At 41.3% G+C, this 57,671-nt stretch carries 51 protein-coding genes (2 of these 51 running past the window's edge); 19 read left to right on the forward strand and 32 right to left on the reverse strand.

Translation table 11 applies throughout. The annotated features are described in order from the left end of the window. The 4 genes from R2R28_RS09535 to R2R28_RS09550 form a co-directional block, all read right to left on the reverse strand. A protein-coding gene (locus tag R2R28_RS09535; protein ID WP_316825448.1) for a RagB/SusD family nutrient uptake outer membrane protein crosses the window boundary here: on the reverse strand, nucleotides 1–314 show its start. Its footprint begins 1,057 nt before the window's first position; 314 of the gene's 1,371 nt are visible here — the first part of the coding sequence; it begins with the start codon at nucleotides 312–314; the stop codon falls past the left edge of the window. 11 nt (nucleotides 315–325) lie between these two features. After that, nucleotides 326–3,871 carry a SusC/RagA family TonB-linked outer membrane protein gene (locus R2R28_RS09540; RefSeq protein ID WP_316825449.1) on the reverse strand — a complete coding sequence of 1,182 codons (3,546 nt, stop codon included), beginning with the start codon at nucleotides 3,869–3,871 and terminating at the stop codon, nucleotides 326–328. 225 nt (nucleotides 3,872–4,096) lie between these two features. Then, nucleotides 4,097–5,233, reverse strand: a complete 1,137-nt coding sequence (locus R2R28_RS09545) for a FecR family protein (RefSeq protein ID WP_316825450.1) — start codon at nucleotides 5,231–5,233, stop codon at nucleotides 4,097–4,099. A gap of 112 nt (nucleotides 5,234–5,345) precedes the next feature. Next, nucleotides 5,346–5,930, reverse strand: a complete 585-nt coding sequence (locus R2R28_RS09550; RefSeq protein ID WP_316825451.1) for an RNA polymerase sigma-70 factor — start codon at nucleotides 5,928–5,930, stop codon at nucleotides 5,346–5,348. A gap of 542 nt (nucleotides 5,931–6,472) precedes the next feature. Here R2R28_RS09550 and R2R28_RS09555 point away from each other — a divergent pair. The 4 genes from R2R28_RS09555 to R2R28_RS09570 all read left to right on the forward strand — a co-directional run bounded on the left by R2R28_RS09555 (nucleotide 6,473) and on the right by R2R28_RS09570 (nucleotide 10,676). After that, nucleotides 6,473–7,060: a Crp/Fnr family transcriptional regulator gene (locus R2R28_RS09555; protein ID WP_316825452.1), complete on the forward strand. Its 588-nt coding sequence runs from the start codon at nucleotides 6,473–6,475 to the stop codon at nucleotides 7,058–7,060. Between the two features lie 775 nt (nucleotides 7,061–7,835). Continuing rightward, nucleotides 7,836–8,609, forward strand: a complete 774-nt coding sequence (locus tag R2R28_RS09560) for an adenylate/guanylate cyclase domain-containing protein (protein WP_316825453.1) — start codon at nucleotides 7,836–7,838, stop codon at nucleotides 8,607–8,609. Between the two features lie 128 nt (nucleotides 8,610–8,737). Beyond that, complete coding sequence (locus tag R2R28_RS09565; RefSeq protein ID WP_316825454.1) at nucleotides 8,738–10,120, forward strand: mercuric reductase; 1,383 nt, start codon at nucleotides 8,738–8,740, stop codon at nucleotides 10,118–10,120. A 187-nt stretch (nucleotides 10,121–10,307) separates the two neighbouring features. Further along, a complete protein-coding gene (locus R2R28_RS09570) occupies nucleotides 10,308–10,676 on the forward strand; it encodes a chorismate mutase (protein WP_316825455.1) in 369 nt (122 codons plus the stop codon). 168 nt (nucleotides 10,677–10,844) lie between these two features. Here the strand turns inward: R2R28_RS09570 and R2R28_RS09575 are convergent, their stop codons facing one another. From R2R28_RS09575 to R2R28_RS09590, 4 genes are read right to left on the reverse strand one after another with little or no spacing between them, the layout of a single operon-like run. Then, entirely contained in the window at nucleotides 10,845–11,537 is a 693-nt protein-coding gene (locus R2R28_RS09575) for an alpha/beta hydrolase (RefSeq protein WP_316825456.1), read from the reverse strand. 43 nt (nucleotides 11,538–11,580) lie between these two features. Then, a complete protein-coding gene (locus tag R2R28_RS09580) occupies nucleotides 11,581–12,189 on the reverse strand; it encodes a Crp/Fnr family transcriptional regulator (RefSeq protein ID WP_316825457.1) in 609 nt (202 codons plus the stop codon). After that, on the reverse strand, nucleotides 12,158–13,111 hold the full coding sequence (locus R2R28_RS09585) for a type II CAAX endopeptidase family protein (protein WP_316825458.1): 954 nt from the start codon (nucleotides 13,109–13,111) through the stop codon (nucleotides 12,158–12,160). The genes R2R28_RS09580 and R2R28_RS09585 overlap by 32 nt, the downstream gene beginning before the upstream one ends. A gap of 34 nt (nucleotides 13,112–13,145) precedes the next feature. Then, nucleotides 13,146–13,751, reverse strand: a complete 606-nt coding sequence (locus R2R28_RS09590; protein ID WP_316825459.1) for a redoxin domain-containing protein — start codon at nucleotides 13,749–13,751, stop codon at nucleotides 13,146–13,148. Between the two features lie 299 nt (nucleotides 13,752–14,050). Here R2R28_RS09590 and R2R28_RS09595 point away from each other — a divergent pair, with 299 nt between their 5' ends. Further along, nucleotides 14,051–14,647: a Crp/Fnr family transcriptional regulator gene (locus R2R28_RS09595; RefSeq protein ID WP_316825460.1), complete on the forward strand. Its 597-nt coding sequence runs from the start codon at nucleotides 14,051–14,053 to the stop codon at nucleotides 14,645–14,647. 201 nt (nucleotides 14,648–14,848) lie between these two features. Here the strand turns inward: R2R28_RS09595 and R2R28_RS09600 are convergent, their stop codons facing one another. Continuing rightward, complete coding sequence (locus tag R2R28_RS09600) at nucleotides 14,849–15,337, reverse strand: hypothetical protein (protein WP_316825461.1); 489 nt, start codon at nucleotides 15,335–15,337, stop codon at nucleotides 14,849–14,851. Between the two features lie 390 nt (nucleotides 15,338–15,727). Between R2R28_RS09600 and R2R28_RS09605 the strand changes: the two genes are divergently transcribed. The 3 genes from R2R28_RS09605 to R2R28_RS09615 all read left to right on the forward strand — a co-directional run bounded on the left by R2R28_RS09605 (nucleotide 15,728) and on the right by R2R28_RS09615 (nucleotide 18,850). Further along, entirely contained in the window at nucleotides 15,728–16,150 is a 423-nt protein-coding gene (locus R2R28_RS09605) for an OsmC family protein (protein ID WP_316825462.1), read from the forward strand. Between the two features lie 55 nt (nucleotides 16,151–16,205). Next, nucleotides 16,206–17,183: a thioredoxin-disulfide reductase gene (gene trxB, locus R2R28_RS09610; RefSeq protein WP_316825463.1), complete on the forward strand. Its 978-nt coding sequence runs from the start codon at nucleotides 16,206–16,208 to the stop codon at nucleotides 17,181–17,183. Between the two features lie 80 nt (nucleotides 17,184–17,263). Further along, nucleotides 17,264–18,850, forward strand: coding sequence for a DHA2 family efflux MFS transporter permease subunit (locus R2R28_RS09615; RefSeq protein WP_316825617.1), 1,587 nt, complete (start codon nucleotides 17,264–17,266; stop codon nucleotides 18,848–18,850). Nucleotides 18,851–19,318: 468 nt separating this feature from the next. Here R2R28_RS09615 and R2R28_RS09620 read toward each other — a convergent pair whose 3' ends face one another. The 8 genes from R2R28_RS09620 to R2R28_RS09655 all read right to left on the reverse strand — a co-directional run bounded on the left by R2R28_RS09620 (nucleotide 19,319) and on the right by R2R28_RS09655 (nucleotide 26,660). Then, a complete protein-coding gene (locus R2R28_RS09620) occupies nucleotides 19,319–20,317 on the reverse strand; it encodes a hypothetical protein (protein ID WP_316825464.1) in 999 nt (332 codons plus the stop codon). Between the two features lie 52 nt (nucleotides 20,318–20,369). After that, the gene (locus R2R28_RS09625) at nucleotides 20,370–20,954 is read right to left on the reverse strand and encodes a DUF308 domain-containing protein (protein ID WP_316825465.1); all 585 of its coding nucleotides are present in this window, start codon (nucleotides 20,952–20,954) and stop codon (nucleotides 20,370–20,372) included. A 95-nt stretch (nucleotides 20,955–21,049) separates the two neighbouring features. Further along, the gene (gene msrB / locus R2R28_RS09630; RefSeq protein ID WP_316825466.1) at nucleotides 21,050–21,577 is read right to left on the reverse strand and encodes a peptide-methionine (R)-S-oxide reductase MsrB; all 528 of its coding nucleotides are present in this window, start codon (nucleotides 21,575–21,577) and stop codon (nucleotides 21,050–21,052) included. Then, complete coding sequence (gene msrA / locus R2R28_RS09635; RefSeq protein ID WP_316825467.1) at nucleotides 21,574–22,287, reverse strand: peptide-methionine (S)-S-oxide reductase MsrA; 714 nt, start codon at nucleotides 22,285–22,287, stop codon at nucleotides 21,574–21,576. The genes msrB and msrA overlap by 4 nt, the downstream gene beginning before the upstream one ends. Nucleotides 22,288–22,324: 37 nt before the next feature. Beyond that, on the reverse strand, nucleotides 22,325–22,774 hold the full coding sequence (locus R2R28_RS09640) for a thioredoxin family protein (RefSeq protein ID WP_316825468.1): 450 nt from the start codon (nucleotides 22,772–22,774) through the stop codon (nucleotides 22,325–22,327). 12 nt (nucleotides 22,775–22,786) lie between these two features. Beyond that, the gene (locus R2R28_RS09645) at nucleotides 22,787–24,769 is read right to left on the reverse strand and encodes a protein-disulfide reductase DsbD family protein (protein ID WP_316825469.1); all 1,983 of its coding nucleotides are present in this window, start codon (nucleotides 24,767–24,769) and stop codon (nucleotides 22,787–22,789) included. Nucleotides 24,770–24,923: 154 nt separating this feature from the next. Further along, on the reverse strand, nucleotides 24,924–25,490 hold the full coding sequence (locus R2R28_RS09650) for a peroxiredoxin (RefSeq protein ID WP_316825470.1): 567 nt from the start codon (nucleotides 25,488–25,490) through the stop codon (nucleotides 24,924–24,926). 393 nt (nucleotides 25,491–25,883) lie between these two features. Continuing rightward, a complete protein-coding gene (locus R2R28_RS09655; RefSeq protein ID WP_316825471.1) occupies nucleotides 25,884–26,660 on the reverse strand; it encodes an NUDIX hydrolase in 777 nt (258 codons plus the stop codon). Between the two features lie 259 nt (nucleotides 26,661–26,919). Between R2R28_RS09655 and R2R28_RS09660 the strand changes: the two genes are divergently transcribed. Beyond that, nucleotides 26,920–27,291: a hypothetical protein gene (locus tag R2R28_RS09660; RefSeq protein ID WP_316825472.1), complete on the forward strand. Its 372-nt coding sequence runs from the start codon at nucleotides 26,920–26,922 to the stop codon at nucleotides 27,289–27,291. A gap of 186 nt (nucleotides 27,292–27,477) precedes the next feature. Here R2R28_RS09660 and R2R28_RS09665 read toward each other — a convergent pair whose 3' ends face one another. Beyond that, nucleotides 27,478–28,440 (reverse strand): aldo/keto reductase, encoded by a 963-nt coding sequence (locus tag R2R28_RS09665; RefSeq protein ID WP_316825473.1) that lies wholly within the window; start codon nucleotides 28,438–28,440, stop codon nucleotides 27,478–27,480. Nucleotides 28,441–28,531: 91 nt separating this feature from the next. Here R2R28_RS09665 and R2R28_RS09670 point away from each other — a divergent pair, with 91 nt between their 5' ends. From R2R28_RS09670 to R2R28_RS09680, 3 genes are all read left to right on the forward strand, one after another. Then, nucleotides 28,532–28,897 (forward strand): helix-turn-helix domain-containing protein, encoded by a 366-nt coding sequence (locus R2R28_RS09670; RefSeq protein WP_316825474.1) that lies wholly within the window; start codon nucleotides 28,532–28,534, stop codon nucleotides 28,895–28,897. A 176-nt stretch (nucleotides 28,898–29,073) separates the two neighbouring features. Beyond that, on the forward strand, nucleotides 29,074–29,946 hold the full coding sequence (locus R2R28_RS09675) for a helix-turn-helix domain-containing protein (protein WP_316825475.1): 873 nt from the start codon (nucleotides 29,074–29,076) through the stop codon (nucleotides 29,944–29,946). Between the two features lie 64 nt (nucleotides 29,947–30,010). Further along, entirely contained in the window at nucleotides 30,011–30,871 is an 861-nt protein-coding gene (locus tag R2R28_RS09680; protein ID WP_316825476.1) for an aldo/keto reductase, read from the forward strand. Nucleotides 30,872–30,981: 110 nt separating this feature from the next. On the opposite strand, the gene R2R28_RS09685 is transcribed toward R2R28_RS09680, so the two are convergent. From R2R28_RS09685 to R2R28_RS09725, 9 genes are all read right to left on the reverse strand, one after another. Continuing rightward, nucleotides 30,982–31,410 carry a hypothetical protein gene (locus R2R28_RS09685; protein ID WP_316825477.1) on the reverse strand — a complete coding sequence of 143 codons (429 nt, stop codon included), beginning with the start codon at nucleotides 31,408–31,410 and terminating at the stop codon, nucleotides 30,982–30,984. Nucleotides 31,411–31,824: 414 nt separating this feature from the next. Further along, nucleotides 31,825–32,571 (reverse strand): SDR family oxidoreductase, encoded by a 747-nt coding sequence (locus tag R2R28_RS09690; protein WP_316825478.1) that lies wholly within the window; start codon nucleotides 32,569–32,571, stop codon nucleotides 31,825–31,827. A 5-nt stretch (nucleotides 32,572–32,576) separates the two neighbouring features. Beyond that, nucleotides 32,577–33,053 (reverse strand): DUF1097 domain-containing protein, encoded by a 477-nt coding sequence (locus R2R28_RS09695; protein WP_316825479.1) that lies wholly within the window; start codon nucleotides 33,051–33,053, stop codon nucleotides 32,577–32,579. 17 nt (nucleotides 33,054–33,070) lie between these two features. Continuing rightward, nucleotides 33,071–33,811 (reverse strand): SDR family oxidoreductase, encoded by a 741-nt coding sequence (locus R2R28_RS09700; RefSeq protein ID WP_316825480.1) that lies wholly within the window; start codon nucleotides 33,809–33,811, stop codon nucleotides 33,071–33,073. An 87-nt stretch (nucleotides 33,812–33,898) separates the two neighbouring features. Beyond that, a complete protein-coding gene (locus R2R28_RS09705; protein ID WP_316825481.1) occupies nucleotides 33,899–34,840 on the reverse strand; it encodes a helix-turn-helix domain-containing protein in 942 nt (313 codons plus the stop codon). Between the two features lie 283 nt (nucleotides 34,841–35,123). Continuing rightward, the gene (locus R2R28_RS09710) at nucleotides 35,124–35,993 is read right to left on the reverse strand and encodes an alpha/beta hydrolase (protein ID WP_316825482.1); all 870 of its coding nucleotides are present in this window, start codon (nucleotides 35,991–35,993) and stop codon (nucleotides 35,124–35,126) included. Nucleotides 35,994–36,083: 90 nt separating this feature from the next. Beyond that, a complete protein-coding gene (locus R2R28_RS09715; protein ID WP_316825483.1) occupies nucleotides 36,084–37,484 on the reverse strand; it encodes an EthD family reductase in 1,401 nt (466 codons plus the stop codon). Between the two features lie 23 nt (nucleotides 37,485–37,507). After that, entirely contained in the window at nucleotides 37,508–38,338 is an 831-nt protein-coding gene (locus R2R28_RS09720; protein ID WP_316825484.1) for an SDR family NAD(P)-dependent oxidoreductase, read from the reverse strand. An 80-nt stretch (nucleotides 38,339–38,418) separates the two neighbouring features. Then, nucleotides 38,419–39,348 (reverse strand): helix-turn-helix transcriptional regulator, encoded by a 930-nt coding sequence (locus tag R2R28_RS09725; RefSeq protein ID WP_316825485.1) that lies wholly within the window; start codon nucleotides 39,346–39,348, stop codon nucleotides 38,419–38,421. Between the two features lie 1,106 nt (nucleotides 39,349–40,454). On the opposite strand from R2R28_RS09725, the gene R2R28_RS09730 reads away from it, so the two are divergent. Next, entirely contained in the window at nucleotides 40,455–40,952 is a 498-nt protein-coding gene (locus tag R2R28_RS09730; protein ID WP_316825486.1) for a cupin domain-containing protein, read from the forward strand. 293 nt (nucleotides 40,953–41,245) lie between these two features. Here the strand turns inward: R2R28_RS09730 and R2R28_RS09735 are convergent, their stop codons facing one another. Beyond that, nucleotides 41,246–41,623: a helix-turn-helix domain-containing protein gene (locus tag R2R28_RS09735; protein ID WP_316825487.1), complete on the reverse strand. Its 378-nt coding sequence runs from the start codon at nucleotides 41,621–41,623 to the stop codon at nucleotides 41,246–41,248. Nucleotides 41,624–41,739: 116 nt separating this feature from the next. Here R2R28_RS09735 and R2R28_RS09740 point away from each other — a divergent pair, with 116 nt between their 5' ends. Together R2R28_RS09740 and R2R28_RS09745 are read left to right on the forward strand one after the other, a co-directional pair. Further along, entirely contained in the window at nucleotides 41,740–42,708 is a 969-nt protein-coding gene (locus tag R2R28_RS09740; protein WP_316825488.1) for an alpha/beta hydrolase family esterase, read from the forward strand. A 20-nt stretch (nucleotides 42,709–42,728) separates the two neighbouring features. Continuing rightward, nucleotides 42,729–43,565 carry an SDR family NAD(P)-dependent oxidoreductase gene (locus tag R2R28_RS09745; RefSeq protein WP_316825489.1) on the forward strand — a complete coding sequence of 279 codons (837 nt, stop codon included), beginning with the start codon at nucleotides 42,729–42,731 and terminating at the stop codon, nucleotides 43,563–43,565. Between the two features lie 712 nt (nucleotides 43,566–44,277). Here R2R28_RS09745 and R2R28_RS09750 read toward each other — a convergent pair. Next, nucleotides 44,278–45,330, reverse strand: coding sequence for an alpha/beta hydrolase (locus R2R28_RS09750; protein ID WP_316825490.1), 1,053 nt, complete (start codon nucleotides 45,328–45,330; stop codon nucleotides 44,278–44,280). Between the two features lie 439 nt (nucleotides 45,331–45,769). Here R2R28_RS09750 and R2R28_RS09755 point away from each other — a divergent pair, with 439 nt between their 5' ends. Beyond that, nucleotides 45,770–46,675, forward strand: a complete 906-nt coding sequence (locus R2R28_RS09755; RefSeq protein WP_316825491.1) for an AraC family transcriptional regulator — start codon at nucleotides 45,770–45,772, stop codon at nucleotides 46,673–46,675. A gap of 225 nt (nucleotides 46,676–46,900) precedes the next feature. On the opposite strand, the gene R2R28_RS09760 is transcribed toward R2R28_RS09755, so the two are convergent. Then, nucleotides 46,901–47,242 (reverse strand): helix-turn-helix domain-containing protein, encoded by a 342-nt coding sequence (locus tag R2R28_RS09760; RefSeq protein WP_316825492.1) that lies wholly within the window; start codon nucleotides 47,240–47,242, stop codon nucleotides 46,901–46,903. A gap of 408 nt (nucleotides 47,243–47,650) precedes the next feature. On the opposite strand from R2R28_RS09760, the gene R2R28_RS09765 reads away from it, so the two are divergent. Continuing rightward, complete coding sequence (locus R2R28_RS09765; RefSeq protein ID WP_316825493.1) at nucleotides 47,651–48,418, forward strand: SDR family NAD(P)-dependent oxidoreductase; 768 nt, start codon at nucleotides 47,651–47,653, stop codon at nucleotides 48,416–48,418. 275 nt (nucleotides 48,419–48,693) lie between these two features. Here R2R28_RS09765 and R2R28_RS09770 read toward each other — a convergent pair whose 3' ends face one another. Together R2R28_RS09770 and R2R28_RS09775 are read right to left on the reverse strand one after the other, a co-directional pair. After that, a complete protein-coding gene (locus tag R2R28_RS09770) occupies nucleotides 48,694–49,275 on the reverse strand; it encodes a TetR/AcrR family transcriptional regulator (protein ID WP_316825494.1) in 582 nt (193 codons plus the stop codon). A gap of 53 nt (nucleotides 49,276–49,328) precedes the next feature. After that, on the reverse strand, nucleotides 49,329–50,078 hold the full coding sequence (locus R2R28_RS09775) for a glucose 1-dehydrogenase (protein WP_316825495.1): 750 nt from the start codon (nucleotides 50,076–50,078) through the stop codon (nucleotides 49,329–49,331). Nucleotides 50,079–50,535: 457 nt separating this feature from the next. Here R2R28_RS09775 and R2R28_RS09780 point away from each other — a divergent pair, with 457 nt between their 5' ends. Both R2R28_RS09780 and R2R28_RS09785 read left to right on the forward strand, forming a co-directional pair. Beyond that, on the forward strand, nucleotides 50,536–54,678 hold the full coding sequence (locus tag R2R28_RS09780) for a two-component regulator propeller domain-containing protein (protein ID WP_316825496.1): 4,143 nt from the start codon (nucleotides 50,536–50,538) through the stop codon (nucleotides 54,676–54,678). A 253-nt stretch (nucleotides 54,679–54,931) separates the two neighbouring features. Then, nucleotides 54,932–57,671: the 5' portion of a TonB-dependent receptor gene (locus R2R28_RS09785; protein ID WP_316825497.1), read on the forward strand. 455 nt of this gene lie beyond the right edge of the window; only the first 2,740 of its 3,195 coding nucleotides appear in the window; it begins with the start codon at nucleotides 54,932–54,934; the stop codon falls past the right edge of the window.

A 57,671-nucleotide genomic window follows, 5' to 3' on the forward strand; every position in this document is an offset into this window, starting at 1 on the left:
CCCCACATTGGGGGAGAGCTGTTGATGTCGGTCGTAAACTGCAATGACCAGGTATAAACCAGCTCAGTTGGATCTATTGCAGGGGTCTTAACGGTGACAAAATCGTAATTGTCACTTAGAATATTTAAATAGGTATATGCAGATGGTGCCGTGGCTCCCTGAAAAAACTTGTCATCGTTCAAAAACTGATCGTAATTGTCGACAGTGGAAAGCAGTGTTTTTCCCTTTGGCGTAATATCCAGATATTTATCACATCCAGTAAATGCCAGACAGCAGGCCAGCATATAAATAAAATTTATCTTTTGATTCTTCATTTCGTTACTGTTTAAAAGTTGGTTAAAAGAGCTAAAGAGAATGTGGGGGTGATATATGATTTTTCATAACCGCCCGCGCCCAGGCTATAATTATACCTATTGAGGCCTACCGTGTAGAGATTAGAAGCCTGTGCTTTTAGTTCCAGATGATTTAGCCCGATCTTCTTAATGAAATTTGACTGGTCAAAATTGTAGGAAACAATCAGGTCCCCAAGGGTAATGTAATCTCCATGTACAACATATTTGTCTGCAAAATTGTAGGCGTCACGGGCATTTTGGTTATTGAAAAAACCTGCAAGCCCCATCACATCTGTTTTTAGTTCATCTCCAGGTACCCTCCAGTAGCTTCCTGCGCCTTCCAGCGGTCTGTTTACACTCGGATTAGGTCTCGGTACCCTTACTTTAAAACCTCCGTAATAATTAATAGTCGCCTGGAAATAAAAACTACCAATATCTACCCTGTTGGTCAAGCCTGCAAAAATAGTCGGTATGGAAGATCCTGCATATCCAACGATTCCTGAAGTGTCACTTCTCAATGCAATTCCGGTTGGTGTATTATCGCCTAAAGTCTGCGTGTCATAGATCTTTCCACCATTACCCGATACCAAAGGATACCCCTTGTTATCAAGACCTACATAGTTATAGGCAAACATGGCGCCTACAGGATAGTTTTTAACATAGCCAAGCGCAGCAAGTGTGGAAGGTCTGGAATCTGAAGCCTGGTAAACGTCAAGCACTTTACTGGTATTCCTGGAAATTGCCAGGGCAGTATTCCAGTTTACCTTCGGGGTCGAAATCCAGTCTGCGTTCAGACTTAGCTCAAGACCCTGGTTATTGATTGTTGCCTGGTTGATCAGGGTAGGGCTGACGCCTATGGTCGGGTCGATCACAGCATTTCCCAGAAGATCTGTGCTTCTTTTGGTATAATACTCTAAAGCGCCCCTTACGTTTTTGAAAATGGTATAATCCAGCCCGATATTTACATTTTTCGTCTGCTCCCAGCGAAGACTGCTATTTGCATAGGAAAGTAGCGTTAAGGCCTGAGTGGTAGGGGTAACATAATTGCTCAGAACACTTCGCGCAATAACTTCCGGAAGTGATAATTTGGCGACGTTACCATTAAAACCGTAAGAAGCACGTAGTTTAAGTTTATTGACCCAGTCTACACCATCCATAAAACTTTCCTTATCAATATTCCATCCCGCACCTACAGACCAAAGCGGTTTGTATTTATATTTCGGATTGGTTCCAAAAAGGTTTGACTGATCTATACGCGCGCTTGCGGTAAGGGTATAAGTATTTTTAAAAGAATATGTGAAGGTTGAATAGCCCGATAGAAACCGGTCTTCGTTATATTGCTGATTAAAAAAGTTGTTAAAATTGCCCTGTCCCTGTAATGGGGAACCCAATTGAAAACTGCCTGTCACAGCTCCCGTACTGATTGCCGAGAAATCAACTGGCTGAAGAAGCAAAGATTCATCATTATAACCAAAATAAGATGATGTATTCCCTTTATTGATCAAACTTCTTACCTCTGCTCCTGCGATAACGCTAAAAAAGTGGTCATTTGCAAAAGTTCTATTAAAGTTCAGTTGGGTACGTGCGGTATAACTTGTGGTGGTTGTCCCTTCCTGATTTAAATATCCCCCAACCGGTATATTATATTTCAAGGTTCCATCAGGATTTTTTACCGCATAACTATTAATGTAATTTATTGTTTCCGAAGAGCGCTCAGAAGCACTGTGCCTGAAATCTGAACGCGAGTTTTCATAAACCCCACCGAAGGTAAGATCGAAACCTCCGCCAATGTTGTAAATGAAATCAGCTTTGAAGCGGTTATTCACGATATGTGTTTTGTCAGAGATCTCGTTTACATCAATCAGCGGATAATATAAATTATCGGCAAGCCCTTGCGCCATCAGCGATCGGTTATAATAAGGTGAAATGCTTCCGCCAAGAATGTAGGTAGGATTTCCGTTTACGTCCTGATAGTGCTCAAAAGATTCTGTGGAGGTTACTCCGGGAACAGGTGCGTTGTTCATACGCTGCTCCTGGTAATCTGTTGTAATATCCAGAGATAGGCGTTTAGTAAACTTTAAGAGGCTACGTGCAGAGATCGAGAACCTGTTATCATTGTTGTTTATGGCAGTCGCACGGTTACCTGTATAATTTGAGCTGATGTAATAAAGCGCATTTGGACTTCCTCCCGAAACATTAAGATTATAGGTTTTTGTAAATGCATTCCGTTGGAATAGGTCGCTATATTCTTCTAAATTATCATATCCAGCCAGTCCGGCGAAAGAACTTGCTGCCTGTGCGGGGGTAATGATATTTGCTGCTGCCTGAGCAAGTAGATAGTATATGGGAGTGCGCCTCGTAGATCCACCCAGTTCTCCGCCTCTGGCCAATCCTGCCCAAGTACTTGAATTTACGCTGGAAGCTAATACAGACCTCTTATAGTCTACTGCAATAGCGGAAGCATCATCCGCCCACCTGTACCGGCTGTAGTTCTCTTTTGGGGTAAGGGCGGTAGTTGCCCTAAATGTAAATTGCGCCTTACCAGCAAGAGGGGTTTTTCTTTCAATAACGATTACCCCGTTTGATGCCCTAACACCATATACTGTAGCTGCGGCAGCATCTTTTAAGATAGTTACCGATTTAATTTCATTGGGATCTATAAGATCAAGAGTGAGTTCTGTTGGATATCCATCGACGACAATCAATGGGGTTTGATTGGCTGACATCGTAGAAATTCCACGGATGTTGAATAGCGGTCTGCTCGATGCGTTTCCACCTGGAACTGTGCTGTTAAATAGAACACTATTATTGATCATTAGACCAGGCAATTTATTGACAAGTCCGTCGAGGAAATTGGTGCTGATCCTTGATTCATACATTTTGGTACTTAACTGCGAGACGGCACCTGTGCTCTGTTCTGGCTTGATACGCTGATAACCAGTATTTATACTAACAGCAACTTCGTCCAAATTGCTGCTGGACATGCTCAAAAGTATTATGCCCATATTGCTCGTCGCGGGTATTTCTCTAGGTTTATAACCAATAAAGCTGATCATCACAATTGAATTCTCCTCGACGCCGGGTAGGATAAAGGATCCAGTGGCAGTTGTTCTGCCGCCATGGTTCGTACCCTTAATAATAACATTGGCTCCGGAGAGTGACTTGCCGGAAGCAGAATCTACAACCTTCCCTGTTATTGTAATTGGAGTAAAAGATCCCGCGTTGACAGGTCTTAGCGGCGGTTTCAGCCTGGGCGTAACTACGACTGACTTATCCCCAATGCTGAATTCCAAAGGCTGATCGGAAAAAATTTCTTTAAGTACCGCATCTAGTTCGGCATTCTTAACATCTATTGTTACTGGTTTAGTGCTTTTAAGCAATGATGTGGTATAAAGAAAATCATAACCTGTTTGCGAACTGATCTTATTAAAGACCTGGTCGAGTGTTATGTTTTTTTCTTTAAGTGTAACCTTTTGGGCTAGGGTAGTGGCGCTGACCTGTAAAATAATTGCTGTCAGAAGAAGTGCAGTTAACTTCATAATCATTAGCATTTTTTTTATACAGCCTTCAGGCCGCACAAAAATTTTAGGGTAAAGTTTGTACATTTGTTTAGGATGGGTTTATACGTTGCACCTCTTCATTTTCAGATGGTTCAGGTGTTACGCGTTCCTTAAATAGTTAGTTTGATTATTTGGAGATCCATGTTTAGGTCATTCCGGCTCGACCCCGGAATGGCTTTTTTTATGGAGTATTGATTCGTAGAATTATTGCCTCACAGTCACCCTCCTTCCTTTGACTTCAAAATGAACGGCCCCTGTTTTTTCAAGCATTTTCAACGCCTGGCTTATGTTTTTGTAACGGGAGATTTTTCCGTTGAATCCTTCGCCTGAAATTGGGCCCTGATAAGAAACGTCAATATTATACCAGCGTGACAGTTTTAGCATAACGCTTCCAATATTTTCGTCTTTGAATCTGAAATAGCCATTTTTCCAAGCAATTGATTCCTCTGTGTCAGCCTGACTGATTGTTATACCCTGGCTGTTAAGAACAGCTTGCTCACCGGGGCTGATGGTTTTTGTTTGATTTGCACCACTGATCCGTACGGATCCTTCAATCAGGGTTGTCCTGATGTTTTTTTCATCTGCATAGGCGTTAATATTGAAATGGGTTCCCAGAACCTCCACGATCTGTCTGCCAGAAACGACGCGGAATGGCTTTGCTGCATTATGCGCCACTTCAAAATAAACTTCCCCAGAAATTTCCACCTTACGCTCCCTGCCATTAAAGCTAGTTGGGTATTTGATGCTCGAACCTGCATTCAGCCAGGCATTTGTCCCGTCAGATAGCGTTAAGTGGTACTGGCCGCCCAGTGGGGTGTTAACTATGTTATAACTAATATCAGAATGAGATGATTGGCCTGATGCTGTTTTTTCATAAGAGATGTTTCCATCGGAGGTCTTCATAACCCTGACGTCGCTAAGTTGCGCCAAACTGCCATTTTTGGCTTTTGTAAGGACGATTTTTTTTCCATTGGCAAGAGTTAATATTGCATTATTGCCGCCTGGCGCAATATCATTAGCCATTATTTCAGCGATGGGATGTGTTTTCTCTCTTGTGCTAAGATAAAATCCACCGATACCAAGTGCAATTGCAATTGAGGCGGCAGCTGCTAAGCGTGGCCATCTAAAAGCCTTTTTTTGATGTATGTTGCCTTTCTGGACTATTGAAGAGTAAAGCCTTTTTTGCAAATACTCCCGGGTATCTTCTGTATGGACCTCCAGGACATCCCCGAAGCTGCCATACCATTTATTGAACTCTGATTTTTCTTCCTCGCTAATACTGCCGTTCCGCCACTTTTCTGCAAGAAAATAGATTCGTTCTGATGGATTTGAATGGTGCATAGTTGGCCTGTTTGTTATATAGCCAAATAAAAATCAATACACCCTACCTCTTTTTTAAGAAATCATTAAATTAATGTAAATATAACGCTCAATCGAATCAAAAAAGCATTAATTATTGCTTCAGGTTTGGTAAAGTTAACAGCGCTAATATAAAAAGTGGGCCAAATTTGGACTTCAGAACTTTCAATGCGTGGGTTACATGCTTTTCGACTGCTTTTTCCGAGATGTTTAATTGCTCAGCGATCTTTTTGTTCGTAAAGTCGGTTTCTCTGCTCATCCGGAAGATTAGCTGGCATTTTGGAGGGAGTGAACTGATTGTATTTTCCAACTGCCGTTGTAGGGTCTCTAGGTCAAATGCTATATGCATCGTTTCTGCATAACTGGGATTTTCCTGTACAAAGGCACTGTTGCGCTGTAGCTCCCTTGATCTTTTAGCCAATCGATTGATCACTTCGAATTTTACAGCTACAGCAAAGTAATTGTCAAAACCTACCTTTAACTCAAAGCGTTCCTTGCGTTTCCACAGATTAAGAAAAATTTCCTGTATAGCTTCCTCAGCTTCATCAATATTTCCTAAACGTTTACCAGCGACAACCAAGAGTTTGTCCCAGTATTTTTGATAAATCATTTTGAACGCACCCTCGTCGCCAGTCTGTAACAGTGCTGCAAGTTCCATATCGGTTTGGGTGGTGTACATGATCATGTTCGGTTAACAAATATAATGATTTAAATTAATAGTACCTGCTATCTTCAGCTCATCTGAACGTGAGCTGGAATTCCTATTCTAATTGTCCTCAATATTATATCATGGGCCTTTTGGAGCAATTTCACAGCGGAGCAACATATTGCTTATACAGTTTGAATCTGTATGTCCTGGTAGACATTTTTAGGATAACTGTTGTCAGCTCCTTTGTTTTTTTCTAAAAGCGTAATATCAGGTGGTGTTTGTAATGAGTTCACTCAAAAGGTAGGGTAGATCGGATACCGTTTGGCTAAAGAATAGGTAATGACCTCTGATTAGGTACCCAGTAAAAAATAAGGATCTGTTTTTAGGCTAAACTGGATCTATACTGAATTAAGAACGGTGACTTATATAATAAAACTAACCATTAAACTATGGCAGACATGTCATGGTGGTATATTTTATATAGCTGGGTGTGGACTGCCCTTGATAGAGATTGTTTCATTAAAAATACAATATATCCTCCTAGTTTAAATAGCGATGGATTTCCAATGAAAATGAATACACATTTTGAAACCCTTACAAAGCATCTGATCGGCTTTGCAAACCTGAATGAAAACGATGTATCTGAAAGCAGACCATTGTGGAAACTGAAGAAAGTCGGTAAAGGTGATTGCTTTAATATGAAATACATGGTATGGAGTGAGATAGGTCTGGTAGTAATGGGGATTTTTAGGGTTTACATTGTTGATGTGGATACAGGATTAGAAAAAAACCTGTATTTTTTTTCAGAAAATCAGTTCCTGGTATCTTTCCGCAGCCACATAAGTCAAAAAAACTGCAACTATTATATTCAGGCAATGGAAGAGTCTGAAATTATCTATATGGCCTATGGGGATCTTGATACGCTTTATCAGACGGGTACAAAATGGGTTATGTTCGGAAAAACTCTGGCAGAGCTGTTCTTCAAGTATTCTCAGACCAGGACCGAAGAGCTTCTCTTTATTAAACATGAAAAACGTTTTTTGCGTCTTTTGGAAGAACACCCAAATATTGTTAACCGTATCCGTGCTTACCATATTTCCTCTTATCTAGGCATCACAAATCCATCGCTAAGCCGTATCCGCAAGCGGATTAACCGTTGAGTACAGGAGAAGAAATTAACTTGACTATGCCGATTAATAAAACATTTAAACTGCCATTGAAATATCATTAGTCTGACCTTTCAAATATTGGTTTTTATTATCCTATTTGGCGGGTATTATCCAGTTGATTAAAATGTAGTTTGGTTGCTTATTAGAAATTATAGTAGAATAGTTGTGCAAGGGGGATGTACCGGTCGGGTCATTTGTGCCAAATTCTGCTAAGTTACCTTTCAATCGTGAAATTGCAGGTCAGCTCCCAGTTTGAGAACGAATAATTTAGGACAATTTTCATCTATTTCTGGATTCACAATGCCTTCAATTTTTTAACGGGAAAAATGCTGTTGAAGAATATCGTCATTTTTTGGTCTCAATTAACTTAAGTGAAAAACGGGCAATGCATTATCTGCGAACTTTATTGAATACAATAATCGAAGCATTCAATAATGAAACCATCAGTTCAGTCCAAGATCTTTAACACAGGCAGGGAAAACCAATATGCAAAAGCTCCGCCAACGACATATTTGCTATATGGCGCCTTATTTATATTTTATGTCATTGTATCAATTATACTGTATAAGGCACCACAATTAATATCGGCATACGTGTCTTTTTCACTTGATATAAATACGTTCAATGCGGGTATAGTAACACTGACTCTGGTCAGTAGATTTCGTGGCCTTTTATTTTTGACGGTCAGCATCTACACGAAGAAAAAATTATAACTTATCATTTACATACTAAATGTTCTCTCTCATTAACTTCAACACTTCGCACCATGAAAAATAATATCAATACTATCCCAAACCTCTCTACAAAACAAGTCTCTCTTCAAAATCTGTTGGATGAAGATTGTTCACGCCAGGCAGATGGATTGTTATGCCAGGGGAATGAAAACCCTGTTAATCGGAATGATAATCATAGGGAAGAAAAAAACCTTGGAATTCTATTTCTTGACATAAGGAACTCTACAGGTCTGCTCCAGGCCGGCAATGAGTCCCAGGCTGTGGACCTTCTTAACAAGGTTTTAGACTTATTCAGTAGGGTGATCGTTGGTTTCGGAGGAAGAGTGGTTGATCGTACGGGAGATAATCTGTATGCCGTATTCGGTCTGCACAGCACTATTTCCCAAGCTGCAAATGTTGCCTTTGAATCAGCTAATATGCTTTTTGAACTGCTTGTACATGTGAACAAACAATATTATAACGCCCGTTTTGGTAAAGACCTGCGCATAGGTATAGGTATCCATGCCGGACGGGTGATCGTTGATCATGGTTCGGGATTTTCTGCAATGGGCTTGGCGGTCAACCTTGCTGCCAGGTTACAGACAGAAACTAAAAATGCGAATAACGATCTCCTTCTATCCGATGATTTTTACAAATTACTTTTTCCGGAAAAGATCCAGGGGCATTGGGAACTCCGTGAAAACGTGCAGTTAAAGGGAATTGAACAGCCACAAACTATTTGGCTTGCTGGATTGCCGTATTTAGGCCTAACCGATAAAAGCGATGAACCAGATGATCTGCTGTTCTGGCTTTCTGTTGCGGGATAACCTAGCACAGGGCACTAATGTAAGGAAACCTATCGGCTCCTTTCAGTATCAACATTGTTCGTTTTTAACTTAAGTGAAAAATGGTAAGCATTGTCTTACCGAAATTTACTTACTAACTATTAATAGATATGGAATATTATGATGCCATAGTGATCGGTTCAGGTCAGGCCGGATCACCTTTATGCAGGCAACTGGCCAAAGCTGGTAAGAGAACTGCTCTCATCGAAAAACGATTCATCGGTGGAACCTGTGTGAATGATGGGTGTACGCCCACCAAAGCCATGATAGGGTCCGCAAAAGCTGCTTACCAGGCTAGACATTCGGATCAACTAGGTGTCTATGTTGAAGGCATTCGTATTGATATGAAGAAAATCAGGGACCGTAAAGATGAACTCGTTCTTAGCTGGCGCAATGGTGGACAGGCTGCAATTGAAAAAACCGAAAATCTTGATCTTTTCTTTGGGGAAGCGTCCTTTACAGGTCCAAAATCCATCAAAGTTAATCTAAGTGACGGTGGAATGATGGAAATACAGGCTGATTTGATTTTTATCAATACTGGTACCACACCATTTATACCCGAAGTGGACGGCCTGGAAGAAGTAGGATACTTTACTTCAACAACATTACTGGATACCGAAACGGTACCTGAGCATCTGCTCGTGCTCGGAGGCAATTATGTCGGACTGGAATTTGCTCAGATGTTCCATCGATTCGGTAGTAAAGTATCGGTTCTGGAACGTGGAACCAGGCTTCTTGCCCGGGAAGACGAGGATATATCACAAGAGCTGAAAAAGATATTATCTGATGAGGGACTTGACCTTTACACAAATGCTCAGGCGGTAAAATTTGAACGGCAGAGCGGGCAAATTAAGGCAAGCGTTGCTGTGGAAGGAATTGAACAGGAAATAATATGTTCCCATGTTCTTGTTGCTACCGGTAGAAAGCCGGCGATTGCTGCACTTGATTTACACCTGGCTGGTGTTCAGTTGGACAGCAAAGGGTTCATTATGGTAAATGATAAGCTGGAAACCAATGTTAAAGGGGTTTATGCTCTTGGCGACGTAAATGGCGGTCCTGCATTCACCCATATTGCGTATAACGATTATGTTATTGTATACCAGAATCTTTTTGAAGGGGCCGATTATACCACAGCGGAAAGGGTTTTGCCTTACTGTATGTTTACCGATCCCCAGCTTGGACGTATCGGACTGACTGAAAAAGAGGCACAGGACCAAGGCTATAATATAAGAGTCGCCAAAATGCCGATGACGCTGGTAGCGAGGGCAGTGGAGACCGGACAGTCTCTTGGTGTAATGAAAGCAGTAGTAGATGCTGACAGCAAGTTGATACTTGGCGCCGCAATATTGGGAGAGGAGGGGGGAGAGATTATGACCGTCCTGCAAATGGCGATGGCGGGGGGGATAACCTATGATAAGCTAAAGTATTTTATCTTTGCCCACCCGACCTTCTCGGAGTCATTGAATAACTTATTCATGAAACTGGAAGATTAAGATCAGATATCCTGTTATTGTGGGATGATTAGGGTATGTATAGTTTGACCAGACAATGAAGATTTAGGCAATTGTTTTGCTTAAACCCTTAAATTATCTAGGATAGCCTATTTTTCTTTCCCAATTCCCTTTAATGGGGATTATGCAAAAACCAATTCCATTTTTTATAAACCGAATTCCTTTTAATATGAAAATAATTTTTTGCTTTTTTACCCTCGCAATGATCGTTGCTGTATCTGGCTCAGCTGGGGCACAGTCAGTATCTGCTAAACCGCTCACAGTTCTTGAAATCAATAGAAAGATGATAGACTCATTGGACAATAAGATTATTGAAACAATAGCCCTAAGAGAAAAATTAGTTAAAGAGATCGGAGAATATAAGGCCAAGAATAAAATCCCTGCGCTACAGGCCTCACGCTTTCAGGAGGTTCTGAAAAATGCTGTGAAGGGTGGAATACAGCAGGGACTATCTGAAGAATTTGTTACTGAGCTCATGAATGCGATTCATAGCGAAAGTCTTAGGATCGAAAGAAGCGCTGAAAAAAAGTCGAATTGATTTATTTTCACGATCGTCAGCCGGCAATCTCATCTTGTCGGCTGAATATTGATTTATAATTCCCAAAAGGATGGCTGTTATCTTCTGTGGAAATGAGAAAAACGGACAATGTCCAGATTTCAGCATGAAAACATTTTTTAGTGACTGTTACCAATGCTTGCCTAAACATCATAAAAACCCATGTAGGGCTTTATTAAAATCTTCTGGTTTTTCCATCATTGCTGCATGACCACATTCGTTAAAAAAGAGCAGTGAGGCCGCAGGCAATAAATGAGCGAATTCTTTGGCTACCTCAGGCGGGGTTACCCGGTCATTATCGCCCCAGATCAGTAGAACAGGCTTTTGGATACGCGGCAAAATATCTCTCACACTATGCCTTTGGGTGGCCTTGGCCGATTTTATAATTCCAATGCACTTTCGGTTATCTGAAAGTACCTCAAATACCTCTTCAATCAATTCCTCTGTTGCGTGTTTGGGGTCATGGAAAACATTCTCGATATGAGCTCTAATGTATTTCCGGTCGTTTCTTCTTGGAAAGCTGCCTATCATAAAATTTTCATATAGGCCTGAGCTTCCGGTAAGGATCAGTTTGTCGACCTTTTGTGGGTAACAGTGAGCATATAAGATAGCAAGGTGACCGCCGAGGCTATTGCCGACCATGGAAACGTTTTTCAGTCCCAATGTATCTATTTCTTTATCCAGGACCTCCACCAAAGATTCTAACAGATGATGCTGATGGCGGTCGTATAATGATAATGTGGGTACATGGATATTGTAATCATTTTTAAAGAAGTTGACCGATTCCTGCCAATTGCTAAGGCTCCCGAATAGCCCATGAAGAAAAATAATACTCTGTTTCATATGTAATCAAAGCTAGGCCTTGTATTACATCTCTTTTGTGATTTCAGTCACAAAAATTCTGTGGTTTATTGAGTAAAAAGAGCCTTGCCCTGCTAATCGCCTCCCGGCTCACATATAAGTAACGGGCGATATTGGTCAACGAGATTTTTTTTATGATCAACGGACGGTTTTCCAGCAGGAATTTATACCGCTTGACAGGGCTTTTTAGCGAGAGGAGGTACTGATGCTCAAAAGTTTTTTCGGCAAGCTCCTGATATATGCTAAGATTGACCGAAGCTATGCTCATATGCAGGTCATAAAGCGGTTGAAGCTTTTTTATGCTGAATCTTCTGATCTCTGAATCTTCAATAGCTGTGATTTTAATGACTGATGCAGATCTGCTGTAATAGCTATCGCAATTTGCAATAAAGTCATCCTCAAATGCGAAACGGATGATCTTTTCATTTCCTTCTTCATCTTCTATAGTAAACTTGAACTGTCCTGAGCATACAAAAGCAGCATACCTTGCAACCCGTCCATGATTTAAAAAGCTTTCACCTTTTTTAATTATCTTTTTTTTGGTCATACCGTCCAGAAGTTCCCACTCATGATCAGAAACTATCGGGTATTTAACCTTTAAGCTATTGTACCAGTTTGATAAAGATTGTTTCATGTTTAGTGTTTGATGATTGGTTTGTAATATTTGCAGCTGTACTAGTTTGTAATAGCTCTTTACGGCGTGTCCAAAAGTAAACGGCCACCATCACTGTCAATGCCGGTACAACTGCACCAAATTCATCCGAGTACCAAGCGGTGGATTTCTTATTAACAGTGATTGGCGTAAAGAAAGCTTGAATAAATAAATTATGGCTTGCATGCAGAAGTACTGCTGTCCAAAAACTCCCTGACTTCAGTGTGAACCAGGTGTAAATGTAGCTGGCAGCAATGACAGAGATAGTGAAGCATGTCAAACCGTACCAGACAGGTGTTCCATTATTATAGTGGCCAAAGATCAGTAATGGATAGTGCCATGCTGCCCATATCAAGCCAGTGATTAGTGATGTTGTTCCAAACCCGAACCGTTTGCTGAGCTCAGGGACCAAAAATCCACGCCATCCGATCTCCTCTCCTAGAGCCGTAGCGATACTGCTGAAAATTCCGATCACACCTTGTGCAACAAGATACAAAACAATAAAAAGGTAAGGTGGCAGCCCTTCCCAGCCCAGTTCATGGGCGATTCCTGAAACGTAGGCCTTATTATAAAAACCGCCCCAGCCTGTAGTCCAGATTATTAAATAGGCCGTCAATGAATAACCCAACGGTATCAGGTAGGCAGCAGTTAGGTAATTGGTCGGCTTCCAGCTCCAAGCTAAATCTGTGATCCTGCGGTTGAAAATTCTACAGGTAACCCATGTTGCCAGCGCAGGGCACCACATAATTCCGTAACCGTAAATGCGAGCTGCAATGCGGCCTCCATCGGGTGCGTTTAATGTCAATACCCATATAACCGAGCTGAAAAGCAGCGTGAAAATAAGAAATATGAATACTGGATTATAAAAAAGCCGTCTAAGGATATAAGGTAAATATTCTATCATATGTAACTTTAATCTGGTGTGGATTATGCAAAAGTTAACAAAATACTCTGTTTAGTTCCATTTTTTCACCATTTGCAAAACGCATGATATCTTTAACGGCCATATTATCTCCCAAGTATTGGTTGTAATAGCTATATTTTATATATCCATCATCACCGATGAGAAATTCCCCTCCCAGTACATTTGGCCGTCCCTCAGGACAAAATTTTTCCTTAAACCTTCTTTGTCCTTCTTCTGCTTTTGCAAACGCTCCCTTATACATTGAAAAGAGAATCTTTACGCTACTTAGCTCAATGTCGTACAATGTGTAAAGGTCGTATCCCGGATTTGCGATAATCTGTCCATAAAATGATTCACCATGGGTATAACGCTTTAAATTTTCTGCACTGCTCTCATAAATGGCGAGCATCACCAATCCCTTCTCCCTGAAAAAGTTTTCCATTTCCTGAAGTTCAAGAAACCGCAGGTTTGTGAACGGGCAGGCAACATGCCGATAAAATGTGACCAGAATTTTTTTTCCTTTTAATGCGCTGATGCTGACATTGTTTCCCCATATGTCTGTGGCCTGAAAGTCTGGAGCCGGTTGGTTTTCGAATAATGGCATTGTAATCTTAGTTATTGCCGGTTTGCTGTAGCTCATCGGCTGAATCAATAGTTTGTTAATTTATCACAAAGTTCGTATGTTCTGTATTCATAAATTTTAACTTAAGTTAACAGTTGCCCTTTTATTTGTTTGCTCACATTAAAAGATAGAGCCTTCGATAAATAACCACTTTGTCAAATACCAATGGATTGGTTAATCGGCAAAGATATTGTTAAATTATTTTTGTAATTTTAACTTAAGTTAAATTTCTAGCACTTTGCCTTTGCGATCTTTGATCTGATTTTACCGCTATATGCTTAAGGCGGTATGGATCAATTGAACTTATAATACCTACCATGATCGAAAAAAATGAAATCCTAACACAGTACCTTCGGAACTTTGCTGAATTAACAGATAAAGACATTTCAGAAAGCTTAACCCTCTGGAAGCCCCGAAAGATATCTAAAGGGGATTTTTTTAATATGCAAAGCATGGTCTGTAATGATCTGGGGTTGGTTGTGAAAGGAATCTTCCGAATATATTACCGTGACCCAAATTCGGACGAAGAAAAAAATCTTTTCTTTTTTTCGGAAAACCAGTTCGTTGTTTCCTTCAGAAGTTTTATCTCACAGAATCCGTGTTGGTATTTTATTGAGGCAATGGAAGATTCAGAGGTCATATTTATATCCTATCAGGACTTAAACGGACTTTATGAAACCAATCCCAACTGGGGCAAGTTCGGTAGGCTCTTAGCGGAGACTTTTTTCGCCTATGCCCAATCACGGACGGAAGAGTTTATGTTTTTCTCGAATGAAAAAAGATTTCTGAGGTTATTGGAAGAGCATCCTAATATTATTGAAAGGATTCCAGCTTATCATATCTCCTCATTCCTTGGTATCACAAACCCCTCGCTGAGCCGGATAAGAAAAAGATTAAAGGACACTCAGGTGTAATTATAAATTTTCTGATATATTCTTTTATCCCACCGATAATCAGAATCAAGCTACTGGCTAACTAATTTAATGAAACCTTGTCTTTCAATGCTGGAAGACCTGATCAGCTGGTGATATTAAACAACTGAAGGGAACCGTCCAAAAGATGGTTCCCTTCAGTTTTTCATGCAGTAGATAATTTCGGTCCGTGCCGCAGATTTTTTAGATACTAATGTTAGCTCTTTTTTGCTTGATATATTGATAAATAGAACCAGCTACAAACAGAACCAGTATGACAAGGAGTGTTTTACCAACCAATGGATCACCGGGCCCCTTAGCTAGAGGTGCGCTTAAGGGAACACGGGTAAGCGTTTCATTTACCGTAGGAATCATTGATAGAAAAAAACTGAAGGAAAGGAAAAAGTTTTCGAAATAACGTGCCCTGTTACTTTCCGCCCTTTTTTTGTTGAGGTAGAAGGCCGCCGTTACCAATATTAGTACCAATATAGATAGAATATGGCCCGGATTAAAACCGCCATGTTTACTCAATCCTAATGCGGTTAAAGACGTAATAACCGTTCCGAAAAAATAAATGTTTCCACTTTTCTTGCTAAGGTTTATTTTCCCATATTTTCCATATGATATTAAAGCTGTAACAATGGCAATGATACCGATTACGGTATGAAAAATGCCTAAATTTGATAATCCCATTTTTTTAAATTTTGTTTCCTGCAAAACTGTTCAATAGTAAAATACTTTTTTTTCACTTAAGTTAAATTGATTAAAATTGACGATTGGGTTTAATGACATGTAAATAAAATTACAATGGCCATTATTTTAATAAAATTGTCAGTTTGTTTTTTCGGTAGCCCGATCAGTGTTTTTTGTCAAACCAATATAACAAAATCTGCATGTGAATCTATCATTCAGATGGTAAAATATCCGTTTCATTTCCTTTTCCTACATTTTATTGATCCTCACATATGGGAGATATGACAGGTATTATTTGATTACCCCACAAAATTTTTCTTACATAATTAACTTAAGTGAAAAAAACAGCTGTTTGCAAAGTAGAATTTTGACCCAACAAAAGTTAAAATCATGAAAAGAACAGCAAAAGCTTTCTGGCAGGGAGACCTTAAATCAGGTCAAGGCCATTTAACCACTCAAAGTGGTGTACTCAACGAAACCCAATATTCATTTAATACCCGTTTTGCGGATGGAATAGGCTCTAACCCGGAAGAATTATTGGCAGCTGCACATGCAGGTTGTTTCACTATGGCTATTGCACACACTTTATCGCAGCAGGGATTTATTCCAGGTGAAATGGATACAACAGCGATAGTATCACTGGATATGATCAAAGGAGGCATAAGCCAGATCGATCTTCAGCTCAATGCAACAGCAATTGATGGGCTATCGGCTGAGGAATTTGAAAAGCAGGCATTTAACGCAAAGGAAAACTGTGTGATTTCCAAAGCACTTGCCGGCATACATATAACGCTAACGGTAAATTATCAATAATAATTTTCAGACCAGGCGACTACCAAAAGCCGTTGCCTTTAAAATTTAATCTACTATGCAAGCAATAATAGAACAGATCAAATGCCTGATCATAGGATCGGGCCCGGCAGGTTATACTGCCGCAATTTATGCAGCACGTGCAGCCCTGCAACCGGTAATGTATACAGGAATGACCCCTGGAGGACAGCTAACCCAAACTACTGAAGTTGAAAATTTTCCCGGTTACCCAGATGGAATAACCGGTCCTGAAATGATGGAGGATTTTCGTAAACAGGCTTTACGGTTTGGTACTGATATCCGCTTCGGTCATGTTAGCGATGTAGATTTGGGTTCCTATCCATATGAGGTGACTATTGATGGCGACAAAAAACTGCTGGCCGAGAGTATTATCATTTCAACCGGTGCATCTGCCAAGTGGCTGGGACTTGAATCAGAGGCCAGATATAATGGCTTCGGCGTTTCTGGATGTGCCGTATGTGACGGGTTTTTCTTTAAGGGACAGGATGTTGCCCTGGTAGGTGCCGGAGATACTGCTGCCGAGGAGGCTACCTATCTTTCTAAACTGGTAAACAAGGTTTATATGCTGGTACGTCGCGACGAGTTCAGGGCATCAAAACCAATGATAGAGCGTGTGTTAAATACACCAAATATTGAGGTAATGTACAATACTGAAACACTCGAAGTGCTTGGTGATGGTCTTAATGTTACCGGAGTTAGGGTGATAGACAATAAAACAGGTAAAGAAATGGATATTCCTGTAACAGGTTTATTCGTGGCTATTGGTCATCAACCAAATACCGGTATTTTCAAAGGAGCTCTGGAAATGGATGAAACGGGCTATATCAAAACAGTTCCAGGTTCTACTGCTACTGCCCTTGATGGGGTTTTTTGTTGTGGAGATGCCCAGGATCCTAAGTACAGGCAGGCCATTACTGCCGCTGGAACAGGCTGCATGGCTGCTCTTGATGCTGAACGTTTTCTAGCATCACGGGAAAATCAATTTGCACATTTGGCAACTGCTTTAACTGCTTAGCCCACACCAATAATCAATGTAACACCGTCTTGCGGAAACTTTCACTTAAAGAAAAGCTTCCGCATTTTTTATTTATTTCTATGGAAACAACTTCAGATTCACTCGTTGAATATGGTGCACGCCGCATCATCATTACCATAACAGCGGTAGTGTGCGCAATGCTAGAACTAATTGACACCACAATTGTAAATGTTGCGCTAAATGATCTGCGCGGCAACCTGGGGGCAACCGTAAATGAAATTGGTTGGGTAATTACTGCGTATTCACTTGCCAATGTAATTATCGTTCCAATGACCAGCTGGCTTTCGCAGCAGTTTGGTAGGCGTAACTATTTTGCCTTCTCGATTTTAGTGTTTACCATCTGTTCATTTCTTTGTGGCAATGCTACCAGTATCTGGGAGCTTGTTATCTTCCGTTTTATCCAAGGGCTTGGAGGAGGCGCATTGTTGGTAACCTCCCAAACAATCATTGCGGAAAGCTGGCCAAGGGAGAAAAGGGCTATTGCCCAGGGGATATATACTTTGGGCCTGATTATAGGGCCAACAATCGGTCCGACACTGGGTGGATATCTGGTCGACAATTATTCCTGGCCACTGATTTTTTATATCAATGTTCCTATTGGAATTGTAGCTGCCTTACTAACAATAAGATATATCAAAAGTCCACGTTATGAGGAAAAACGTCCGGCAAATCAGGTAGATTGGCTCGGGATTGGCTTACTTACAGCTGGTGTCGCATCGCTTCAGTACGTGCTGGAAAAGGGGCAGGAAGATGACTGGTTCAGTAGTAAGGTGATTATTATACTCACCATAATTGCCGTTTTTGGCATTATTCTATTTGTTTGGCGGCAATTGGAGTATAAATATCCAATTGTCGAGCTGCGCGTGCTACGGGATACCAACCTGCGTGTGGGCTCAATACTTACATTCCTGATTGGGTTCGGGCTTTTTGGTACAACTTTCGTACTTCCATTATATACACAGGGATTGTTAGGTTGGAGTGCATTCCAGTCTGGCATACTGCTGCTGCCTGGTACTCTTTTCGTTGCTGTTATTGTCTATTTCGTTTCGCAACTTATCCAGCGGGGTGTACAGGCAAAATATCTGATTGTTTTGGGAATGGGCGTATTCTTTGTTTATGGTTATTGGTCTTATCATTTGCTCACCCTGCAGACTGGTGCTGCCAATCTCTATGCAGTGTTGTTTGTACGTGGGCTCGGCCTGGGCTTGCTTTATGTTCCCGTAACTGCCATGTCAATATCGACCTTAGAAGGAAAAGAAATAGGGCAGGGCGCAGCCCTTACCGGGATGCTGCGTCAGCTTGGGGGCGCTTTCGGCGTGGCACTCATAACCACTTTTGTTTCCCGTCAGTCCCAGCAGCACCGAATTGGGCTGATCAGTCACCTTTCCTCAACAGATCCTGCAGTGCAGGAACGGATCAGCTTGTTAACCTTGCGTTTTCAGGCTCAGGGAATGGACGTATGGCGTGCCCGCCAGGCTGCCTACACTGTCCTTGAGGCTACTGTCCAAAAACAGTCAACCCTGCTTTCCTATATGGATGTTTTTTTATGGATAGCAGTGCTCTTTTTAATCTGCATCCCTTTTGTTCTGATTTTTGTGAAGAAATCGGTACGTAAAATTTCACTTGCCGATGCTAGTGCACACTAGTTAATAGTTCTGCCGTAAATAATGCGGCAGAACTAAAATTTTTTACCCACATTAGCTGCTCTCCGAAAACGCAGGCTAGTATTTTTAGTTCCTGCCAACATTTAATTCATTACTAAGTATTTTACATTTTTCTTCAGTATTTTGGGCTTATCACCGTATTTAGGATGTTTAAAAAAGGATTAAATGGCTTTAAATTTCTCCTTGCCACCAATCATAAGAATTGGTTTTTTACCTAATATGATTGTGCCGGAGCACGCAGGTGCATTACCAATGATAACCCCCGAATACTATTGCCAAAATTTTTCTTGTAGAAGTTCTTATATTATAAATATAAGCATCTGGAAGATGAGGGAGACTAACCCTCTGTGTGTATTCCTTTAGGAGGGTATTTACGATATTCTGTAAAAAAAAAACATAAAAAAAGCCAGGAACCCTGAGGCCCCTGGCAACCTATCTAACATGGGAGTATCAGAATGGTAAAAGAGAAATTCTAAATTCGCCGTATGGGGTGGCCTTCGCAGTTGTTTTGATGAATGCATCATTATAATTACTCCCTTTTGCTATCGTTCTTGAAGAAACTATGTTATTAATGCCCCCACTGATCCCCAGGATAAGATATTTGCCAAACAGATACTCGAAACCTGGTCCGCTTTTAATCTCAATGGTGTTATAGCTAAAGCGTTCAGGCAGCGCCGGATCGCCAGATGTATAAAATGAGGCATAGGTACTTGCTGTACTGCCCAGGTTGATCCATGCGTTTCGCGAAAGTGCTTGTTTCAATGATGCGCCCTGAGGAAAATCTACTATGAGTTGTAGTCCACTATTGTTTAACCTACGGAAATAATTAACCGTCGGCAATACAGGCACTGGTGCAGATTGGTCAATTAATACCAACGCCCCAACTGAAAGGTAGGTGTCAGGAGTATGCTTCAATGGAAAGGAGATGCTGCCGTTAAAGTTAAACCTCCTTAATGTTTTCAGGTTGTCAGATAATCCTGTGAATACTGCTGAATAGATTACTGGGGTATGAAAAATAGCATCCGTTCTTGAAAAATTTAGAGAAAGGCCAAGTGTGCTTTTTGAAATATTACCAGTGTTCACCTGAGGTGATGCCAGACGGTTCTCTGCTTCCCTCACATCAAAGAACTGCTCGGTATGATAAATGGTCGCTCCGATCACATTTCCATCCCAGCTAGCGATCGGTAGTGAGAAAAATGAACTGATCCGGGCATTGTGGCTCTTTCCATTAGATAAGTCTTTGTCGTTCAGCTTCGATTCAAAGCCTCCGGTGCCGAAAAATCCTGCAGCTACCGAAACCTGACGGAGTGAGGGGTAGAGGATGGCCTGTTCATGGGATTCGCTTGTGAGGGTGTCGGCCGGATGCAAACTGGACATGCTGAACATGCTCTGGGCATAGGTGCCCGCACTCCAAAAGAGTAAAACGAACAACAGGATATTAATTTTCATAAATTTTGGTAACTGTTTTTATTATTGAATAAGAGAATTTGTAAGCATGGTGTTATCCTGCAACCGGGCCGGATTTAACAGTTTTATTAAGTCTGATCGCAGCCAGGATGAAATAAAACGCCCCGAAAGCAGCATAACCTACCAATGATGCAATACCCTGATCGGGTTTGTGCGCCGTTGCGATAAAGACCCCACCGGCAAGCATCGATTGACCTCCGCTCAAAATCATTGGCCATTGACCACCTAATTCTTTGCGTCTGCGCAATCCCAGAATTAATTGGATCAGTCCAGCCAATATCGCCCAGGCGCCGAAAACAATAATTGCTTGTGGGATGCCCTGCTGAAGTGCTAGTATAACTGCGATAGTCGTCAGGGTACTGATAGCTGCATTAATATATTGAGGTGTTTTGTTTGAGTTTGCTGGATTTGCCTGGATATCAAAATACGTTGCGATAACGTCCCATGCAGGGTAGATGATAAAAAGGACAGTTGCAATATTTGCATTTGTTTTTGCTAAAGCCGTAACCAGGATTACCCAGAGGATGGAAAATCCTGCACGGGAAAAGTATAATTTCCTTAATGATTTTGCGGTTTCAACAGCCTGGCTGGAAACGCTCAAATTGGATTGATTTTTCATGATTTTATCTTTTAATGTTTTCCTTTGTTCAAAGGTGAACTTAATTTTCTGGCCGGATTTTAACTTAAGTTAAAATCCGGCCAGAAAATGGACTGTTATTTACTTGATTTTTTGCCGTCTGGTTCAAAATCAAGTGATACTGAGTTCATGCAGAAACGTTTATAGGTAGGCGCCGGTCCATCGTTGAAGATGTGCCCAAGATGGGAGTCACAGCGGCCACATAATACTTCCACTCTCTGCATCTGGTTGGAACTGTCATTCTGATAGCGGACAGCAGATTTTCGGCTTGGCTCGTAAAAGCTTGGCCAGCCACAGCTACTGGCGAATTTGGCATCCGACCTGAAAAGCAGGTTTCCGCAGACTGCGCAGTAATAAGTGCCTTTTGTAGAACTTTTCCAGTATTTTCCGGTAAATGGCCGCTCTGTGTCTTTTTCGCGTGCAACAGCATATAAGTCTGGAGAAAGTATTTTTTTCCAGTCTGCATTGCTGACAGTCAGTTTTGTGGTATCGGTATTCGAATACCATGGATTATTCTGGTGCCCATTTGCAGATTTTTCATTCTGTGCAAAACTGCTTAGGCTGGCAAGCATCAGTATGCTGCAATAAATCAGGATTTTTTTCATTTTTTTAGTTTTTCTTTGAAGATTTGTTTAAATTTTTCCAGCTCTGGCTGTATCACGTAACGGCAGTAACCCTGTCCGGGATTATTTTTATAGTAATTCTGGTGGTAATTTTCAGCATTGTAAAATATCCTAAAAGGAGTAACCTCAGTTACTATTTTTTGCTGGTATATTTTCTGCTCCGTCAGTTGGTGGATGTAGTAGTTTGCTTTTTGCGCCTGAGCCTGATTGTGAACAAAAATAGCTGATCGGTACTGGGTACCCACGTCGTTACCCTGACGATTTAGCTGGGTTGGGTCATGTGAGATAAAGAAGGCTTCAAGCAACTCATCGTAAGTTATTACAGAAGTATCATAAATTATATTGAAAGCTTCGGCATGGCCCGTTGTACCTGAACATACCTGTTCATAGCTCGGGTGGGGAGTCCTTCCTCCTGTATAACCTGATGTAACTTTGAGCACGCCCCGTAAGGCAGAGAATTTGGCTTCTCCGCACCAAAAACAGCCTGAAGCGAACGTTGCAGTGTCTAAACGTACCGTTCCCGCCTGGCTTATCTTGTTCTCTGCTTTGGTGTAGCCAATATTCAAAACCAGACTGAACACAAAAAAAACAACAGATATGCCAATAAATAGCCTGAACGCTGATTTGCTGGATCGGGACCTTCTTGCGCTTATCGCATTGATACCGTTGAGGTAAATTGGATTGTTTTTCATTTTAATGAATTTAAGTGTACATCTAGGATGTATTTTGTTATTTGCCGGACGCTTCGCCAGCAAACTCCATCAGGCCTTTTCCATCTACATAGCCAGTATGACTGGCCAGCACTTTGCCGTTTTTATCCAGGATAAGAAGTGTCGGAAGTCCCTCTACCTGCCATTTTTTTGCTAGGTCGACCCCTTCGCCTTTCTCTACATCTACGCTATAGCTTATAAAATTTTTGTTGAAATATTCAGCTGCTTTAGGATCCTTGAATGTTGTTTTACGAAGTTCTTTGCACGGGGCGCACCAGGTTGCAAAAGCATCTACAAATACCATTTTATGACCGGCTTTTGCAACCGCCAGGACCTGTTTGTAGTTTTTGGTGCTAAACTTGATCTCTGGACCAGAGGCCTGTTGTGCATGGACATTAACGGCACTGAATGTTGCAAGGAATATTACCAAAACTGCCAATAAAGGGGTTTTAAAAAATTGATTTTTCATATTTATACTTATTTAATTTTGAACTGTTTTATTTCCGGCAGCGATAATTCCCTTATCAAGGAAATCAGTATAAGCCTTGACGTCAAGATCGAATGCCCTGGGAGCTGCGGCCTGTTTTCCATCGGGACCTAGCACCACATAAAATGGCTGCGCATTAGTGTTAAATTGGGTTTGCTGTAGATCACTCCATTTTTGTCCGATTGTCTTAATGGTCTTGGCGGAAACTTTTGAAGTATATTTCTCCGATTCATCAAGAGATGTACGGTCGTCTACATAGAGAGAGATCAGTACATAATCATTTTTCAGGCGCTTGAGTACGCCAGCATCCGACCATACCGAGGCTTCCATTTTTCTGCAGTTTGTACAGCTCCAACCAGTGAAATCCAATAAAACCGGTTTATTCACTTTCTTCGCGTAGGCAATGCCCTCTTCATAATCATAAAATGCGTCTATATTGTCTGGCGCATGGAACAGGCCAGCATATTTCCGGTCTTTTGATGGGGTTGCCGAGGTGGGTGATCCGCCAGCAGATAAGGTGAACTGTTGTGTACTCTGTGGAGGAAGCCACCCACTGATACCTTTAAGCGGCGCGCCCAAAAGGCCAGGGACAAGGTATAAGGTAAAGCCCAGTGCAACCATTCCCAGTACCAGTCTTGGTATGGATAGGGAACCCACCTCACTATCGTGGCTTAACCTGATCTTTCCAAAAAGATAAAAAGCAAGTACCCCGAAAATAATAATCCAGATTACAAGGAACATATCACGGCTAAGCAGATCCCAATGGTAGGCAAGATCTACATTGGTGAGATATTTGAAAGCCAGTGCCAACTCTAAAAGGCCCAGACAAACTTTTACCGAATTTAGCCAACCTCCTGATTTTGGTAGTCCTTTTAACCATGAAGGGAATATTGCGAACATGGTGAACGGTAAAGCCAGGGCGAAAGAAAAACCGAACATGCCTACCGCAGGTCCTAGATAACTTCCTTTGCTTACAGCCTCTACCAATAGTGTGCCGATCAAGGGGCCTGTACAGGAAAATGAAACCAACGCCAGGGTAAAGGCCATAAAGAACAGGCCGATCCAGCCGCCACCTTCTGACTTTTGATCGATTTTGTTTACCAAGAATGATGGAAGTGTGATCTCGAATGCACCTAGGAAAGAAAAAGCAAAGACCAGCAATATTGCGAAGAACAAAAGGTTGAATGCAGCACTGCTAGCTGCTTCATTTAATGCCGATGCACCGAATATTCCGGTGATGAGCAGCCCCAGCCCAACATATATCGCAATGATGGACAAACCATAGATCACTGCTGACCTGATGCCTTTTGACCTTGGCCCTGACATTTTTGTGAAAAAAGATACTGTTAAAGGAACCATAGGGTAGATGCATGGCAGGAAAAAAGCCGCTAGCCCACCTAGAAAACCTGCAATGAATATTCCCAATAGAGAGTGGTCCTGATCGTTGTTACTTTTAATAGGTTCTTTCTGCTTTTCCGAGGCGGTATTGCCCGTGCTTATGGTTTTGGTCTGTGCTGTCTGTAAAGTGTCGCCGTTTAAAGCTACAGTAAAATCGACATCACTGGGAGGAAGGCATTTCTGGGCGCTGCAAACCATATAGGTAAGGGAGCCTGTCAGTTTTGCCGAAGGATCTTTTGTCTCGACTATCTGGGTGAAAACAACCTGTTTTTCATGATAACTGATGGTCATCTCAAAGGATTTGTCAAATCCGCTTTTTGCTGCAGGCTTTTCGGTAACTTTATCAACCAGGCGAAGGCCGGGGATGTTGTCGAATTTAAAGGAAGTAGGTATCGGTCCACCGCTTTTAAGGAACTGCGAATATACATGCCATCCGGAATCGATGTTGGCGGCGAACGAAACGGCGTACCTGTTCTCGCTGACGCGGCTGGAAGCAAACTTCCAGTGCACAGGTTTTTCGATCTGCGCGAATGCCTGCATCGTTAACAGGCAAAGAAATAGGATAATAATTTTTTTCATTGTGTGTCTTATTTGTTGACGGGGTTATCCGCCTCTACAAAGGTGCTCTGCGCAAAACTTTCAATTTTTAACTTAAGTTAACATTGGCAAAAAAAAAAAGCAAAAAAAGCCGCTACAGTCTGTGAGCGGCTTTTTTATCAAAGAAAAACTTGGTCTATTTGTTCAGGTAGGCCAGAACCTGTTTAGAGTGCTCATCACCTTTCATGAAATCCCTGAAACTGTAAACTACAGTTCCGTCAAGGCCAACGATAAAGGTTTCGCGGCCGCTAACTTTCATATTGTTGCCGAAATCCTGCTCTTTAACCTTAAAAGAGTTCAATACTTTATTGTCCGGATCGCTTAATAAGGTAAATGGCAAGTGCTCTTTATCCGCAAAAGCTTTATGGCTGGCCACAGTACCGTTATTAATCCCTATCACCAATGCATTTGCATCACTGTATTTAGCATAAGCATCGCGGAATGCACAAGCTTCTTTTGTGCATACCGGGCTCTCGTCTTTAGGGTAAAAGAAAATAACCAGTTTCTTTTTGCCTTTGTATTTGCTTAATTTGAACGGCTTTCCGTTCTGGTCCATTAGGGTAAAGTCCGGCACTTTTTCGCCCTGTTTCAATGTGGTCATCTCAGTTGGGGCATCTTGCGCAATTGCTGTGTTGCCAAGGCCAACGCAAGTGCTTGCTGCGATCAGGCCGATCAATAAATTTTTCTTGAAGATTGCTTTCATAACGATTTTTGAAAATTAATAATTTAACTTATTCCTCAAATATCAGGGTATTCCGCAAAGGCGATTTTCACTTAAGTTAAAATCAATGATTTTTTATTTTACTTTTTACAATAGCTTTTACTGGAGAATGCCGCAGAGATGAGGGCTTCTGTTAAGGGTTGCCTTTGTCAAGGTGCAGATGGTTTTGTTTGGGAACGGAATGGGATATGGCCAGGTGGTTGCGAGTAGTAAGGTACCCTATTTCTTGAAAAAAAATGGAACGGGATTTGAAAAGGGGAAAAAAATGACCGATCGAAACAATAGTATATATACTTCCTTGGTATGCTGTGAGCAGCTACGGATCAAATTGAACTCAAACGTAATGGGAAGGGTGGAATAAAATTTGGATTTGTTTTAACTTAGTACAAGTCCATCTTTCAATGCCTGTTCATATTTCTGTTTATTAAAACTGTATAAATAGGGCGAACGGTGGGCTCCGATGTGCAGCTTTTCGTTGAGTTTTTTTAAAAGGCCGAGAGCGATAAGCTTTTTGGGGAAATTACTGATATCCAATTTTTTTTGCAGTAAGGTTTCATAGAGGGCATGGATTTCACTCAAAGTGAATTTTTCTGGCAGTAAATTAAACCCGATAGGGTAGTGGAAAAGATGCAGGCGCATGGAATTCAGTGCCTCCTTTAAAATCTCATCATGGTCATATTCCAGGACAGGTACATTGCTGATCTCGAACCAGCCACATAATTCGGTACTAATATCCGTGTGCAGTTCTGTTTTAGAAAAATCGGTTATTGCGTAAAATGCGACAGAAACAGTCGGGTTGATGAGCCAGTTTCCTTCCCAAGATGGTAGTCCTGTATCTTCCGTCCATTTTGTTTTATCGAATTTATCGAATTGTATACGGTCCGGGCCACCAAAGGTCTTGAACTGCTGCAGATAAAGATTGTCTACCCCTGTGCGATCTTTAACGTTACGGTTTGCTGCTTCTATCAGGTTTTCAGAACGCTTAATGTAGCCGCCAGGTAAGGACCAGTTATCGCGATTCCTATGTTTGATAAGCAATAATTTAAGCTGACGATTACTATATCCAAAAATAGCGCAGTCAATGGTGACGCTTGGTATGTAATAGAGATGGCCATTGAGTATAAAATCCTTGAATTCTTCTTCTGTTTGCATTTTTCAAAAATAACATTTCCATTGGATGAAAAGGGGTTATAACTATTATTTAGTGAAATTCACTAAATAATGGTTTTTTCTTTTTATCTTCATTTAGTAGGATTTACTAAATGATGTGGTGGTAAATATGAAACCTAGTGAGGACTTTACTATCAATAGAACATTGTGCCTATTTTAACCATGCAAAGCTTTAGAGACTATTTTAGAAAACGATGAACCAATTTTAAAATTAAATAACCAAAACTAAAAATTCAAGACTATGAAAAAATTTAAAACAACTCTTCTAGTGCTTTTAAGCCTGTTCGCTTTTTTGGGGCTGAAGGCTCAAACAAAAGACTATTATGTCGGCAAGTGGGATTTAATAATTTATGGAACACCTTACGGTAATGTTAAAAGAACCTTTGTTCTGGAAAGAAAAGATGGGAAATTGGGTGGGGTGGTACAGGATTCGACCGGTCAGGAATTGACAAAAATCACGAATGTAACCGAGAAGGAAAAAACAGTAGCCATTGATTTCACTGCCCAGGGTTACGATGTAACACTCTCACTAGATCAGGTTGATAGCGGGCATGTCAAAGGTAATCTGGCGGGCTTTGAGGCGAAAGGTGCACGCAGAAAAGAGGATCAGTAAAACGGATTGCCCCCAAAAGTGATACACTATTGGGGGCAATTTTAGGGGTAAATATAGGTAAGCACGAACAACATAACACTGAAAGCCTATCAAAACTTTGCAAAACCATTAAATGTTCTCTCAGAACAATATGGTGGATTGTAATTAAATTCCTGATATCCCTTTAGGTTCAATTGATGAGCGAATTTAACCTCTTACCTGAGCTAGCAGATCATGGGGGTAGCCTAATGAAATACTGCTTAAATCATCTAATTTCGACTTATGTTCCTGAGTTAATTCAATATTGGTAGCTTTCAGGCTTTCTTTCAGATGATCAGCTTTACGGGCTCCAACCAGGGGGAAATGATCTTTTGATAATATCCATGCAAAAGCAACCATGCCCGGAGTGACATCCAGTTCCCCTGCAATCAGGGTAAGGTAATCAATAATATTTTTGGTTCTTTCGTCTTCTTCAAAAGATCCGTTTTCATCTTTTACTAAACGGCCGGTTTGTCCCTTTCTGTATTTTCCTGTTAGTAAACCTCCTGCCAGTGGGGAATAAAGCATGATACCCATACCTCCTTGAAAAGCCATGGGCAGAAATTCCCGTTCCGCAGTGCGCTGTAAAAGATTATATTCGATTTGAATAGCCGTTAATGGAATAGTAGCTGCAATCGCCGATGCCTTCCAGGCGGGAAAATTTGTCAATCCAGTATAAAGTATTTTTCCACTGGTTACCAGATCTTCCAGTCCTCTTGCAATTTCTTCCCAAGGAGTAATGCCATCATCATAATGAGGCATGAAAATATCGATATAGTCAGTCTGCAGTCTTTTAAGACTGGCATCAACCGCCTGTCTCATCGCTTTCCTGTGATTTCCGACATTACTTATCTTTGGAGAAAGATCGCTGCTTTGAGTGTATTTTGTGCAGATGATAAAATCATCTCGCTGACCGGAGATAAATTTACCTATTATCTCTTCAGACTCTCCCAGCTGATATCGGTCAGAGGTATCTATAAAGTTCCCCCCAGCATCTGCATAGGCCTTCAATATTTTTATGGCATCCTTTTCTCCTGCCCCGTAACCATTCCGGGTTCCTAAATTGGCTCCGCCGAGTAATATTTCACTAGCATATAAACCTGTATGCGCACCGAATAATTTATACCTCATGTTATTTCTTTATTTTTACAGCGCAAAATTACCGGAAGGTTTTTTTTCAAACAAGTACGGCTGAATTTATCCCTATCAATTTATACCAGTTATGGCAAATAATTATAAAAGAAAAATCCCTATTTCAGTCGATTGTGGCATCCATCTTTTTATGGAAGTGATGAATGGCAAATGGAAAATAAGCCTTATCTGGACTGTATATAATGGAATTAAACGTCCCGCAGAAATCCACAGAAAAATATCCGGGGCTTCCAGAAGGGTATTAGATACACAGTTAAATCAATTGGTTGATCATGGACTGATTTCGAAGAAAGTTTATGATCAGCGCCCATTGAAAGTTGAATACGAACTGACCGAATTGGGTAAAACGCTTATACCGGTCATAGCGTCCACCGCAAGATGGGGAGAAGAACACAGGGATATTTTGGAAAGGACAATATTCTTATCTGGAAACTGATGTTTTTTTATTCCACTGCAAATAATGTGGGGATTATTTCCGAATGTGCACTGATTAGCGTCCAAGCCATGGATTCTTTCTGTATCAGAATGTGCAAGCTATTTCATAATGCATCTGAACAGGAGTTTAACTGATCTTGATATTGGGGATTGTGATTGAAATGTATAAATTTGCAAATGACTTCATCAGTGGTAAAAAAGTCAAATGGACAGTTTCGGATTGCTGCAATCGGAGAAAACAGCTGTACCCTGGCTTCCTACAACCGTAGGGATTTTTATAAGATCAGCCTGGTTACCGATGGCTGGCCCCCATGTCAGCTATATTATGGTTCCCACGATCCCATTGAAATTGATCAGCCTGCACTCGTAGTGATTGATCCAATCGTTCCCCATTCATGGTTCGTTCCAGAACGGACAGTAACAACAGAAGGTTTTTTCTGTGTTTTCGATGATGATTTCATTCGGGCAAGTTCACAATTAGCAGGAATTGCAAACCGCCTCTTCACAGCACAGGACTCGCCGGTTTATTTTCCCGATCACACTGAGCTACAGTTTTTAAAAGGTCTGTTTGCGCGTATGCGGATGGAGGCAGATAGTGATTATAATGATAAAGAAGATCTTTTCAGGAGTTATCTGAGTTTGATTTTTCATCAGACGATCCAGATGCGCCGCTCCACAAATCTGGCGACCAGCGCATTTTCAAGAATTGCTAATGCCTTCATCGGTTTATTAAAACGGCAGTTTCCTGTAGATCTGCCACTGGAACCCATCAAGCTTAAAAAAGCATCTGATTTTGCCGATAACCTCGCGGTACACGTGAACCACCTGAATATGGTCGTTCAGAAAGCTACAGGGAAATCAACCACTGTACACATCAGTGAGCAACTTTTTGCCGAAGCAAAATCACTGTTGAGTTATACAAGCTACAACATTGCTGAAATTGCCAATGGCCTTGGTTTTGAATATCAAAGTTATTTTAACAGGTTCTTTAAAAAACATGCAGGGGTAACGCCTTCCGATTTTCGGAAATACTTTGAAAAGTATAAATAGACGTTTGAAAAGTCTTTGCTTTGAATATTTTACAGGGGTAACTTTGCCCAAATAAATATTTCTTATGAAAACTTTATCAGAATTTAAATCTACTTTTCTTCTTGGCGGTGACCTTGAGATCAACCGCATGGGGTATGGTGCAATGCGCATCGCGGGACCACAACTGTTCGGTATGCCTGAAAATCCACAGAATTCTATCGATGTACTCCAAAGAGCCGTTGAACTGGGTGTGAATTTTATCGATACGGCCGATCAGTATGGTCCATTTTACTCAGAACAGCTGATCGCTGAAGCACTGCATCCTTACCGTGAAAATATTATCATCGGTACCAAAGGTGGTCTGGTACGCTTTGGTCCATGGGCTGATATAAACAACGATGCCAGTCCACAGCACCTGCAGGATGCACTTGATGGTAGCTTGCGGCGGTTAAAACTCGAAAAGATTGATCTTTATCAGTTACACCGTATTGACCCGAAAGTTCCGGCACAGATCAGCTTTGAGTTTTTGGCTAACGCGCAGCATCAGGGGAAAATCAGACACATCGGTCTGTCAGAAGTTTCTATCGAGGAGATTAAGCATGCACAGCAATTTTTTAAAGTAGTGTCCGTGCAGAACCGCTACAGCGTTCTTGACCGTAAGTGGGAAGAGGTGCTTGAATATTGTAAATCAGAAGGGATTGCATTCATTCCCTGGTTTCCTATCGGTGGAGGAATGACACCGATGACCGAGAAGTTACAGCAACTCGCCGATCATAAAGAAGTTTCTATGCACCAGTTGGCATTGAGCTGGCTCCTTCACCATGCTGATAATATTCTGCTTATCCCGGGGACATCAAACGTTGCACATCTTGAAGAGAACCTAAAGGCTACCGAAATTGTACTCGATGAGTCCGATCTGCAGATACTTGATAGCTTAACGGCATAAGCATTATTAAAGAGGGTGTTTTCTCATGTGTCAAAAAGTATGCAAAGACGGTGAGCTACACCGCCTTTGCATTTATATTTTTGAAAATAAAGATATGGCAGCATTTTTCTTTAATAGTTGGCCTGTCCTATTTCGAGTCTATCAATCTTTCCCGCTTGATTTATCCCGAAACTAAAATAGGTTTTAAAATGGCCCCACTGCTTACTATGGATCTTTCCATAGATATCCATGCTGTTGTTTTCAACCCTGTCAATGGAGAGAAACCGATCATTTCCGATAACCTTAGCAAAAAAAGGCTTAAAGTCTATCTTATTCCCGTCATCAAATAACTGGACATCTTGGGAAAATAGGGAAAACCATGTCTCTTTATCACCGCTTTGCAGCGCAGATATTGCACTCGATACTATCGGATTTTCAATTAAATCTATTTTCACAATTGTTGTTGCTTTTCCCTTTTTTATAATTTGCCCACTTGGGGCCTGTGCTTTCGCCGCCAGTATCCCGGCTGCAAAGAGCAGTACGGCAATGGTTTTTTTCATTTGGTACTGATTAATGGATATCGAAAATACATAAGTAAGAGGTGCATCAATAAAAATGGTACCTCGATGGCGGCCCCTTTTAGATTCTGGTAATAAAGCTTAAGGTAAAATATCATCAGGATAGAAGCAGCCAGGATCAAATTTCCCATAAGATAACTCTTTTGAAAGGTCATCATTAAGGTAGCTGTAAGGGTCATTAAGCCGAGCAACTTTACTGCCAAGATATTCAGGTGCAACTTTGCAAACATATCCAAGATGCTCGGATTCCATTGATCATTGCCCAGCCCTGCCTTAGTCCCATAAACACGGCAGCTGATAGAAGTGCTGTTGAAAAAATCTTTGTAATCATACCACCCCCCTGATTGTTAGTTAACATGATATTGTTTTGGCCCTCATAAAAAAAACGTATCCTGGTTAATGGCTTGCCCCTCCGTTAACCAACAAATGCTGGCCATTTACAAAAGAGGATAGATCGCTAGCAAAAAACTCAGCCACGTTTGCCACATCTGAAACGTCTGCCAGCCTTTTCATTGGATTTGCTTCAATAAGCCACTTGATGGACGGCTCTTCTTCATTTGTAAAGATTCCTGCATTGCTTACCGCGTAGGGGATGATTGAATTAACAGTAACACCTCGTCCGCCTATTTCTTTTGCCAATACCTCTACCAGGTATTTTGGAGCTGTTTTGCTGCCTCCATATATTGCAACACCCTCGAATGGGAATGCGGTTGTGCTGGATGAAATATTGATAATACGGCCACCGTCAGCAACATGTTTGGCCGCCTGCTGTAGGGTAAAGAAAGTACCTTTTGTATTGATGGAAAATAAACGGTCGAACTGTTCTTCGGTAAATTCCTCGACAGGTACATCAACCAGCTCGACACCTGCGTTTGCAACCACGATGTCTATTTTTCCGAATTTGGCAATCGCCGAGTTGAACAGGTGTTCAATCTCGGCCGGTTTACTCACGTCAGCCTGGATGGTAATGACTTCCACACCCATCGTCCTGATAATGTTTTCCGCATCTTCTGCTGATGCCCTGTCCCTGGAATAATTGATTACAAGATTGGCACCCAATGCTGCATACCGCTCTGCAATAGCTCTGCCAAGTCCTCTTCCTGCACCGGTCACCAGCGCCACTTTGTTTTTTAATGAATTCATGTCTTTTATTGTTGTGTTGTTTTTAATCTGTTGATACTTTTTACGCCATAATCATTGAGCATGGCAAAAGCAAACCCTGCTGTAATGGGTATGATCAGCTTCATTACCGGAACCGCTTTTATCTCCGGATGTACTCCAAAGAAGATTATAAGTCCGATAAACCAGGCAGGGATATTGTTCAGCCCCTTTATCTGCGAGAGGTATGCAAGCGAACCGATCAGTAGAAATACGGTAAGAGGGAATGCTATACCGGCCAAAACCGGGGATAAAATACCTGCTGATAATTGAATACTAATGCCCATCAGGATGCCCGCGCATATCTGCAGCAGACTGAGGCATGTGGATATGAGGTCTCTTCCAAAAAGAAAATAGCTTACCCACGCTATGAACATCACCCATGTGGGCCAGCCTGCTGAAAAAGAGACGGATACTGCAATAGCTCCGCTAAGGCCCATTACAAGGGCCGTTAAAAATGTCTTCATTCTTAATTTGTTTGGGATTAGGACATCGCTCCGTTTACCCCGATGTTCTGGCCACTGATCCATTTCGCTTCAGAACCTGCGAGGAATGCAACAACATTCGCAATATCTTCGGGTTCCCCAAGTCTATTAAAAGGAGAAGATGCCTTGGCCCCGTCGATGGCCTGTTGCGGTTTGCCTTTGATGAACAGTTCGGTATTGACCGGTCCGGGAGAGACCGAATTGACCGTTATGCCTCGGGCACCGATTTCTTTTGCAAATACACGGGTAAGCTGTTCCACTGCCGATTTGGTAGCTACGTATGTGCCATAGGTCGGGACGATCACCCTGTTTACCGAAGTAGAGAAATTGATGATGGCACCATTTTCAGCCAGTTTGGTTGCAGCTTCGCGCAATGTCAGAAATGTACCTTTTACATTGATGTTGAACTGCCTGTCAAAATCCTCATCTGTTGTGTCTTTGATCGGCTTGGTAATCATGATCCCTGCATTGTTCACAAGGATATGTATCCTTCCAAAATGTGAGATAGACGCATCGAAAAGATGTTCAACATCCTGGGCAATACTGATGTCCGCCCGAATGGCTATGGCACTACCTCCATTGGATTCGATAGCTTTCACCACTGCTTCGGCTTCGTTCTGGCTGCCGGCATAATTGACAATGACCTTTGCGCCTTCTGCTGCGAGTTTCTGTGCTATGGCTGCGCCAATGCCACGTGAAGCACCTGTTACCAGCGCAACTTTTTCTTCTAAATTTTTCATTTTTTTTCTTTATTTTAGAATTTTGTACTGCAAAGATGCACCCATGTATTTCGAAAAAAATGTACGGAATTAAGAATCTATTGTAAATTATAAAGAATTTTTTGACCCGCTTCTTTTGCGATAGGACAGAGGGGATAAACCTACCTGTTTTTTAAAGTAGTTGCTCATATGGGCCGAATCGTTGAAGCCTAACCGGAAAGCAATTTCCTTAATGGGAAAGGCAGTGTTCTGCAAGAGTGATTTTACCTCGTTGATGGTCTTCTCACTTATCCAGGTCCCGATCGTTCTCCCCGTTTTGCTTTTGATCACCTGGCTTAGATAGTTTGGGTGGAGATTCTGCGCTTCTGCATAATTTTGGGCACGGTACATGTATTTGGCTGTTCCCGCTGAAATATCCCTAAAATGTAAATCCAGATCTTTTTTGAACTGCCGGACAATTTCCGATCCTCGGTTACCCTCGTAGATCGGGTTGTAATTTAGACCGAAATGCTCTTTGTACTTGAGCATCAAAATATAAAAAAGACCGGCTATAATCTTATTCCTGAACAGGGATGGCCTGTTATATTCCAGATTGATCTGCAGATAAATGCTTTCGAACTCTGCGTATGTTTCGTCATTAGCGGTAATGGCAGGGACGGTTTCGGTAAGCAGAAAAGGGAACTCCTCAAAAAAATCCAATTGTAGGTTTTCTTTCAGGAACGTTTCATCGAATGTTATCAAATATGCCTCTGTGATCCCTGTATATTCGAATGACCGGAAATGCCCAGGATTGGTAAAATAGATCCTATGGGGCCTAAGTGAAAAAGAATATTCATCTATGGTATAACTTCCGATCGCATGTTTGATAAACCCAAACACAAAAAAGTTCAGCCTGCTGACAGGTAAACTGAATGGTAGGGGCTGTTTTAGATCAGCAAGATTGAAAATGGTAAACGTAGAGCCTAGGCGGATCAGGTCCAGGGGAAGATTCATATATTGGTACTGTTCTTCCAAAGTTCTGAATAAGCCAATTCTGTTACCTGCTTTCATGTGTGCTGTTCATGTTAAGCTCCAATATACAATAATTCCGCCAGACTTAAAATGCCGACTTTTTAAAAATGTTCACCGGTTATTACCCGAATGGGCAGACTGATCTATCTGACACCATAGCACCCGTTTTCAACTTCTGATAAGGTGTCGGAAAAGAGCATATTATTGAGAAATGTTTTGCTGGGATGGGATCCAGTTAGATTGGTTATCCGGATATTTTCTTTTTTACTTTATCTTAAGATGATTTGGGCCTCTGTGCTTTGGTATTTCTCCCAGTTCTGGCTTAATTATGTTCAATAAATTCCATAATCATTTTGGCTAACCAGGCTGGGTTTTCCTCTGGAATAAAATGACCTGAATCAGGAGCCATTTCCCATTTTAAGTTTTCAGCGACATCCCTGAACTGTTCATGTACAGCATCCTTCATGCGGGAGTGTTCACCGCCTATTGCCAGCAAATGAGTTTTTAGCTTTGGCAAAAGTTTGCTTTTATTTTCCGTTGCATCCTGTTCAAATGCTCTGTAAAATTCAAAACCTGCATGCAGAGCCTCTTCATTGGAATAAGCTTTTATGAAAGGCTGTACTTCCGAATCAGCCATCGCCTTCTTATTGTAGGATAGCCCATTGAAAAAGTATTTGAGATAACTGGCAACATTATCCCTTACCAGTATTTCGGGCAGTTCTTTCTGTTGATGGAAGGCGAAATGCCATCTCGGCCATTTTCCCCGTTCCTGTTCCCAGCCCGGCAAGCCGGGAATGGGAACATCTATAACAACCAAGGCCTGTACCTCTTCTGCAAATTGCCTGGAATAGCTATAGGCAACCTGGCCTCCGATGTCATGACCGATTACGGCAATTTTGTCATAACCCAACTTAACAATAAGATCATGGATATACCAGGAAAGTTCCTTTTTGGAATAGCCCTCTTTTGAAGGGGAAGAACCACCTATCCCTGGCAGGTCAACTGTTATTACAGTGTAATAATCCATCAGTAACGGGACAATGTGGCGCCATGCGTCCTGGGTCTGTGGCCATCCATGGATAAGCAACACCGGTGGGCCATTGCCCTGTAGGGAATATGAAAGGTTAATATCCCTTATTATATCTTCGCGCTTATTTAATAAATGTGATGTATTAGGTTTTTCTTTCTGCATGATTTCTGTTTTTATTGGTACACTGGTGGCTAACTGTAGAAAACAACATCATCAATTGATAAAATTATAGTCTATTATTATATTTTCAGGTTATAAGGCCTCGCTGATCTGGCGGGAAGGCGTCAGATCGGTGAATTTTTTGACATCTTCCATTATCTCCGATGTAAGGGGAGATGAAAATGCAGCCTCTAAGGAAGACCTGTCTTTGAAAATCCCCGACCAGATCAAAATTGTGTCAGAACCTTGATCAATAGGGATGAAACGGCCGCCACTTTCTAAACCATAAGGTTTCCATGCCTCCATTACCATCGGACAATGTATATTTTTATAATAGTCGTGGTCAAAACGGGTATTCTTATCGCCCTTGTAAATAACATGTAGGGTGACTTTGCCCGGTATTTCAACAGTGTTTTCCTTGATGTTGCTAACTTTATTCTCCGGTATGGCAGCACCTGTAACTTTAGTAAGCCAATCCATTACAGGTTTCAGTGCTTCATCTGAATTCTTTTCATAAATAAGACCATGACCATTACCCAATACCCCAAAATCGGGAAGGTGTATCTGGGTAGCTGATGCTCCCGCTGTATTTAAAAAGTTGACTATAGCTGGGCCATTTTTGGCGAAAATTGAAGCCTCCCCGGTAACCACGGCAATGGGAAGGGATTTTATTGAGGGGATCTGTAATTGCAAAGGGTCAGCAGAGCGAACATCTTCGGGGCTTTGACGCTCCGGAAAGTAAGTTACGCGACCTGCCGTTAAACCCCAGTCAAGCGATCCTATCCCAGGTACTTTTGCAAACGCCGGGCCCATGGGCTCGATACTTACAATTGCCACAACTTGTTTGGGACGCCTGTCTGCTACCATCCAGCCCAAAGGGCCGGAAGCAGAATGGGTCATTAAAATTGCAGGACCTATTTTATCAAAAAGGGCTGATAAACGCAAGACATCCATCTCCTGTGATTCTCTGAAACTGGTGGGCAGAGGGCTAAACGCAGCTATAAATGAATCCAGCATGGCGGTATCATCGGGGCCGAACGGCCACTGCGTCTGTACTCTTCTATCCCCGGGAGGGAAATATACGCGCTCTCCTTCTTCATAAGAGAAGGCAGGCCCAGGTGTATCAGCTATATCGGGATGGGTTCTTGACCGGCCATGTCCGGGGCGGTCCACAATCAGTACGGCATAGCCTGCTTCCATTAGGCGCTGTGCCCAGCCGGGTCTGCCATCCGGGGTATCCATCCATTCGGTACCCTGTAACCGGCCTCCATGAACCAATATAACGGGGTAAGGCTGGGTTACTTGCTCCGGTGCCTCCCATTGAACAAACATCGGGCCATGCTGGAAGTTCTGATTATCCTTTTTTATCCGTTCACCAGTAATCCAAAAATGTCCGCGCCTGGACATCAAAGCAGGCCTGTTCACCCAAAACTGTTGAGGTTCCCTGTGTTCTGAAACTATATTACTATTTTCATCTAAATCTATTCTTGCCATTCTATAATATTTATGCTTGGGTATTAGAACCCTGTTGAAAATGTGATGTGTTTCATCGCCTCAAAGTCGGATTTAAGCTGAAGTAAATTTTGAGTAGCGCGGTCGTAGGCATCCTTGCCCAACAATAAGCGCATTGGGGGAGAAACCATTTCTACTATTCCATAAATTGCTATAACAATCTTTTCAGGGTCGTTGGGCTGTTTTCCGTTGTTCCCGGCGAGGACGGCTCTGCGTTTTCCAACAGTATCCGCATAGTCTTCAATGATCAGCTCAGAAGAAGTGAGTGAGCCTGCCAAAAAATTGGTCCGGATTGCGCCCGGTTCCACCATTGTCACTTTAATACCCAGGTCTTTTAGTTCGTGGTACAATGCTTCAGAAACGCCTTCAACTGCAAATTTGGATGCATTGTATATGCCCCAGCCGGGCGATCCGATCAGCCCGGCAATTGATGAAAGGTTGATGATGTGGCCGCTTTTTCTTTTGCGCATATGGGGAAGTGTCAATCTTGTCATGCGGAGGGTTGCATGTACATTTACAGCAATTACTCTTTCAGCTTCTTCCGCAGAAATCTCTTCGATTGCGCCGACAAAACCGTAACCGGCATTATTGATCAGAACATCAATTCGGCTGTGTTTTTCAATGATATCTGCGACAGTATTCTTAACATCACTTTCGCAGGTCAGATCCAATTCATAGACTTCCAACCCTGGGGTTTTAAGCAGAGACTGATCGAACTTACTTTTATTGCGTGTGGTTACGATTACTGTTTGATCTTTTAGTAAAAGATACTTTACCATGGTATGCCCCAGCCCCTGGGAAGCGCCGGTAATCAGCCATACTTTTTTATTTTCCATACTACTATTGATTTGATTGTCAAAATTATTACTGTTCGTAATTCTTTTTTATAGTCAAATCAAATAGGTTTATATGAATATCAAAGATTATAACTCCTTCTAAACTCTGCAGGAGTGATGCCGATGTTTTTTTTGAAGAAATGACTGAAATTGGGTTGCTCAGTGAAACCAATGGCGTAACCGATATCCTGCAGGGTCCAGTCTGTTTGTATTAATAGAATTTTACTTTCTTCCAATAGACGGTTCCTGATATGTGTACTCACATTCTGGCCCGTCTGTTTTTTTAGCAGGGCGTTGAGGTAGTTAGGGTGTACATTCAGCTGATCGGCGAACTCTGTCGCAGTTTTGATTTTTATTGATTTTTCATAATTTAAACCGGCAGTTTCCTTCTCTAGTAACTCGAAAAAATCATAAACCTTTTGGTATTCTGAGGTTATTGTAGTGGATAGAGGGTGCATGGCTATTTTGCTCGCCTCTATCATTAAGAGTTGTACATAGGCCTGCAAAGCGTCTTCGGTAAATGTACCGTTGTTTTTTTCTTCATTATCCATGGAAGAAAAAATTCCGTTAATAACTTTTGTTGCCTCCTTCGTTAAACTGATCACACTTTTAATGTTGTCCTTAAAAAGACCATACTTGTCCATCAGGGATTTTAGCATTAAGTTTTTCTCAATGAAACCTCTTTTGAAAATGCAGAAATATCCCTTGGATACCATGCTCAAAGTAAGGTTCTTCCAGGATATAATTTCATTTGGGTGAACAAACAGAATTGTTGGTTCCTCAATACTGTAGGTGTTAAGCCCTATCGTAAATAAGCCCTTGCCGGCGTTTAGAAAAATAATTTTGTAAAACTCACGCCTGTTAGGCGAAATATAACTTTTACAAACCGTGTTTTCCCTGTTGAAAACCTTGATGTTCCAATTCTCAAAATAGTCTCTTCTTACGGGCAATAAGTCGGGAATGTCCGTCAATACCTCTATTGTTTTGTGATCCAGATGAATAGCTGACATGTGATATTAGGTTTGATGTTTCTATCTGTAAGCCTCTTCCAAAGAAAATCCGGGATATCTAAATAACATTAGAAATTTCTACTACTTCAGGTGATCAAATATTCTCAGACACCTGAGAGAATAAGAAATTATATAAAATCCCCACCCGAACTAAATAGCAATCTTTTTCCTGGCACATTTTTTCATAATGTGATTTAATAATATACCCTTATATTGTTAACTCTTCGGGATCTGCTGAAAGATAATCCAAAGATACCTGAATTAAGGGCGGAAACCAAAATGACTCATCCTCCATAGTCACATACACCTGGGCAATAGTAATACATTTTTAGACAATAATATTAGTTAAATCCACCCGTACTCCATTTTTTAAAAATCAGATAACCCTCATGAGTAATTTCTACCGCATCAATAGTTACCGCTCTGTGACATTTACCACAGGTAAGCTACTTGGGTGGATATTGTTTTTTTAACGGTTTTAATCAATCAGACAGATAGGTTCGTCTCAAATTTTCAGTTAAGAATGCTGTAAGTCCAGATTATTTTGATCATAAGGATAGCCGATTATGAATAGTTCAAGTTGAGAAAAAGTACATCGGAAATGACAAGGCAAAATGAAAGAAATATTTCAATTGATTATCGATAGTTGAATATAAAGGGAAGAATGTCTATTTCTCAGCAAACATTTGTTCGATGATATTATTTGGTTCTCGATGTCCGGCTATGTTTAAGACTTGTATTATTGCTTTCCTTTAAAGATTTGTAGTAGTTCAAAGCAGCTATAGCTACAAGCGTCACCATAATTCCCACAGTCTGTCAAATGTTTATTTTCTCATTTAGTACCACACTTGCACAAATGATAGCAACCGGAAGTTCTACAGTCATTAGTATAGAGCTTAATCCTTTACCAGCCCGGGGAATACCATTTCTCATGTCTTTTATTTGATATACAAAGTTCAATTAGACTAAATGATTAGATGTAACTGAATCGCGGCATATTATAACTGAATTGGGACTTTAATCTCTATGTACAGTTCTTGTGTACAGCTTAAATGTCCGGACTATTTGAAAATTTTATCAATCTTTGTGAAAAAGGAAAATGAAATATGGAACAGCTAGAAGACTGTGCGAGTTATTGGGTAGAAAAACTTGGGCTACAGTCACATCCGGAGGGAGGTTATTATAAGGAGGTTTACAGGTCTGCTGATGAAGTTACAGAGACTGGAAGCAATAAGAAAAAAAGTGCCATTACCTCGATCTACTACCTACTTGAGAAAAGCGATTTTTCTGCTTTTCACCGTATATCATCGGATGAAATATGGTACTTTCACAAAGGGGACGCGTTAATTGTACATATACTGGAAAGTGATGGGCGGTTAAATAGCGTTGAGCTATCTGAGGATAGCTCCGGTGTTTTTTCCCATGCCGTAAATGGAGGTAGATGGTTCTCTGCAGAGCTGAAAGAGAAATTGGGCTTTGCTTTGGTGAGCTGTGCGGTGGCGCCGGGATTTGAGTTCGCAGAATTTGAGCTGGCTACAAAGAGAGAATTATGCTCAGAATTTTCCAATTATACCGAAATAATCGACCGGTTGTGCCGCGGGTAAGCGCCGTTGGCCAGGATATTAACCTCCAACTCTGTATCTTGCATTAATGGCCAACAACCTTTATTAGCCAAGTCACTATTGTTCCGTCTCACCCGGGAAATGATACTGATTAAACGGTTTTTTTAGGATAGCTATAATGAAGTAGGATTATTGCGTTTTTTTTTGCAATCCAAGTTTAAAGATAACAGATTGGTAATAAGCAATGAGATATGGATACAATAATATTTAATCACAGTTTTGTATCTAATTTACCCCATTAGTGTAAATGATTGATAGTTATGCAGATGTGTTTGTTAAGCGTTCTTGTTGTCTTGTCTCAACTTCTCCCTGTGCATTTTACCCCACTTCGTCAGTGAAGCGACAACCTCAGATAACGAATGACTATACAGGGTAAGTTCATATTCTACCTTCACGGGTGTCGCTTCTGCATCAACACATCTTTTTAAAAATCCGTTAGCTTCCAATTCTTTCAATTCAATTGATAAAGCGCGTGGAGAAATTCCTGGGATTTTACGCTGGATATCATTGAATCTCCGAAAATCATTTGCGAGCGCTATTAAAACCCTTAATTTCCATTTTCCTCCTATTGCATATAATGCATCTCCTACGGCCAACAACCTTTCTGCACAATCCATTTCTGAAATCTCCTCGTTTTTTTCTCTTTCTATCATATTCTCTCCAATAAACTATAACAAAGTATACTACTATACTTTGTTATACTACTATATTTTGTTTAGCTAAGGTAATTATCTTTGATGCCAATATGAAACACAAAAAAAGAAAAATCATGATAATTATTCTTTCAATACTAGGCTGTCTGATTTTATTAGGATTTGTTGCCTTTATGTATCTATTTTATGTTCCGAGTCCGGAAAAGCCTGCATTGGGTTCGAACATCCATGCTGATAAAATTACGATAGGTAACAGGGAAAGGTCATTCCTAAGCTATGTTCCCCAATCTCTTCCTAAAAACAGCAATCCAGGCCTGATCATTGTCCTACACGGCGCGGGCATAGACGGTGCCAAGATACGTGAGTGGACCGGTTATGAATTCGACCAGATGGCGGATGGTAATGGGTTTATCGTATTATATCCGGATGGCTATAAAAACAACTGGAATGATACTAGAAAAACTGCGTCTTATCCTGCAAAAAAAGAAAATATAGATGATGTTGGTTTTATCAAGGCACTTATTGAGAAATACGAATCCACCAACGGGATAGATCCGCTCAAAGTTTACGCTTTCGGTTACTCTAATGGAGGAGAAATGGCATATAGGCTTGCAATTGAAGAACCAAATCTCTTAAGGGCTATCACCACCGTTAGCGCCAATCTTCCTACTGCAGATAACTTTAACGCCAAAATTAGTGAGGTTTCAACACGGATTATGATGGTAAACGGCACCAAAGATCCAATTGTTCCCTATAACGGGGGGAAAATATTTTTGTTTGGACAAGATTTCGGGAAAGTCATTTCCGCCCCGGCAACTGCTGAAACCTTTGCTAAAGCAAGTCAGGCAGTTAAGGAAAACAAATCTATCCGCCTTGCCCATCAGGATGAAAAGGATAAGAGTTCTGTAGATAGGCTGGTTTGGATGAAGAATGGCCAACCTGTGATAGAATTGTACACAGTTAATGGAGGCGGTCACATTATCCCTCAACAAGTTGCAAAAATGCCGCGTTTCCTAGGAAAAATCACAAGTGATTTGGATGCGCCAAAAGAAGCGGTTAAATTCTTTAACCTGATCAAAAAATAACTTAACGCTACAGTCATATCATGCATCATAAATTAAAAGCTTTAGTTACCGGAGCGCGTACAGGTATCGGTTTAGAATTAACTAAAAAACTATTACTAGAAGGCTGGCAGGTTGTTGCGCTTATCAGGTCCCCATTTAAGGAAGATGATGAGCTGATTCAAAGAGCTTTAAAAGCTAAAAGTTTAGTCGTCTATCTAACTGATCTCGGTGATTTTAAAGTCTTGGCAGGTACTTTGAAAAAGCTCCGTGACCAAGAACCTTATCTGGATGTTATTTTCAATAATGCAGGATCTATGTCCGGCTCACTTTCGTATTCGGCCCAAGGGCGTGAAATTGATTTTGAAATCAATACCGTTGTGCCTTATATTGTCGCCAAAGAATTAGAGGAACTGCTCCTGAAAGGCAAGTTAAGGACGATCGTTAACACTTCTTCGGAAGCGGCACTCATGGCAAAAGATTTTAAGCCTGAGCAATTGGAAAAACCTACGGTGTTCAAAAAATTATTTGGTGTTTATGCATCATCAAAGTTAGCGCTATCCTTATGGACTAATGAATTTGCGCAAAATATAAAGAATGACATTAAGATAAGAAGCGTGGACCCCGGACCTGCAAAAACTGATATGAGTAAAGGTCGTGGAATGCCCTGGTTTATCCTATTGTTACGCCCCTTATTATTTCCGCACCCAAGTAAAGGTGCCAAAAATGTATACGATGCAGCATTTGGAGAATTTAAAAATGAAAATGGGGTGTTCGTCTCCCGGGGTAAGATAAAACCTCTGAAAAATATAGATAAGGGTTTGATTGTTTTGTCTAAAGTCGACCGAATATATCAAAAGGAAATTTTAGGAGACAGGTGATAATTGCCGTGTAATTGATTTAAAATGGAAAGTCCCCTGATCTTGTCAGGGATTTTTCATTTTAACATATTTTTAATGTTTTAGGTTTCTTTTGACGATTAGTTTGATATTTCAGTGAAGCTAACCCTTGAACCTTTGCTGCATCCGGTGGTTAGAGATCTGCATAAATACAAAAGTGTAAGATGGAATCAAGCCTGGCTGAAAATTAAATTAAAGATAAAGGGATCAAGAATCAAAACCAAAATGATTTATAGGTATATTGCGTGTGTCCAGATAACATCATTTTAATTGCTTGCCATGTATCTCAACAAAGCCTCACCTGGGTTTGTGTAGAAAAAAAAACTGTTTAAAAAGCGATTAAATGGGACACTAATTTTATCTGCCGGGATCCTGAACATAAAAAAGCTCTGTAAGGCTTTCCATTGTGCCCTGGATAATACATGAATTTTTGAATTCCTTTTTTCCCTGCCTGTAATCTTCAGATTCAAAGAACCGTCCGGTCAATATTCAATCGGATGCGTGATGGTTGGGCAATGCTGTTCGTAGCTATCGAAAAATTTGTTTAGCAAACTCAGTACCGCATACCTATCAAATAAAATAAGCTTATTGTCCGGTTTTTAATAAGGTTCTCTAGCTTTCGCCGGAGAACTTCATTCTTCTTCAAGTATTGACTTTTCGCGTCAGTGTCTAAATTACCCTTGCAGATTTACATTTAGAGGTTTTTCCTGTAAAATGGGACCAGTTGTTTCAATGCCTCTTTCATAGCGGTAGGCTGGTCGTATAGATCATAATGACTGGCACCTTTTACAACGTATATTTTCTTATTCATAGAGGCAGCTTTATTATAAAGATCAAAACCATCCCGATAGGAGCCAAAAGCACCTACTTTATCACCTACAATTATCTGTAGCGGCTGGGTCAGTAAACGTTCCGCAAGGTGGAAAGCATCAAAGGTTACCAGACCGGACATGCTGGTGAAAAGAAGTTTATTACAGGAGGTTGGATATTCGCCCCTGGGTGTTCTGTAATAATCAATTGCTCCAAGCATATCGAATTCTGCCATGCCTTTCTGTTCTGCTTCCTCGGCAGATGTAGGTGTCCAATTTGTAATCAAAGGCGCTGCTCCTCTGGCTTCTTCAGTACGTTGTTTCCCTACTGTATCCAGTGTCTGTAAGGTATCTGCCTCTCCAAAAGCACGGCTGGCATTTGTGCCGACAACGGTTCCTACCGCTTTTATACGACGCTCGGTCAAAGCTGCATTTGCGGCATATCCCCCTCCGGCACAAACGCCCAATACACCAATACGTTCCTCATCGACAAATGCCAATGTGGTAAGGTAATCCACAGCGCAGCGTATGTCTTCTACCCTGGTGGCCGGATCTTCAAGGTAACGGGGTTCACCTCCACTTTCCCCCTGAAAAGAAGCATCAAAGGCAATCGTTACGAATCCTTCGATGGCCAATTTTGCAGCATAAACACCTGCTGTCTGTTCTTTAACACTACTGCCTGGGTGTACGCACACAATCGCCGGATATTTCTTTAAACGGTCAAAACCTTCCGGAAAATGAATATTCGCGGCAACCTCCCAATTTCTGTTCTTAAAATTAACTCTTTCCATTTCTTTGTTTTTATTATCATTTGTATTTAACCGTAGCGGTTTCCTTTTGGCCGCAGGCAAGGCTGTTATTGCTATTTTAGGGATGACAATAACACCAATAGTACCAATAATGGTATTTCGGATGAAGGAGCGGCGGTTGTTTTTCATTTTTGAATTATTGTGTCCAAATATCTGTAACAATTAAATGTTTGATGTATCCACATCGTGTTTGGTTGTATCCAAACCGGATCATGATAAAAAATGATAACCGGAAAGGCCGACCGGCGTATGAGCCAACGGTTTGGATACAATTATATCCGATCCGGATAACTAAATCAAAAAACTAAAGCCGAATTTTGTATCACATGGGCTCAACGCGTAAAAAAAGAAAACAATATTCATAACCTGGACATCAACAGCGGCCCGATCAGGCAGCTGTTGGATTATTCAAGGAAAAGGAGTGGGATAATGCAGATGGGTAAGCAGAAAGTGGAAGTTGGGCAGCGAATCTTTAAGGAGAGATACGCAACTGATAGCCTGATTGATATTTAAAACAAACCGCAACGAAGATGCCTGTTGTTTTGTGTAAATTTGTGGATATCAAGAAATGAAAAATATTAATTCCATATCCGAAAAACACCTTATGTTATCCCTTAAGGAACCTTTGCATCCATTGGTAAGCGTAATTCGGATTGCTGATGTAAGGGTTGCGCAGGATGCAGTCTGGGAACATTTTTCATTGGATTTCTATTGCATATCCCTGAAAAGGAATGTGGGCGGCAAAATGAAATATGGTCAGCGGTATTATGATCATGACAAGGGTATAATGACTTTTGTTGCCCCAAAGCAGGTGTTTTCCTTTGATACCCCTCCAGTATATGACACAGGCTCCTCTGCAGGATATGCATTGTTCTTTCACCCCGATTTTTTATACGGCCATCCCCTGGCAGCAACGATTAAAAATTATGGGTTCTTTTCTTATACACTAAATGAAGCGTTGCATCTTTCTGAGAAAGAGGAGATGGATATTGAGGATATTTTTCTCAAAATCAATGAACAATTGCAGCATATAGACAAACATACCCAGAATATCGTACTCTCTCAGATCGAATTGCTGTTAAACTTTAGCAGCCGTTTTTACGAAAGGCAGTTTATTACCAGGAAAACGATCAATCACGATGTGTTGGCAAAGATGGAGCAGCTTTTGGACAGTTATTTTAAACAAGAGAAAAGCTCGAAAGAGGGCCTTCCATCGGTTGAATACTTTGCCGGTCAGCTTAACCTTTCGTCCCATTATTTGAGCGATTTATTACGCTCGCTTACCGGACAGAGTGCCCAACAGCACATACAGGCAAAACTTATCGAAAAAGCCAAGGAATACCTCTCGGCGAGCAATCTTTCAGTTGCTGAAATTGCTTATTATTTAGGTTTTGAATACCCACAGTCTTTCAATAAATTGTTTAAAAAGAAAACAAGCCAATCTCCACTGGAATTTCGGCACCAATTTAAATAAGGCAATCTTCAAGTAATTGGAAGATCTTTCTATGGTGGCTTTTGGGTTAAGAATTTAGTCAAATGCCTCTTCGTATGATCTAATCCATATATAGGCTGACAGCTGACAAGTAAATATTATTTTACTATGGGTATCTTTTGATTTCATTTTAAACGATAAAATTGAAGCTAGGGGACTGATTGTTGCACTCAAAATAAACATTTATGGACCTTCGGTTTTACGGTTTTAGGAATTGCCTTTATGTTCTGCTATCTTCTTTCTAAATATTTCTGCCCAGTTTTTCATCTGTTCAAGCAATGGCTTCAAGGTCAATCCGTTTTCGGTCAGACTATATTCAACAGTAATCGGGACCGTGTTGAATGTCTGTCGGTGTACTATTCCTGCGGCTTCCAGTTCCTTAAGCTCTTTGATGAGCATTTTTGGAGAGATGCCATCAATTTCGCGCTCTAACTCCTTAAATCTTTTCTTTCCGAAATAAAGATTTGTAAGGATGTGAAGTTTCCACTTTCCCCCCAAAGTCTGTAACAGAAACTGGATGTCTTCAATATTGATCAAGCATTTTTCCATAATAAAGAATTGATATTTATTTGAGGTTACAAAAAGATTTCACTATACTATTTTATAATTGCTTTCAAATGTATATCAACGCGTTCATGTTCACAAGATAAAATTAAAAGATGAATTGAAAAAATAGGGATTCCGGTAAAGGGTCCCGCTGTATCATGGTTCGGTATATCCCTTTGTAGCACAAAAAGAATCAATCAAGGCTATAAAGGTCTCTATGCATCTTTTCTGTAAACAGGGATAATGAACCGTCGGTTCTCTGCACCCGATAATTTAGTTGTTTTTAGAAAAATTAATTATTAACTATCAGATTATCAATAAAGATAACTAAAAGGTTATTAATATACTATTTTGTAACTACTTTCAAAAGTATATCGTAGTCTTTATATTTGCAGAATAAAATTAAAAATTATGCTTAAAAATAAAAATATATTGATAACAGGGGGTGGATCAGGTATCGGAGAGTCGCTGGCAATCCATCTGGCAAAAGAAAATAAGGTGGTAATCTGTGGACGAAATGAAGACAAATTGATCAGAGTTGCCGGGACAAACAAAAATATTTCCTATTATGTCTCTGACTTATCGCTTGCATCGGAAATTGAATCCCTTTTTGAGAAGATCGCTAATAATAAAATCCAATTGGATGTCCTGTTTAATAATGCTGGTGTTTTTGAGGAATTCGATGTAAAAACAGTAAACTTTTCATCTCAGCAGATTTTTGAAAAGATAAATATCAATCTTTCGGCGCCAATTGCCCTTACCCGGCATTTTGTTAAGCAGGCAGATTCATCCGATAATTGTTACATTGTTAATATAACTGCAGAACTCGCCCTTTTTCCGGTTCCTCTTTGGGCGTTATATGCCGCATCAAAGACAGCCTTGAGTGTTTTTACCAAATTATTAAGGCAGCAGCTTAAAGGAACAAATTTCCGTGTAGTCGAAATTTTGCCACCTGCAATAGATACACCAATGTCCAGAACCGTAGGGCATGAACGTGCTCTTCCTTCCCCGGCCGATTTTGCAGGAAATGTCGTTAGGGTTATTAATAAGGGGAAATTGGAATATGCACCTGGAAAGAATGTACCGATATTGAAGTTTTTCAGCAGGTTTATGCCGCAGATAGGCTTGAACATAGTAGATAAGGCTACAAGAAAGTTTTCTCAGAACTCGAATAGTTAGGGATTTGTATACTGATAAAATTCTGATTTAAAACAGTTAAGATATAGCGCCATTATCATAGCCGATATAAATAATTCATTTACTTCTTTTAAGTGGCAATATTACAGATTGCTGCTTAAAGAAAGCGATATTAACAAGAGAGGAAAAAAGAGGGAAAACACTATCCGTTCGTGATGGCATAAAATCTTCAGTGGATTGCTTAACATTAAGTACTGAAAATAAGAGGAGACACACAGGCGGAGGCTTGAACGATTATCAGTGGCTATAATTTGAATTCAGTCTAATATAGTCACTGCTACGCCGATAATATCCTCAAAAAATTTGCGTCCACCGGTTGATCTGGCCGAAACCTGCAGGCCTTTAACTGTATTGTTTAAAAACCTTGCCATAGTAAGGGCATCCTTATCTTTGCTGATCTCGCCGTCTGCCTGTCCCTTTTCTATCACCTTTAAAAAAGCTTCCTCTAATTGCTTTTCTGTTTGACTGACCAATCTGTTTACCCGGACATCACGGCTGGCCAGTTCGGTGCTGGCATTTACCATAAAGCACCCCAGCGGCTGTTCGCTATTAAGCAGCTCATTGGCCGCCGTCCTCAATAATTGGGTTACTGCCACCCGGGCTGAACAAGATGCGGTATCAAGGGTCGCCAGGATGTTGCCATGTGAATTCTTGTAACTTTCCAACGCTTTTAGATACAGTTGATACTTGTCCCCAAAAGTATCATACAGACTTGAGCGGCTTATGCCCAGACCGTCTACCAGGTCCTGCATAGAGGTGCCATTAAAGCCTTTATCCCAAAAGAGATAAACCGCTTTTTGAAGCACTTCTTTTTCATCGAAATCTTTTGTTCTGGCCATAAAATATAAAAGCCCGCTTTAGGCGGGCAAATATAAGGTTTTTAAATAGCTAATTAGCGCAGTCCGCCACTTGCTATGATGGTTTCTCCTGTTAGCCACCCTGAATCGGATGAGGCTAAAAATAATGCGATAGGGGAGATATCATCCGGTCTGGCTATGCGGCCCAGCGGTGCATCGCTTTCCATTTGTTTATGAAAATCGCTACCGATCACGCCTCGGGAATGTGTGCCTTCTGTTTCGACTATGCCTGGATTGATCGCATTTACGCGAATATTCCGTGCGCCCAATTCCTTTGATAATACTTGCGTAATCCCGTCAACTGCGCTTTTGGTGGCGGTATATACCGTGCTGTTGACAGGAATGGTGCGGGTGACAACTGAGCCTATATTAATGATGCTACCGCCATTTTTGTCAAAGTTTTTAACAGCGCTCTGTGTTACCAGCAGTAGGCCAAGGACATTGATATTGAACTGACTGTGATAGTGTTCTTCGGTAATTTCCTCAAGCGGGCTAAATTCATAGATTCCGGCATTGTTTACCAATATGTTGACAGTACCAAAGGCAGCTGTTGTTTCCTCAAATAAGCGCTCCACATCAGCTTTCTTTGAGACATCACCTTGAATAGCTAGCGCTTTACCACCGGCTGCAACAATTTCAGAAACTACTTTTTCTGCCCCTTCTTTTGAGGAAGCATAATTAACAATTACTGCTGCGCCCTCTGCTGCTAAACTTTTGGCTATGTCTGCACCGATGCCTTTTGATGCCCCCGTTACGACTGCTACTTTATTTTCTAATTTTTTCATAATCACATAAGCTCAAACTTTAATTGGAATGAACGGTCCAAATATAAAATCAATTCCGGAATAAACGTTCTGTTATGGTGGAATTTTGCGATTGGATGACAGTTGTTTTGTTTCCATAGCTCATTCTGGGTTATCATCTGAGTGATTATGCCCTATACGGAGAACCTGGGATGTAGTAATTAGCTGAAAGATAATCTCCGCTGGTATATGCAGTTTTATCCTTAGATGTTCAAAGGTGATTGTTTTGCTCATGGAATAGGTATATACTTTGTAGTTTTATATTTTACCAGATCTGTTAAGTAATAGTCAAAGAGGAGGTACTTAACTTCGATATAGGGGCGCTTCGGGAGTAAGGCCAATAGCATGATGGAGCTGGGAGAGGATAAAAATTAACATAGCCATAATTTTAAGCTAACCAACTATAATGAATTAACCCTTACTTTTACGACTGTTTACTATGGTGTTTTTTCGAGTCGTTTTGTATGTGGTTTTATTGTTGGCCACTCAAGTAGGGTACTGTCAGGTAAATAGGCATACCGGTAGCGATTTCGATAGGCTTAAAAGTTTTACTGTAAAAACTTATAGCATAAATGATGGCCTTCCTTCCAAAAGTACAACTTCAATCATCAGGGACAGGCATGGCTTTATGTGGGTGGGTACCCAAAATGGCCTTTCCCGTTTCGATGGTTATCAGTTTAAGACATTTGCGAACATTCCAGGGGACAGTACCAGTTTAACCAACAACTATATAACCGTCATCACTGAGGATAAAAAAGGTCGTTTATGGGTAGGGACCCAGGACGGACTAAACTTATTTGACCCGATGACAGAGAAATTCAGGCGTTTCTGTCACAATGAACATATTTCCACCTCGCTCAGTAACAATAAGGTTTGGGCACTGCTCGCCGACAGTAACAACAATATTTGGATAGGAACCGATGACGGTTTCAACAGATTTATCGAAAAAAGCCAAAGTTTTGAAATTTTTCAGCCCAATTCTTCAGACCCTGGAGCTATGAAGGGGAAATCCGTCAATGCCATTATTGAAGGAAAGGGTAATAACCTTTGGTTAGGAAACTGGTCAGGTGGTTTAAACAGGTTTAATAAAAGCACGAAAAAGTTTGCAAATTTTCCTCAGGCACAGATCAGGAATGAAAAGAATCCCAATGATGTATGGACCCTGTCCCTGGCAGCGGATGGCAATATCTGGGTAGGTACTTACTGGAGCGGGTTATTTAAATTCGATGTCCACAGCAATAAGTTCATCTCTTATGGCTCCCCGGATAAAAGGAACCAAAGTATTTTGAGGGTTCTTGATTTAGGTAACCATTTAATGGCGGTATCGTGTAATGAGAATTTTTACTGGTTCGATCCCACTGATAACAAATGGCAACAGATAGATAAACTGAACAGCTTCGAGCATGCCGGGCTTTTTCAGGATGATAAGGAGGTCATCTGGATAGGTTCAATGCAGGGACTGGCCAAAATTGACAGGCAGCAATATAAATTTAGGTTTTTGCCCTTTCAGCAGGAAAAAAGGTGGGTTAAAAGTATTTTATACAAGGATCATGCAGCATGGATCAGCACCAATAGCGGTTTAATGGTTGTGGATCTTGTGAATAGTTCCGCCGGCACGTCGCAGCTTTCGAATGTTCCCAAAAATATTGGGAACAATATGATCAATAAGTTATACCTGGATTCTAAAAATAAGCTTTGGGGGCTAACAGAATACGGATTCGGCGAATATGATGATCATTCACGGAAATTTATACGGCATACCCATCATTCAGCACTGGGCAGTTTCTTTAATGAGGACGTTTTTCGGGATATATCAGAGGGGAGACCGGGGGAATACTGGTTGGCAACCGATGCGGGTCTGAAGGTTTATCATCAGGCTACGGGAACCTTTGGCCATTACTTTAACGAAAAGGGTAAGCCATATTCCTTAAACAACAATCATTTATACCACCTGCTGAACGACAGCAACAATAATATTTGGATCAGTACCGGGGGAAGTGGACTTAACCGCTTCGACCCCCTTTCCCGAAGGTTTTATAAATATCTGGCCAATGGTAAAGCTGTTGGAAGTATCAGTAATGATAATATCCACCAGCTTTTTATGGATAGCCATAAAAACATATGGATCTGCACGCAGGACGGACTAAATAAATACGAAAGAAAATCGGATACATTCCATGTATATTCAAAGGCTGACGGCTTTGCCAGTAATGTGTTCAGGCAAATGGTGGAGGATAAAAGGGGCAATCTATGGATAGTTACCGAAACTGGCATCTCTTCCTTTAATCCTGCAACAAAAAAGGTGGCCAATTTCGATGAGAGCGATGGGATATTTGCCAACTCTGTGATATGCAGAGCTGGAGACAGTCAAATATTACTTGCCGGTAATAAAGGCTTGATCTCTTTCGATCCCTTATCCATTAAATACAATAGTGTAGGGCCTCCGGTATTTTTTTCCGATCTCCAGATATTTAATAAACGAGTTAAACCAGGTGAAGGCAGTGCGCTTCAGGTACCGATCCAAAGTGCTAAAGAAATTGTTTTAAACTACAGCCAAAGTGTTTTTTCAATCGACTATGTGGCACTGAATTTTAGTCATACCGAAGGAAATAATTATGCTTACAAACTCGAGGGGTTCGATGACCAGTGGAACTATGTTGGTACCCAGCGCAAGGCCACATATACCAATCTAAGCCCGGGCACCTATACTTTCCGCGTTAAAGCATCGAACAACTATGGAGTATGGAACGACGTTGGAAAAACGCTGATAATTGTGATCAGGCCTCCCTGGTATCTGACCTGGTGGGCATATGTTATCTATGTATCGATTTTGGCAACGGCCATTTACGGCTATCTTTTCTACAACAGGTGGCGCAATATGCTGCAATTTGAAATAAAGGTCACCAAAATTGAAGCGGAGAAAGAAAAAGAGCTTCATGAAAAGAAACTTAGCTATTTCACGCATATTTCCCATGAGTTTAGAACTCCTTTGACCCTTATCATTAATCCTTTGGAAGAGATATTGAACAATGGGGGGAACCATATTGAGCAGCAAAGTTTAAATTCCATTAACAGGAATGCCCGGAGGTTACTGAGCCTTGTTGATCAGTTGCTCCTATTCAGAAAATCAGAAGCAGGAGGGGATGAATTGAAGCTGGAAAAGATCAATATTGTTGACCTCAGCCGTGAAGTTTCGCTATGTTTCAGGAATCAGGCAGATCGAAACCGGATCGATTTGGAATATCTTTGTTCTCAAGAGGTGATAAACATCATTGCTGACCGTGAAAAAATTGAGATTGTGCTATTCAATCTACTCTCCAATGCATTTAAGTTTACACAGCCTGGGGGACGGATAGCGGTCAGCGTATGCCGCTCAGAGAATAGGGTTCTTATTGATGTGAGTGATAGTGGGTGTGGAATCCCATCCACAGTGGGTGATAAACTCTACCGTAAATACTACCAGGAACATCAGCAGGGAATTTCATCGAAGGGAGGGCTTGGAATCGGCTTGTTTCTGGTTAAGAATTACACAGAACAGCATGGGGGCCAGGTTACTTACGAAAGTAGGTCCGGAAATGGCACGGTCTTTAAACTGGATTTGCCAATTGGGGATATTTATCTTGAGCATGACCAACCTATATCAGGAAATCTTCAGCACACCGTTTTCTTCGATGAATTGATGGAAGAAAACGAGTGGAAAGAACCAGAGCCAATAGAAGATATTGTTCAATCTACAGCTACACATATAACAAGTGATTTCAAATCTATACTCATTGTTGAAGATAACAGGGAAATAAGCGATTACCTGAAACAGGTTTTTATCTCAGAAAACCTGGTTTATCAGGCTTATGATGGTGAGAGCGGACTGGAAATGGTAAGGGAACTGATGCCTGACATTATCATCAGTGATGTAATGATGCCGGGAATGAGCGGTATCGAACTGTGCAGCCGTGTAAAAGAAGATCCGGCGCTTTGCCATATTCCAGTTGTTTTACTGACCGCCATCGCCTCCCCCGAAATTAAACTCAAAGGACTTGAAGGCGGAGCCGACGATTATATTAGCAAGCCATTTGAAAAGCAAATATTAATAGCTCGTGTAAAAGGGCTGCTTCAGACCCGGAGCAATCTGCAACAGTATTTTTTCAACGAGATTACCCTAAGGCCTAACCAGCTCAAAATTTCTCAAGAGTACAAAGCCTTTTTGGAAAAATGTATGGCCATCGTTGAGCAGAACCTAGGTAACCGCGATTTCAATATCAAGGTCATCACCGAGCAGATGGGAATGAGCCACTCCAAGGTTTACAGGAAGATCAAGTCTATCTCCGGACAGTCGGCCAATAGCTTTATCCGGTTTATCCGGCTCAGAAAAGCGGCAGAACTATTTTTAAGCACTGACAGTACCGTTGCAGAGGCTGCCTATCAGGTAGGTATTAATGATCTTAAACATTTTCGTGAACAGTTCAGCAAATTGTTCGGTCTGAACCCATCCGAGTATATCAAAAAATACCGTAAGCCCTTCCATGACAACCAAACTGTTAATGCTAATCTGCTGAAAAAAACTAAACGTGCCTTAGTTTATTAAAATTAGGCTAAATAGCTCTAATTCCATCTTTTTTGCCCGATTTCCCCTGTTCAGTTGCAGAATTCCCCCCTCACGCTTCTCTTGAAATTACATCAATTTCGTAACGCTGATTAACAGGTTGACGCCAGCTGACAGTCTTTGGTATTAGATAAGATCGGGTTAGAATTCTGAAGCTCTTATTTATTTTTCCTAAGAGCTGATGCATGGTTCGACGGTTAGCGGTGAAGACCACAAAACAATTTATTAACAGATCATGGAATCAAATTTACTTAAAATGTATTCTCCGAACAGGAAAAGACTCTCCGCACGGTTAAGCCTGCTTACAGGTGCGGTAATTGCCTGTTGCATTACCTGCTGGCATCCTGCACAGGTATACGCAACAAGCAAAATACTTACGGTGATTTCTACCGTCCGTATAAGCGGAAGCGTAATGGACGAGAAAGGAACACCCCTTCCCGGTGTAACCGTTTTATTAAAGGGGACAACAATAGGTACGGTCTCAGACAAAGACGGTAATTTCTCGCTCTCTATACCAGATGCTTCAGCTGGAAGCCTGGTATTTGCCTTCGTAGGCTATCAGAGCCGTGAACTCAGTCTGTCTGGACAAACCAATATCAAAGTTAGTCTCCAGCCCGACGCCAAAACATTGAACGAGCTTGTCGTTGTGGGTTATGGGGCACAGAAAAAAGCAACGCTGACCGGTTCAATCTCGATAGTTAAGGGAGGTGACCTGGTTAAAAGCCCCCAGCCCAATGTTTCGGGTTCCTTTGCAGGACGTATATCTGGAGTAATTGCCAATAACGTTTCCGGCGAACCAGGTGCTGATGGCTCAAATCTTTTGATCCGCGGTCTTGCCACCAGTGGTAGTAACGCAGTACTGGTAGTCGTGGATGGAATCCCGGGACAGATCGGTGGACTGGAACGTCTCGATCCAAACGATATAGAAAGCGTTTCGGTGCTAAAAGATGCATCAGCGGCAGTTTACGGAAACAGGGCCGCAAACGGTGTAATTTTGATAACCACCAAACACGGTAAAGCAGGTAAAGCTTCGGTTTCTTATAGCTTTAACCAAGGCTTCAGTTCACCAACCCGCCTGCCCAAATTGGCTGATGCACCAACCTACGCCCGCATTGTGAACGACATCAGTTATTACAACAATCCTTCAGGTGGTATGAACCAGGTATATAGTGCAGACCAGCTCCAGAAATTCGGGAACGGAACAGATCCGCTCAATTATTCCAACACCGATTGGGAAAAAACGGTTCTTAAAAATCACGCCTTACAGAACCAGCACAACCTAACAGTCAGCGGTGGCTCTGAAGATGTTAAATATTTTGCTTCAGTAGGTAAAATCTATCAGGATGGTATATATAAAAATGGTGCTGCAAAGTATAACCAATATAATTTTCGCTCAAATATAGACGCAAACGTAACACAGGGATTTAAAGTTGGCCTGTCGCTTGCCGGCCGTGAGGAGGACCGCCAGACGGCGACAACTGCGGCCGCAGACATTTTCCGTTCCATTTACCGGTCATACCCTACAGCGGCGGCGTTTTTTCCAAACGGAATGCCGACAACGGGCATAGATCAGAGCAATCCGGCACTTACGCCGACAGATATCGGCGGAACCAATAGAAATCCAACACAGACTTTTAACGGCATTCTAAAGGCAGCATATGAAATTCCGGGAGTAAAAGGGCTTTCGCTAGACGGTTTTTTCTCTGTAGATAAATCGAATACCTTTTCCAAAGCATTTTATACCCCGTATACCGTATATGGTTACAATAGAACAACAGGAGTATATAGCCCAAGTATTCAGGGCGGCTCAAATGCCATGGCCTATCTATACGAATCGCAATTAAACCAGTCATTGGTTACCTCCAACCTCAAAGTGAATTTCGTAAGGCAGTTTGAGAAGCATAGCATAAACGCCTTTGTAGGGTATGAGCAAAGCCAGAACAAATACGACTTTTTCTGGGCACAACGTAACAACTTTTTAACCAGTGCAACTCCAGAACTCTCCCAGGGGGGGACAGCGGCGAACAACGCAACCAATGGAGGAAGCAGCAGTAATAACGCGGCAAACCCCGCCTATAATTATAACCGTCGGAGTGTGATCAGCAGAATTGCTTATAATTATGATGAAAAGTACCTGTTGGAAGGTCAGTTGCGTGCAGACGGCTCATCGCTCTTTGCTCCCGGTCACCAATGGGGCTATTTCCCTTCAATATCTGCCGGCTACAGGATTTCTAAAGAAAAATGGTTCAGCGACAATGTAAAATTTATTGACGACCTGAAAATCCGCGCGTCCTATGGCGTGCTTGGCGATGACATTGTCGGTGCTTATCAATACGTTGACAACTACTCTTACAATAACCTGGTCGTGTTTGATAACGGATCGGGCCCTTCTGTGCAGCCCGGTATTGCCCTTACCAAATTGGCGAACTCTGCAATTACCTGGGAAACGGCAAAGAAAACAGATATCGGTATCAATGCGGTATTCCTGAAAAATTTCACCTTGGAGGCTATTTATTTCCGCCAGGTAAGATCTGATATTTTGGCTTACCGTAACGGATCATTGCCAGCCACTTCAGGAATTGTCAACCCGTTCGGGGCAAATCCACTAGTGCCTGCAGAAAACATTGGTAAAATAAACAATAATGGCTTCGAGGCAACATTGGGTTATGACCACCACGGTAAATTTTCATGGGGCGTTTCCGGAAACTTTACTTACGCCAAAAGCAAGATCATCTCCATTGATGAGGCGGCCGGAACATTAGCATATCAAAGTCAGACCGGTAGGGCTTTGAACACAGGCCTGCTATACCAATCAACTGGTATTTACAGAAGTCAGGCAGAAATAAACAGTTCTCCACACGTCCAGGGAGCTATGGTTGGTGATCTGATTTATGAAGATTATAACCATGATGGCCAGATTACTGCGGCTGACCAGGTACGTACCAAATATGGTAATATCCCGCAGATAGTTTACG

Source organism: Pedobacter miscanthi, assembly GCF_032678605.1.
Lineage (GTDB): Bacteria > Bacteroidota > Bacteroidia > Sphingobacteriales > Sphingobacteriaceae > Pedobacter > Pedobacter miscanthi_A.

Bases quoted from the DNA above. Each gene is read 5' to 3' on its own strand.
- R2R28_RS09775 (WP_316825495.1), bottom strand. From the start codon at position 50,078: ATGAAAAAATTAGAAAATAAAGTAGCAGTCGTAACGGGGGCATCAAAA.
- R2R28_RS09745 (WP_316825489.1), top strand. From the start codon at position 42,729: ATGCATCATAAATTAAAAGCTTTAGTTACCGGAGCGCGTACAGGTATC.
- R2R28_RS09660 (WP_316825472.1), top strand. From the start codon at position 26,920: ATGAAAAAATTTAAAACAACTCTTCTAGTGCTTTTAAGCCTGTTCGCT.
- R2R28_RS09620 (WP_316825464.1), bottom strand. From the start codon at position 20,317: ATGAAAATTAATATCCTGTTGTTCGTTTTACTCTTTTGGAGTGCGGGC.
- R2R28_RS09760 (WP_316825492.1), bottom strand. From the start codon at position 47,242: ATGGAAAAATGCTTGATCAATATTGAAGACATCCAGTTTCTGTTACAG.
- R2R28_RS09580 (WP_316825457.1), bottom strand. From the start codon at position 12,189: ATGAAACAATCTTTATCAAACTGGTACAATAGCTTAAAGGTTAAATAC.
- R2R28_RS09735 (WP_316825487.1), bottom strand. From the start codon at position 41,623: ATGATAGAAAGAGAAAAAAACGAGGAGATTTCAGAAATGGATTGTGCA.
- R2R28_RS09665 (WP_316825473.1), bottom strand. From the start codon at position 28,440: ATGAGGTATAAATTATTCGGTGCGCATACAGGTTTATATGCTAGTGAA.
- R2R28_RS09555 (WP_316825452.1), top strand. From the start codon at position 6,473: ATGAATACACATTTTGAAACCCTTACAAAGCATCTGATCGGCTTTGCA.
- R2R28_RS09540 (WP_316825449.1), bottom strand. From the start codon at position 3,871: ATGAAGTTAACTGCACTTCTTCTGACAGCAATTATTTTACAGGTCAGC.
- R2R28_RS09740 (WP_316825488.1), top strand. From the start codon at position 41,740: ATGATAATTATTCTTTCAATACTAGGCTGTCTGATTTTATTAGGATTT.
- R2R28_RS09710 (WP_316825482.1), bottom strand. From the start codon at position 35,993: ATGCAGAAAGAAAAACCTAATACATCACATTTATTAAATAAGCGCGAA.
- R2R28_RS09575 (WP_316825456.1), bottom strand. From the start codon at position 11,537: ATGAAACAGAGTATTATTTTTCTTCATGGGCTATTCGGGAGCCTTAGC.
- R2R28_RS09780 (WP_316825496.1), top strand. From the start codon at position 50,536: ATGGTGTTTTTTCGAGTCGTTTTGTATGTGGTTTTATTGTTGGCCACT.
- R2R28_RS09755 (WP_316825491.1), top strand. From the start codon at position 45,770: ATGAAAAATATTAATTCCATATCCGAAAAACACCTTATGTTATCCCTT.
- R2R28_RS09725 (WP_316825485.1), bottom strand. From the start codon at position 39,348: ATGTCAGCTATTCATCTGGATCACAAAACAATAGAGGTATTGACGGAC.
- R2R28_RS09615 (WP_316825617.1), top strand. From the start codon at position 17,264: ATGGAAACAACTTCAGATTCACTCGTTGAATATGGTGCACGCCGCATC.
- R2R28_RS09550 (WP_316825451.1), bottom strand. From the start codon at position 5,930: ATGTACACCACCCAAACCGATATGGAACTTGCAGCACTGTTACAGACT.
- R2R28_RS09545 (WP_316825450.1), bottom strand. From the start codon at position 5,233: ATGCACCATTCAAATCCATCAGAACGAATCTATTTTCTTGCAGAAAAG.
- R2R28_RS09605 (WP_316825462.1), top strand. From the start codon at position 15,728: ATGAAAAGAACAGCAAAAGCTTTCTGGCAGGGAGACCTTAAATCAGGT.
- R2R28_RS09685 (WP_316825477.1), bottom strand. From the start codon at position 31,410: ATGAAAAAAACCATTGCCGTACTGCTCTTTGCAGCCGGGATACTGGCG.
- R2R28_RS09730 (WP_316825486.1), top strand. From the start codon at position 40,455: ATGGAACAGCTAGAAGACTGTGCGAGTTATTGGGTAGAAAAACTTGGG.
- R2R28_RS09625 (WP_316825465.1), bottom strand. From the start codon at position 20,954: ATGAAAAATCAATCCAATTTGAGCGTTTCCAGCCAGGCTGTTGAAACC.
- R2R28_RS09700 (WP_316825480.1), bottom strand. From the start codon at position 33,811: ATGAAAAATTTAGAAGAAAAAGTTGCGCTGGTAACAGGTGCTTCACGT.
- R2R28_RS09715 (WP_316825483.1), bottom strand. From the start codon at position 37,484: ATGGCAAGAATAGATTTAGATGAAAATAGTAATATAGTTTCAGAACAC.
- R2R28_RS09590 (WP_316825459.1), bottom strand. From the start codon at position 13,751: ATGAGCTACAGCAAACCGGCAATAACTAAGATTACAATGCCATTATTC.
- R2R28_RS09670 (WP_316825474.1), top strand. From the start codon at position 28,532: ATGGCAAATAATTATAAAAGAAAAATCCCTATTTCAGTCGATTGTGGC.
- msrB (WP_316825466.1), bottom strand. From the start codon at position 21,577: ATGAAAAAAATCCTGATTTATTGCAGCATACTGATGCTTGCCAGCCTA.
- R2R28_RS09720 (WP_316825484.1), bottom strand. From the start codon at position 38,338: ATGGAAAATAAAAAAGTATGGCTGATTACCGGCGCTTCCCAGGGGCTG.
- R2R28_RS09690 (WP_316825478.1), bottom strand. From the start codon at position 32,571: ATGAATTCATTAAAAAACAAAGTGGCGCTGGTGACCGGTGCAGGAAGA.
- R2R28_RS09675 (WP_316825475.1), top strand. From the start codon at position 29,074: ATGACTTCATCAGTGGTAAAAAAGTCAAATGGACAGTTTCGGATTGCT.
- R2R28_RS09640 (WP_316825468.1), bottom strand. From the start codon at position 22,774: ATGAAAAATCAATTTTTTAAAACCCCTTTATTGGCAGTTTTGGTAATA.
- msrA (WP_316825467.1), bottom strand. From the start codon at position 22,287: ATGAAAAACAATCCAATTTACCTCAACGGTATCAATGCGATAAGCGCA.
- R2R28_RS09705 (WP_316825481.1), bottom strand. From the start codon at position 34,840: ATGAAAGCAGGTAACAGAATTGGCTTATTCAGAACTTTGGAAGAACAG.
- R2R28_RS09765 (WP_316825493.1), top strand. From the start codon at position 47,651: ATGCTTAAAAATAAAAATATATTGATAACAGGGGGTGGATCAGGTATC.
- trxB (WP_316825463.1), top strand. From the start codon at position 16,206: ATGCAAGCAATAATAGAACAGATCAAATGCCTGATCATAGGATCGGGC.
- R2R28_RS09595 (WP_316825460.1), top strand. From the start codon at position 14,051: ATGATCGAAAAAAATGAAATCCTAACACAGTACCTTCGGAACTTTGCT.
- R2R28_RS09600 (WP_316825461.1), bottom strand. From the start codon at position 15,337: ATGGGATTATCAAATTTAGGCATTTTTCATACCGTAATCGGTATCATT.
- R2R28_RS09750 (WP_316825490.1), bottom strand. From the start codon at position 45,330: ATGAAAAACAACCGCCGCTCCTTCATCCGAAATACCATTATTGGTACT.
- R2R28_RS09570 (WP_316825455.1), top strand. From the start codon at position 10,308: ATGAAAATAATTTTTTGCTTTTTTACCCTCGCAATGATCGTTGCTGTA.
- R2R28_RS09565 (WP_316825454.1), top strand. From the start codon at position 8,738: ATGGAATATTATGATGCCATAGTGATCGGTTCAGGTCAGGCCGGATCA.
- R2R28_RS09680 (WP_316825476.1), top strand. From the start codon at position 30,011: ATGAAAACTTTATCAGAATTTAAATCTACTTTTCTTCTTGGCGGTGAC.
- R2R28_RS09770 (WP_316825494.1), bottom strand. From the start codon at position 49,275: ATGGCCAGAACAAAAGATTTCGATGAAAAAGAAGTGCTTCAAAAAGCG.
- R2R28_RS09560 (WP_316825453.1), top strand. From the start codon at position 7,836: ATGAAAAATAATATCAATACTATCCCAAACCTCTCTACAAAACAAGTC.
- R2R28_RS09655 (WP_316825471.1), bottom strand. From the start codon at position 26,660: ATGCAAACAGAAGAAGAATTCAAGGATTTTATACTCAATGGCCATCTC.
- R2R28_RS09650 (WP_316825470.1), bottom strand. From the start codon at position 25,490: ATGAAAGCAATCTTCAAGAAAAATTTATTGATCGGCCTGATCGCAGCA.
- R2R28_RS09645 (WP_316825469.1), bottom strand. From the start codon at position 24,769: ATGAAAAAAATTATTATCCTATTTCTTTGCCTGTTAACGATGCAGGCA.
- R2R28_RS09695 (WP_316825479.1), bottom strand. From the start codon at position 33,053: ATGAAGACATTTTTAACGGCCCTTGTAATGGGCCTTAGCGGAGCTATT.
- R2R28_RS09585 (WP_316825458.1), bottom strand. From the start codon at position 13,111: ATGATAGAATATTTACCTTATATCCTTAGACGGCTTTTTTATAATCCA.